Origin of the sequence: Agromyces protaetiae (assembly GCF_030866785.1) — a bacterium.
Taxonomy (GTDB): Bacteria; Actinomycetota; Actinomycetes; order Actinomycetales; family Microbacteriaceae; genus Agromyces; species Agromyces silvae.
Genome location: NZ_CP133018.1, coordinates 3,255,320 through 3,311,689 on the forward strand (window position 1 = coordinate 3,255,320; position 56,370 = coordinate 3,311,689).

The following is a 56,370-nucleotide window of genomic DNA, read 5'->3' on the forward strand; positions in this document are numbered from 1 at the left end:
ACGAGGTTGACGGTCTCGGGAGCGGCCTGGGCGGGCGCGCCGCCGAGCAGGCCGATGGCGAGTGCGCCGGCGGTGGCGGCCGCGATCCCCGCGGAGCGCCGTACGGTTCGACGATGCATGTCTCTCCTTGCAGCAGACGGCCGCGGCGCGACCGGATTGGATACTAGTCCACAGTAGCGGACGCCGCCGACACCGCTCGGCCGCGATGCCGTGACCCGCGAACGGGGGACATGCGCGAAAGCCTATGCAGACGCCCGCGCCAAGGGAAGACCCGATCGGGACGCGCCGTGAATTTCGCTCATGTGAGCAGCGCACGCCCCGGGGTCGCGAGACGCGTGCTCCTTCGTCGCTCGCTACTCGACCAGCGAGAGCTACAACCGCACCACCTCGGTCACCCGCACCACGGCCGCCCCGGTGTCCGCCGACGCCTCGAGGTCGACCTCGGCCCGGATGCGCCAATCGCGATCGCCCGCGGGGTCGTCGATCGTCTGCTCGACGCGCCACACCCCACCGGCGCCCCCTGCGCCGCCCGAGGCATCCGTCTCGTCGATCGCGACCAGCCTCGGCGAGCGCGCCGCCGCGTCCACGCCGATCGAGTCGTGCTCCGCGTAGTACCGGTCGAGCGCGCCTGGCCAGTCGACGTCGGGGTCGAGCTCGGCGAGCTCGTCGTCGCGCTCGAGCGCGGCGAGCTGCACCCGCCGGAACAGCTCGTTCCGCACGAGCACGGTGAATGCGCGACGGTTGGAGACCACCGACGGCGGCGCCGGCGGCACCACGGCCTGCTCGGCGTCGGCGTCGTGCAGCGTCGGGTCGATGAGCTCGGCCCACTCGTCGACGAGGCTCGAGTCGACCTGCCTGACCAGCTCGCCGAGCCACTCGATGAGGTCGTGCAGCTCCTCGTCTTTGGCCTCTTCGGGCACGGTCTGCCGAATCGCCCTGAACGCATCGGACAGGTACCGCAGCACGAGTCCCTCGCTGCGCGCGAGCTGGTAGAACGACACGACCTCGCCGAACGACATCGCACGCTCGAACATGTCACGGACCACCGACTTCGGCCGCAGCTCGAAGTCGCGCACCCAGGGCTGGCTCGACGCGAAGGTCTCGAACGCGTGGCTCAGCAGCTCGTCGAGCGGCTTCGGATACGTCACCTCTTCGACGCGGGCCATCCGTTCGTCGTACTCGACGCCGTCCTGCTTCATGGCGCCGATCGCCTCTCCGCGTGCGCGGAACTCCTGCTGCGACAGGATCGGCCGCGGGTCGTCGAGCGTCGCCTCGATGATCGACACGACGTCGAGCGCGTAGTGCCCGGTGCCCTGCTCGCTCGTCTCGGGATCGAGCAGCTCGATCGCGGCGAGCGCGAACGGCGACAGGGGCTGGTTGAGCGCGAAGTTCGGCTGCAGGTCGACCGTGAGCGCGAGCCGCACGCCGAGCGGCCCGGCTTCCGCATCGGCCGCCAGCTCGACGACGCCCGCGTCGCGCAGCGTGCGCAGGACGTCGAGGGCGCGGCGGGCCAGCTCATAGCGCCGCGCTCGGCTCTGGTGATTGTCGAACACGAGTGAACGGATGCCTCCGGCGGCATCGCCGCCACGGCCGATCACATTGATGAGCATCGCGGCCGTGAGCTGAAGCTGGGGCACGAGCGGCTCGGGCTCGGCGGCGACGAGTCGGTCGAACGCGGCCTCGCCCCACGACACGAACCCCGCGGGGGCCTTCTTGCGGACGATCTTCTTGAGCTTCTTCGGGTCGTCGCCGGCCTTCTTGACCGCCTGCTCGTTCTCGATCTCGTGTTCGGGCGCGAGCACCACGACCGTGCCGGCGGTGTCGTATCCCGCGCGGCCGGCGCGGCCCGCGATCTGATGGAACTCGCGCGCGCTCAGGTGTCGCATGCGCTGGCCGTCGAACTTGGCGAGTGCGGTGATGAGCACGGTGCGGATCGGCACGTTGATGCCGACGCCGAGCGTGTCGGTGCCGCAGATGACCCGCAGAAGCCCGCGCTGCGCGAGGGTCTCGACGAGCCGGCGGTAGCGAGGGAGCATCCCGGCGTGGTGCACCCCGATGCCCGCGCGCACGAGTCGGGACAGGGTCTTGCCGAACGCGGTGTTGAAGCGGAACCCGCCGATCGCCTCCGCGATCTCGTCGCGCTGTTCGCGCGTCACGACCCGGATCGACGAGAGCGCCTGCGCGCGTTCCATGGCCGCGGCCTGGGAGAAGTGCACGATGTACACCGGCGCCTGCCGGGTCTCGAGGAGCTCCTCGACGGTCTCCTGCACGGGCGTCTTCGCGTACGAGAAGCTGAGCGGCACCGGCCGTTCGACCCCCGTGACCTGCGCCGTCTCGCGACCGGTGCGCCGGGTGAGGTCGGCGGCCAGGTCGGTGACGTCGCCGAGCGTCGCAGACATGAGCACGAACTGCGCGCGGTTGAGGATCAGCAGCGGCACCTGCCAGGCCCAGCCGCGGTCGGGGTCGCCGTAGTAGTGGAACTCGTCCATGACGACCTGGTCCACCGGCGCGTCGGGCCCCTGCCGGAGCGCGAGGTTCGCGAGGATCTCGGCGGTGCAGCAGATGATCGGGGCGTCGGCGTTCACCGAGCTGTCGCCGGTCACCATGCCGACGTTCGCGGCGCCGAAGATCTCGACGAGCTGGAAGAACTTCTCGGAGACCAGCGCCTTGATCGGGGCCGTGTAGTACGTGCGGCCGCCGCGCGCGACGGCCGCGGCGTGCGCCGCGACCGCGACGAGCGACTTGCCTGTGCCGGTCGGCGTCGAGAGGATCACGTTCGCGCCCGATACGAGCTCGATGATGGCCTCGTCCTGTGCGGGGTAGAGCGTGAGCCCGCGCTCCTCGGCCCAGCCGACGAACCCCTCGTACAGCGCGTCGGCATCGGCATCGGCGCCGTGCGGCAGTCGAGAGAGCAGCGGGTCGGCCATCAGTCGAGTCTGCCGCATCCAGCCGACATGGCCGGATGCCTCGGCGCGATCACGAGCGGGTCGGCCATCAGTCGAGTCTGCCGCATCCAGCCGACATGGCCGGATGCCTCGGCGCGATCACGAGCAGGTCGGCCATCAGTCGAGTCTGCCGCATCCAGCTGACATGGCCGGATGCCTCGGCGCGATCACGAGCAGGTCGGCCATCAGTCGAGTCTGCCGCATCCAGCTGACATGGCCGGATGCCTGGTCGCGATCACGCGGCATCCGCTCCGTGACCACGGCGAGACGTCGCAGATGACGGGTGCGCGCCGCGAACACCCGCCATGAGCGACCGCTCGATGAGGGCTTCGGATGCTCCGCGCTCAGGCGTAGCTGACGAGCGGACCGCCGGCCGCGGACCAGGCGACGCGGCCGCCCTCGAAGTCGGCGCCCGCGACGTCGGAGCCCTTCGGCGTCTCGACGTCGGCGATCGGCAGGCCGAGCCGGCCGCCCCAACCGCCGAGCAGCACCCAGATGTCGCGCACCATGCCGTGCAGGCAGGTGGCGCCGTGGCGCGCGGTCCAGACGATGGTGCCGCGCTCGTACTCGCGGAAGTAGCCGGTGCCGCGCGGGAGCTCCGCGTGCGGGCCGACCGGCGCTCCCAGGCGCGGGTGCTCCGCGTGCTTCGCGGCGATCGCGGGGACGGCGGCGATCAGGTCGCCGCCTCCGCCGTATCGGAGCGCCGCTTGGAAGTCGTCCCAGCTGACCACGCGCGGGGCGCGACGGGCCGGGTGCGGGGTGCAAGCGGTGGGGCGTGACATCTGAAACTCCGGAGTGTGGGGTACGGACAGGTGTGCAGATTCGGCTAGGGAGGCAGGGGCAGCCCAGGGGAGCCGACCGCCGTCGCGATGTCGGGTAAGCGACGGGGCCGGCTCGCAGATCTCGGCACCGGCGACAGTTCCCCCTGCAGGTCGGCGACCGTGATCGTCTTCGACTCTAAGGATCGGGGATGGGTCTCCGAATCAGGGATAGCCCTGATCGCCCCCGGCTTTGCCGAGTCGGGGTCAGTCGACCCGGTTCACCCGCCGAGCAGCAGCGCCACGATGAAGAGCACCGGCAGGGAACCCGCGGTCGTGAGGAAGACCGTGTCGCGCGCGAGGGTCTCCGCCGTGGAATACCGCTGCGCGAACACGAAGATGTTCTGGGCCGTGGGAAGCGCGGCGAGCACCGTGACCGCGTACAGCTGATGCCCCTCGAGCCCGAACACGAACGCGCCGAGCGCCCACGCGGCGACCGGCATCACCGCGAGCTGCAGCGTGGACGCGAGCAGCACGTCGCGTCGGTCGGTGCCGGGCGCGAGCAGCCGCTTGCCGTGCAGCGACATCCCGAAGGCGATGAGCATGAGCGGGATGGCCGCGTGCCCGATGGTCGCGACGGGTTCGGACACGATCGGGGGCAGCTCGAATCCGCTCACCGCGACGAGCACGCCGAGCGCGGAGGCCACGATGATCGGATTCAGCAGTGTGCCGCGCACGATGGCGGCGAACGATGTGCGGCCCTCGACCGTGATGCCGAGGATCGTGAGGCCGAGCGGATTGAACAGCACGAGCTGCAGCAGCACCACCGGGCCGGCGAGCGCTGCGTCGCCCAGCATGTACGCGGCGATCGGGATGCCGAAGTTGTTCCCGTTCACGTACGACGAGGCCAGCGACCCGATCACGGTGTGTGCGACGCCACGCCGCCAGACGAACAGCGAGACGGCCGCGAAGATCAGCGCCACCCCGGCCCCCACGATCGCGGAGACGGGAAGCAGCGCCGAGAATAGGGTCGCGACGTCGGCCGTCGACAGCACCGAGAACAACAGGAACGGCGTGAGCACGGCGAAGTTCAGCTTGGCGAGCACGGGTCTCGCCTCGGCCGGAAGCACGCCGGTGCGGGCCGCGACCCAGCCGACGAGCACGGCCAGGACGATGACGGAGAACCCCGTGAGGATGTCGATCACGCGACGGCCGGCAGGAGGGCTCGGCGGCGCGTGCGGATCATCGCCGCCAGCTTACCGTCGCGCGTCACGCCGAGCCGCGTCGGGCCGAGCCGCGTGGGGCCGAGCCGCGTGGCGGCACCTCGGATCAGCCGTCGCAGCCCCAGAACCAGGAGCCGTTGTACTCGATCGGGTACATCGGCTTGCCGAGGCACGGTCCGCACTCCTCGGGGCTCGGTGCAGCCGAGAGACCTGGATAGCTCGGTACGGCGGGTTCCGGCGCGGACGGCGCGGAAGGTGCGGCGGCGGATGCCCCGCTCGACCCACCCGACCGGCTCGCCACTCCTGAGCCCGCGGTCGACGCACGCTCGTCGGCCGCACGCGCCGCGTCCGCAGCCGCCTGGGCCGCAGCAGCGGCAGCAGCCTCAGCCGCGATCCGTGCGGCTTCGGCCTCGCGGTGCGCGGTGAGGGTCGCCGAGACCTGGTCGCGCGCCGCGTAGAGCTCGGCCCGCGCGGCGAACACGGCGGCAGGTGAACCGGCCGCCTCGCGCACGCGCTGCTGCGAGTCGATGAGCGCGGCCACCTGGTCGGCTCCGAGCGCCGCGGATGCCTCGTCGGCCAGCACTTGCACACTCGCCGCCGCCGTCTCGGCGACCCGGGCCGCTGCCGCGGCCTGGAGTTCGGCCACCTCGACCCCGGCGGCGCCGATGCCCACACGGTGGCCGACGGCGGCCACTGCGGCCTGCTTCGCGCGCACGAGGTCGGCGGCCGCCGCGGCGGCCTGCGCCTGATTCACGACGACCACGCTGCCGACGAGCAGGCCGGCCGCGGCGATGGCGACGAGTCGCCGACGTGCGTTCGACGCCGTGCTGGCGCGTGCGAATGCGGTCCCGAAAGGCATTGCATCTCCCCCGTATTCAACTCTCACGCGGGACCCCCCGGTTCCGCGAGGTGCGCGTTCGCCCCCCGGCGGCACGCTCACGGCCTCAATCTAGCGACGAAACGGAGAGTTGGGAACGGGAAACCGTGCCGGACGAACCCCGCTTTCGGGGGTCGCCGGAGCCGCTTCAGAGACGCGGTGGCACGGCGCGGAGCGCGCGCCATCCGCTCGCGATGTCGCACGAACCCAGCGTCGTGAAGCCCGCGTCGCGCAGGATGTCGCGCACCATCGCAGCACCCGTGGCACCGACCAGCGTGCCGCCGTGCACGACCCAGGTCGGGACCACGACGCCGCATTCGAGGAGCCAGGCGGGCAGGCCGAGCAGCTGGTCGCGGGAGCGCACGACGGTGAGCACGAGCTGCGCGTCCCAGGGGAACGCGCGCGGCACGTCTTCGAGCACCGAGACCAGCTCGGGAACGGGTAACTCGCCGCGAACGGCGACGGGGAGCCCGCGCGTGATGCCGAGCCGCTCGGCCAGTCTCGACTCGAGCGAGGCAAGCGCGCGGTAGACGCCACCCGCCGCCTCGGATTCCCCCATCATTTCCCCCCGGGTCATCTTCGCCTGAGATCCCCTGACTCGCAATGGCTCGGCCGGGAAACGCAGGAACGTTGCATGAGCTCGGCTCAGGCGGCGTCGATCGCCACCGCGGTGCCGCTCACGCGGATGCCGCCGCGCGCCGGGATCGCGACCGCGAGCACGCTCGGCCGGCCGATGTGCCGTCCCTGGTGGATGACGACCTCGGCGGGCGGATCCACGAGCCCGAGCTCCCGGAGGTAGCCGCCGAGGGCGGCCGCGGCCGAACCGGTCGCGGGGTCCTCGGTGATGCGGCCGACCGGGAAGAGGTTGCGCGCCTCCCACGTCGTCTCACCGACCAGGTGCAGCACGCTGATCGTGCCCGCCCAGCCCTGCGAGTCCATGATCGAGCGAACGGCGACCGGCGAGAACGTGAACGCGTCGAACACCGTCGCGTCGGCGAGCACGAGCACCGGGTGCCGGTTCCCGGCGAACGCGATCCGCGGCGGGTAGCGGTCGTCGAGGTCACCGCGCGTGAGGTGCAGCAGGTTCAGCACCTCGTCGAGGATCACGTCGTCGAACGCCTCGACGGCCGGGTCGACGCTCGTGAAGGTCGCGTGCACGCGCTCGTCCGAGGCATCCGTCTCGATGACGACCTCACCGACCGGGGTCGCGAACCGGAAGGTGCCGGCGCCCTCGCGCTCGGCGAGCGCGACCGCGGTCGCGATGGTCGCGTGGCCGCAGAACGGCACCTCGGCGATGGGCGAGAAGTACCGGATGCGGCGGGCTGCACCCTCGACGCCGAGCACGAAGGCCGTCTCGGCGTAGTCGACCTCGGCGGCGATGCGCTGCATCGCCTCGTCGTCGAGGCCGGAGGCGTCGAGCACGACGCCGGCCGGATTGCCACCCGCGGGGTCCTCCGTGAACGCGGCGTACCGGAGGATCTCGGGCTCACTCATCCCCCGATCCTGCCAGCTGGGACGCCCCTCGTCACGCCGCCCCGAGCGCGGCCGGATGGCTCACGCGCGGGGCGGGCGGGAGGATGCGTCAGGCGTCGGCGGTCACGCCGAGCAGTTCGTCGAGCCGCTCGTATCCCTCGGAGACGCCGGTCTCCATGTCCGACGCCGCCATGCCGTCGCGGGCCTCGAGGCTCGGGTACGTCGAGTGAATCGTGAGCCGCGTACGGCCCCCGCCGAGGTCTTCGAACGTCATGGCCTCGACGGCCACGACGTCGGGGACGCCCTCGAACTCGAAGGTCTGCACGGCGAACTCGTTGTCGCGCACGGTGTGGAACGTGCCGTTGAAGCCCCACTCGCCGCCGTCGGGGTCGCGGTGCACGTAGCGGTAGCCGCCCTGGGTGGTGAAGTCCCACCGCTCGATGGTCATCTCGTAGCCGCGCGGCCCGAGCCACTGCTTGACGAGCTCGGGTTCACGGTGCGCGCGGAAGACGGCCTCGACGGGCGCGTCGAACTCGCGCACGATCTCGATGAACGGCAGCCCTTCGGGCACGGTGATGGTGACGGGGTTGCTCATGATTCCTGCTCCTTCTCGTTCGCGTCGACGTCGCCGTCGGCACGGGTCTCGGTGGCGAGCAGCGCATCCAGCGAACGGAATCGCTGCTCATGGATCAGCCGGTATCGGTCGATCCAGGCGGTGAGCGCCTCGAGCGCTTCGGCACGCAGGTGCACGGGCCGCCGCTGCGCGTCGCGCGTGCGCGTGACGAGCCCGGCCTGCTCGAGCACCTGGATGTGCTTGGACACCGCCTGTTTGCTGATGGTGAACGGTTCGGCGAGGTCGTTGACGGTCGCGGGCCCCCGGCTCAGCCGGGCCACGATGCGCCGGCGAACGGGATCGGCCAGGGCCATGAAGGCACGGTCGAGCCGGTCGTCTGCGCCCGGGTCCCCGATCATCGCCACCCTCCTGTAATCAATGAACTTCTTGATCAACCATCTGGTTGACTACAAGATTACGACGAAGGTCTGGGCTCGTCAAGCACGAATCCGTTCACCGCACGGGTGCTACCGCTCGTCGCGCTGACCCCCGTTCGAGGGGAATCGCTTGCTTAGGATCGACGCGCGCAACGACGCACATCAAGAGGAGCACCCATGCCATCGACCCCCTCGGGAGCCGCGGCCGCGTCCACCGACGCACTCGCCCAGGATCCGAATCTGCCGCCCGTCGCCGTCCCTCCGGAGGACCTGAAGCGCGAGTCCAGATGGACCCCAGCCAAGATCGCGCTCTGGGCCGGGATCGCCCTCCTCGGCGGCGTCGCCTGGACGATGCTCGCCATCGTCCGCGGCGAGACCGTGAACGCGATGTGGTTCGTCTTCGCCGCGGTGTGCACGTATCTCATCGGGTACCGCTTCTACTCGAAGGTCATCGAGCGGCACCTCACCAAGCCCGACGATCGGCGGGCGACGCCCGCCGAGGTCAAGGCCGACGGCAAGGACTACGTCCCGACCGACCGCCGCGTGCTCTACGGCCACCACTTCGCGGCCATCGCCGGTGCCGGACCGCTCGTCGGGCCCGTGCTCGCGGCGCAGATGGGCTACCTGCCCGGCACGATCTGGATCATCGTGGGCGTGGTGCTCGCGGGTGCCGTGCAGGACTATCTCGTGCTGTTCTTCTCCATGCGCCGTGGCGGCCGCACCATCGGGCAGATGGCGCGCGACGAACTCGGGCGCGTGGGCGGCACCGCGGCGATGATCGCGGCGCTGCTCATCATGATCATCATCGTCGCGATCCTCGCGCTCGTCGTGGTGAACGCCCTCGGTGAGAGCCCATGGGGCGTGTTCAGCGTCTCCATGACCATCCCGATCGCGCTGTTCATGGGCGTCTACCTGCGGTTCATCCGCCCGGGGCGGATCACCGAGGTGTCCATCATCGGGTTCGTGCTGCTCATGCTCGCGATCATCGGCGGCGGATGGGTGGCGAGCACCGAGTGGGGCTACGCGATGTTCCACCTCGACCGCACGACGATCGCATGGGGCATCATCATCTACGGCTTCGTGGCGGCGGTCCTGCCGGTGTGGCTGCTGCTCGCCCCGCGCGACTACCTCTCGACGTTCATGAAGATCGGCGTCATCGTGATGCTCGCGGGCGCGGTCGTGCTCGTGCGCCCGGAGATCAGCGTCCCGGCGATCAGCGAGTTCGCGAACAGCGAGCTGGGGCCGGTGGTCAGCGGGTCGTTGTTCCCCTTCCTCTTCGTCACGATCGCCTGCGGCGCGTTGTCGGGCTTCCATGCCCTGATCGCATCCGGCACGACCCCGAAGCTCGTGGAGAAGGAGCGGCAGACCCGGGTCATCGGCTACGGCGGCATGCTCATGGAGTCGTTCGTCGCGATCATGGCGCTCGTGGCCGCGATCTCGCTCGATCGCGGCATCTACTTCGCGATGAACTCCTCGGCGGCGATGACGGGCGGCACCGTGGAGGGCGCGGTCGCGTTCGTGAACTCGCTCGGCCTCACAGGCGTCAACCTCACCCCGGAGATGCTGACCTCGACCGCAGCGGCCGTCGGTGAGGAGAGCATCGTCTCGCGCACGGGCGGGGCGCCGACCCTCGCACTCGGTCTCGCGAACATCATGCAACAGCTGTTCGGCGGTGCCGCACTCGCGGGCTTCTGGTACCACTTCGCGATCATGTTCGAAGCGCTCTTCATCCTCACCGCCGTCGACGCGGGCACGCGCGTCGCCCGGTTCATGCTGCAGGACTCGATCGGCAATGTGCTGCCGAAGTTCAAGGACGTGAGCTGGCGACCCGGGGTCTGGATCTGCACGGCGATCATGGTCGCCGGCTGGGGTGCGATCCTGATCATGGGCGTGACCGACCCGCTCGGCGGCATCAACACGCTGTTCCCGCTGTTCGGCATCGCGAACCAGTTGCTCGCGGCCATCGCGCTCGCGGTCGTGCTCGCGATCGTCGCGAAACGCGGCGCGTTCCGCTGGCTGTGGATCGTGGCGCTGCCACTCGCGTTCGCGGCGGTGGTGACGATCACCGCCTCCATGTACAAGATCTTCTCGCCGGTTCCGCAGGTCGGGTACTGGGCGAACCATTTCGCGTTCAAGGACGCCCTCGCGGCGGGCGAGACGAGCTTCGGCACGGCGACCAGCGTCGAGGCCATGGAGGCGGTCGTGCGCAACACCTTCGTCCAGGGCATGCTGTCGATCATCTTCGTGAGCCTCGCGATCGTGGTCATCGCGATATCGGTCGGCGTGACGATCCGGGCCATCCGGAGGGGCGGCGGCACAGACGCCGAGGACCCGGCCGTGCCGAGCCGGCGCTTCGCGCCCGCGGGCTTCGTCGCGACGCGTGCCGAGCGCGCGATCGAGGCGGAATGGAGCGAGCACGATGCCGAGCGCGACGTCGCGTCGCCCGCAGGCCGGGCCGGTCACTGATGGCGGCGCACCGAGCGCGATGAGCGACGACGCGAGCGCGACGTCACGTCGCCGGCAGGCCGGGCCGGTCACTGATGGCGGCCCACAGAGCGCGATGAGCGACGACTCGAGCGCGGGAGGCATCCGGTCGACGAGCCGGATGTCTCCCGCGCGCGCCGCGCGAGGCATCCGCTGGTGGCTGACGAATCTCATGGGCGACCGCGCCTACGAGACGTATCTCGAACATCACCGGCGCCATCACCCCGATGTCGCGCCGCTCACCGAGCGCGCCTTCTGGCGCGCGCGCGACGACGATCGCGACGCGAACCCCGGCGCGCGCTGCTGCTGACGGGCGGGGCGACTCGGTATTCCGGCATTGCGGGGCTACCGGTGCGCCCGCAATGCGAGCAGAATCGGCGCGGACGCTTCGAACGAGAGGAATGCTCATGGCCGTGCTGCTCAACCCCTACCTCAACTTCAAGGACAACGCGCGCGAGGCGCTCGAGTTCTACCAGTCGGTGTTCGGCGGCGAGCTGAACACCAGCACCTTCAGCGAGTACGGGCAGAACGACAGCCCGGCCGATGCCGACAAGCTCATGCACGGGCAGCTCACGACCGAGGCCGGGCAGACGATCATGGCCGCGGATACGCCGTCGACGATGACCTATACGCCGGCTGCGGGCATCTCGTTGTCACTCTCGGGAGACGACGATGCGACGCTGCGCCGCTATTGGGATGGGCTCATCGCGGGCGGAACCGTCGTGCAGCCGCTCGAGGTCGCGCCGTGGGGGGACGCGTTCGGCATGCTCGTCGACCGATTCGGCATCAGCTGGCTCGTGAACATCGCCGGCCCCGACAACCAGTAGCCGCCGCGACGCGCACCCAGGCGACTCGCCGCGTGCCCACGGCGGCTTCATAGGATCCCGCGCAACGCTTGCGGCATGTCCCGACGTGTCGCGCTTCCGGTGGTGACCGCGGCGTATCTCGCGATCGTCGCGTGGGCGACGCTCGGCCCGGTGCCGTGGGACGCCGTCGGATACGAGGCGCCGTTCGGTGTGCTCACGCCCTCGATCTGGTTCGAGCGCTCGACCTGGGCCATCGGGTCGCCCTTCGAGTTCACGGCGAACATCGTCATGTTCGTGCCGATCGGGGTGTTGTTCGCCCTCATCGCGGGTCCGCGGAAGTGGCTCGGTGCGCTGGCCGCCGCGGGCACCGCGAGCCTCGCGATCGAACTCGTGCAGATCCCCCTCGCCGACCGCATCTCCGACCCGCGCGATCTGCTCGCGAACACCGGCGGCGCCGTGATCGGGATCGCCCTGGTGGGTCTGGGTCGGCTCGTCCGCCTCGCCTGGCACGCGATGAACCGATCGGCTGATCGGGCGCGCGTCGCGCGCTGACCGACCGCGCGGGCTGAACTCTGGGTGAACTCTCGCCGGGTGCCCCTCGGCAGGCTTGTCGCGTGACGGCGGCGTGCTCAGACTGACGCCATGCACACCGACGAAGAAGACCGCGCAGTCGACCAGGTCATCGACCGTCTCGCCGAACGGTTCCCGACGGCCGACCGGGAGCACATCGCCGAGGTCGTCGACGAAGAGCACCACGAGCTCGACGGCAACCCCATCCGCGAGTACGTGCCGGTACTCGTCGAACACGATGCGCGCGACCGGCTCCGCACGGAGGGCGCCGAGGCGACGCCGCTCGCCACGGAGTCGGATGACCCAGCGGCCGGTCCGGTCAGCTGATCACCGCCGCTCGTGACGAAGGCGCGCGGAGCGCTCAGTCGAACAGGTCGCTGAGCCAGTTGTCCTTCTTCTTCTTCCGGGGGTAGCCCTGGTCGTAGCCTCGGTCGTCGTGGCGGCGGTCGTCGTAGCGACGGTCGTCGCGGCGCTGCTCGGGGTAGTCGCGGTCGCGGCCGCCCATCTGGCGAAGCAGGTCGAGCGGGTTCTGCGAGGTCTGCTGCGGGTACCCCTGCGGCGGATACGGCGGCTGCGGTGCGGCCTGCTGCGGTGCGGCCTGCTGCGGTGCGGCCGGCGCCTGGAACTCCTGGCCGGCGCGCTCGATGATCTTGTCGAGCTCACCGCGATCGAGCCACACGCCGCGGCACGTCGGGCAGTAGTCGATCTCGATGCCGCTGCGCTCGCTCATCACGAGCACCGCGCCGTCGTTGGGGCACTGCATGGGGGCTCCTTCGTCCGTCAAGGGTCTCCGGACGAGCATAGGCAGCCGAGCTGTGGGAATGCTTCCGAGTCCCCCTCGGTGTCAGACTTGCCCCATGCGCATCATCGTCACCGGCGGCTCGGGCAAGCTCGGCCGTACCGTCGTCCGCACGCTCCACGACGAGGGTCACGAGGTGGTGAACCTCGATCGGGCCGGCGAGCGCGGTCGTGTCGTCATCGTCGACCTCTCGGATGCCGGTCAGGTGCTCGACGCGATCTCGGGCATCGACGAGCAGCACGCGGGCGTGGACGCGATCGTGCACCTCGCTGCGGTGCCGGCGCCGGGGCTGATGAGCGACGTGGCGACGTTCCACAACAACATGCTGTCGACCTTCAACGTGCTGCAGGGGGCGCGGCGTGCCGGGGTGCGGCGCGTCGTGACGGCATCGAGCGAGACCGTGCTCGGACTGCCGTTCGACGTGCCGCCGCCGTACATCCCGGTCGACGAGGACGTGACGCGCCCCGAGTCGACCTACTCGCTCGTGAAACACCTCGAGGAGCAGCTCGCGGAGCACCTGGTGCGCTGGGACCCCGAGCTGTCGATCACGGCGCTCCGATTCTCGAATGTGATGGATCCCGAGGACTATGCGGCGTTCCCCGCGTTCGACGCCGATGCCCGGGCGCGCAAGTGGAACCTGTGGGGCTACGTCGACGCCCGCGATGGCGCGCAGGCGGTGAGCCGGGCGCTCGCGACGGCGAAGCCGGGCTTCGAACGCTATGTGATCGCCGCGGCGGACACCGTCATGTCGAGGCCGAATGCGGAGCTCGTGGCCGAGGTCTTCCCCGGCGTCGAGGTGCGGGGCGAGCTGGGCGTGCACGACACGATGCTGTCGATCGACAAGGCGCGGCGCGAGCTCGGCTACGAGCCGGCGTTCTCGTGGCGCGATCACGTCAGCGACTGAGCGAGTGCGTCAGCGACTGAGCGAGTACGCTCGGCGCATGCGCTTCCGGTTCACCGCACCGCTCTGGGAATGGCGATCGCGTGCCGAGTGGTACTTCGTGACGCTGCCGGCCGAGGCATCCGCCGACATCGGTGAGGTTCCGCGGCCGCCGCGCGGGTTCGGCGCGGTGAAGGTCCGGGTGCGGGTCGGCGGGTCACGCTGGTCGACGTCGATCTTTCCCGACTCGACGCAGGGCGCGTACGTGCTGCCCGTGAAGAAGGCCGTGCGCGAGGCCGAGGCGCTCGAAGAAGGCGCGCCGGTCACGGTCGAGCTCGAGCTCGTCGACATCTGATCCGCCCCATTGCGGAGGTCAGCCTGCGTCCCTAGAGTACTGATATGCAATCTACACGTGGTGTCGCCTCGGCATTCGTCCTCGTCGTCTCCGGATGTCTCGGGCTGCTCGCGCCCGCGGCGGCCCACGCCGCTCATGCAGCGTCCGACTGGGGCCCCGACACCGAGCCGGTGGTCGCGTGGCGCGCGACCTCGCTGCCGCCGTTGCAGGATCACCAGGCGGTCTGGCTACCCATTGATTCGTTCACCTGCCCCGGGGAGCATCCCTGGCTCCTCGATCGCCGCCTCTCCCAGCGCGAGGACCTGCCGCGCGGGGTCGACGTCGACCGGGGAAGGTCCGTGATCGTGGCGATCGGCGGCGAGCCGACGATCGACGAGGCGACCGGCTACGTGACCGGCTGGGGCGAGGGTGTGAGCCGTGCGGCGAACTTCCATCCGACCGACCCGTCATACGCGACGGTCCGGGCCGTGTGTACGAGCGATCCCGACCTCGCGTACACCGGCACACCCTAGGTTGTGTCTCCCACCTGCTCGCGACGGCGACCAGGTGGGAGACACGCCCTAGGAGCGAGGCTCGCGCGGGGACAGGTCCGGCCGGATCCGGGTACCGAACTCGTGCTTGAGGGCGCTGAGCGCCGCGTACCAGCCACCGAGCCCGTGCACGCCGGGCCCCGGCGCGGCCGAGGCGCCGCACAGGTACACCCCGCGTGCGGGCGTGCGCCAGGGGTCGCGCGAGATCACCGGGCGCTTGAGCAGCTGCCACACGTCGGGCTCGCCCGACGAGATGTCGCCGAGCACGTAATTGGGGTTGTGCGCTTCCACCTCGACGGCGGTGCTCGACGCCGTCGCGAGGATGGTGTCCCGGAATCCGGGCGCGAAACGCTCGATCTGCGCAGTCACGGCTTCGGCACGGTCGATGTTGGAACCGCGCGGCACGTGCGTGTAGGTCCAGAGCGACTGCTGGCCGGCGGGCGCGCGGCCGGGGTCGAACACCGACGGCTGCGACACCAGCACATACGGAGCCTCCGGGTGCATGCCGCGCGTCACCGCGTTCTCGGCGGCCGCGATCTCGGCGCGGGTGCCGCCGACGTGGACGGTGCCCGCGGTGGCGAGCTCGCGATCGCGCCACGGAACCGGGCCCGACAGGGCGAAGTCGACCTTCGCGACCCCGTTGCCGTAGCGGAACCGGTCGAGCGCGGCGACGTACCGGCCGGGCAAGCGTGAGCCCGCGAGCTCGGCGAGTGCGCGCGGCGTGACGTCGAGCAGCACGGCCCGCGCGGGCGGCAGCTCGTCGATCGAGGTCACCTCATGCCCGGTGATGAGCTCGCCTCCGTGCGCGACGAGGTCGTCGACGAGCGCCGTGATGATCGCTTGGCTGCCGCCTCTGGGGATCGGCCAGCCTACGGTGTGCGCGTAGGTCGCGAGCGAGAGCCCGGCACCGGCAGCCGCAAGGCTCGGGAGCGGGAGGATGGTGTGCGCGGCGACGCCCGTGAGCAACGCGGGCGCGAGATCCTCCTCGAACCGGGCGTCCCAGGCCGGGCTGCCCTGCTCGAGCGCCCGGAGACCGAATCGCAACGCGGTGATGGGGTCGGCCGGGACACGGAGCAACGCCGAACCGGTGAAGTCGGCGACCCCACGCAGGTGCGTGACCAGCGGCTGCATGAGCGAGCGGTAGGCGGCACCGTCGCGGCCGAGCCCTTCGGCCGTCCGCTCGAGGTCGCGCCACGCGAGCGCGGCGCGACCACCGTCCAGCGGATGCGCGAAGGACAGCTCGGGCACGACGAACTCGACTCGCCTGGTGAGGCCGAACTCCCGGAAGAAGTGTGACGCGAACGCGAGCGGATGCACCGCGGAGCACACGTCGTGTGTGAATCCGGGCAGGGTCAGTTCGGACGTGCGGGCACCACCGCCCGGCGTCTCATTGCGCTCGTACACGCGCACCGCGAGCCCCGCCCGCGCGAGCGTCACCGCGGCGGCGAGCCCGTTCGGCCCGGCCCCGACGACGATCGCGTCATACGCTTCCCGAGACATCCGCTGACTCATCCGTTCTCCGACGTCACCCGCCTCATTCCGCGTCCGGCACCGGCTCGGCCTCGGCCTGCCCGGTGCGGTGCCGGCCCTCGGCGAGATAGGCGAGCCGCTGCAGCGTCTCGGCGTTCCGGACCCGCAAGGCGGGCTCGGTGAGGAATCTCGGCACCCACGACCCGGGACCTTCGACGGCCTCTTCCTGGATCCGCACGACGCAGCCGTCGCCCCGTGGCTTGACGTCGATGACGACGTGGGCCTCGCCGAGCGGCCAGCCCTTGGCACGTAGCCGCATGCGGTGCGGCGGCTCCCACTCGAGGGAGCGCGTCTCATCGTCGATCACGAGCGGCCAGGTACCCACCGAGTGGTGCAGCCTCGCGCCCTCGGCGGGCCATGCCTCGTCGACATCGCGCATGCGCGAGGCGCCGACCACCCACGACGGGTAGAGCCACGCGTCGGCGAGGACCTCGAAGACCGCCTCGGGTGGGCAGTTCATGACTCGGACGTTACGTGCCACGGATGTCTCCTCCAGGTCGCCTGCTCACGACCCTAGGCGGAGGCGCCCGTCGGCCGCACGGGCTTGACGAGTCAAGCGGTGCCGGGCAATGCCCGCGCGGCCATACAATCAGACTCCCAGGACCAGAAGTCCAGCCCCAGCACGACCACCGTGAGGAGACCCCCGAGACGTGACCGACCGCGATCCCGCCGCCCGGCCCACCGCTTTCACGCATGCCGAACCCGCACCGCCGCCGAGCTTCGCGATCGCCGACGAGCCCGAGCTGGTGCTCGTCCGCGGCACCCGGCGGTTCGATCGCGACGACATCGTCGTGCGCAAGGGCGAGTACGCCCTGCGCAACGGGCACCAGACGCCCCACGCGTCGATGGTGGAGGATCTCCTGGCGATCCGTCGGGTCCTCGACGATGCGGGCATCCCGCACCTCCTGGTGCGCGCGGACGGCATGCGGCCGGTCATCGCGGTGGACCGCGCGCAGCGCAAGGCGCTCGCGCGTGCCTTCGCCCGGGCATTCGCGGACGAGCCGTTCTATTCGGCACCGATCGCGCCGGGAAAGGCCAGGGAGACCGCGCCCGTGCTGCTCGCCGACGGGCAGCTGGCGGCGCATCGCAAGGCCAACGCGTTCCGCCTCTACCGGCCGAGGATCGAACCGCTCGGGCGGCTGCGGTACGGCAAGCAGACCGCGGTGCAGCTCGAGCTGTGGCGGTTCGGCGAGGAGACGATCGAGGCGCCGCTGCCGAACGCCCTCATGCGCACGACGCTGCCGCGCGGTGAGGCCGTCGAAGAGTCCGTCGAGCGCTACGGCACGACCTGGCGGACGCTCGAGCACATGTGGCAGCCGCTCGCGAGCGACGTCGACTTCGACATCGACCTGGTGTTCTCGTGGGTCGACGGGTCGAGCGACGAGTTCCTGCGCGAGCGGGCGAAGCGCATGCAGAGTTACGTCGTCGGCGAGGGCGACGACTCGGAGGCGCGCTATCGCCAGATCGACGAACTGAAGTACGCGTTACGCAGCGTCTACCTCTTCGCGCCGTGGGTGCGGCGGATCTTCATCGCCACCGACTCCCCCGCCCCCGCATGGCTCGCGGAGCACCCGCGCGTGCGCATCGTGCGCAGCGAGGAGTTCTTCAGCGACCCCGAGTCGTTGCCGACGCACAACTCGCACGCCGTCGAGAGCCGGCTGCACCACATCGACGGGCTCGCCGAGCACTTCCTGTACTCCAACGACGACATGTTCTTCGGCAGGCCGGTGTCGCCCGATCTGTTCTTCTCACCGGGTGGCATCACGAAGTTCGTCGAGGCGGGCACTCGGATCGGTCTCGGCGAGTCGGCACCCGAGCGCAGCGGGTTCGAGAACGCGGCGCGCGTGAACCGCGCCCTGCTCGCCGGCCGGTTCGGCAAGGTGACGACGAGGCACCTCGAGCACTGCGCGGCGCCGCTCCGACGCAGTGTGATGGCCGAGCTCGAGGGAACCTTCCCGGAGGAGTTCAGGCGGACGGCGCGCGCGCAGTTCCGGTCGGCGACGGACATCTCGGTGACCAACTCGCTCTACCACTACTACGCGCTCATGACCGGCAAGGCAGTTGTGCAGCAGAACGCGCGCGTGCAGTACATCGAGACGACCCTGCAGCGGGCGCTGCCCGCGATGGACCGGCTGCTGAAGCGACGCGACCAGGACATGTTCTGCCTGAACGACGGCTCGCGTCCCGAGATCCCGGTCGAGGTGCGCACGGCTGCGGTCACCGCCTTCCTCGAACGCTACTTCCCGTTCCCCGCCCCGTGGGAGAAGGACGCGGGGCCCGACGCGGGGACGACCTCGCCCGTCGCGATCACGCCGCCTACGGCAGCAGAATCGGCTCGGTGAACGGCCCCTGCGCGAAGCGCCGTTCGAGGCCGTCGGCCGCGCCGGTCAGCTCGGGCAGCGCATCGCCTCCGGCCGGCAGGAAGCTCACGCCGGCGACGCCGAGACGACGTGCGCTCTCCTCGGCGTCGATGTAGTCGAGCGCGGGGAAGGCACCGAGCGGGACGACCGAGTGCAGCACGGTCGACGGGTAGACGTGCACGAGATTGAAGGCGCGCGCGCCGTCGCGCCCGCGCGTGCCGCCGACCGGCACGTTCAGGTCCTGCGTGTAGCAGGTGGCGGATGCCACGGACACGGGGATGTCCGCGAACGTGGCCGACGACGAGTAGTGCAGGTGGCCGGCGAGGATGGAGCGGATGTCGCTGCCCGCGATGACCTCGGCGAGCGCGTACTGGTCGCGGAGCTCGACGGAGGCGGCCAGGTCGAGCACGCTCGGCACGGGCGGGTGATGCATGGCGAGGATCGTGCCGTACGGAGCATCCGTCGCGAGCTCCTCGGCCAGCCAGTCGAGCTGGTCGCCCGTGACCTCGCCGTGGTGGTGGCCGGGGACGGTCGTGTCGAGGGTGATGACGCGGAGACCGTGCACGTCGTCGACGCGGTCGACCGGGCGGGTGCCGCCGGCGGGCTGACCGAGCAGTCCGCGCCGGAACTCGGACCGGTCGTCGTGGTTTCCCATGACCCAGATGACGTCGGCGCCGAGCCGCTCGGCGGCCGGGTCGACGATGCGGCGGAGCCGCGCGTAGGCGTCGGCCTCGCCTTTGTCGGCGAGGTCGCCCGTGAAGACGATCGCGTCGGGACGGCCGCCGGATGCCTCGAACTCGTCGAAGAGCTGCCGGAGGTGCCGCTCGCTCGCGACGCGATCGTAGAGGGTACGACCGCCGCCGAGCAGGTGGGTGTCGCTGATGTGCAGAAGGAAATGACTCGGCCGCGGGTGTTCGGCCGTTCGGCTCGTCACGAGGATTCCCATCGTCTCGGATGTTGCGCAGCATCGGGCTTCTTGCGCGCGACACTAGCCGATCACCCGCGTCTGAACGGCCGGTGAATACGGCGTGTGCGGGTTCTGCGCGGGAGGACACGGGGGACAAATCATCAAAACGCATGAATTCAGCCCACGGTGAACGTCCGTGTCAGAGGGTCGGTTTAGCTTGATTCCAGACCCTCGAAAGTGAGAAGTTGTAACGCTGTGCGGGCGCATTGGGGGTGCGATTCCGCACACCGAGGGCTGCCTGCGCGCGAACGAACTCGCCGTGGCGGTCGTCGTCCTCCCCGTTCCCCGCTCCCGGAGATCTCATGCTCGGAAAGCTCCTCGTCCGTTATTTGAAACCGTACTGGCTGTTGCTGATCGGCGTCCTGGTCTTCCAGACCGCCGCCGCCTTCGGCAACCTGGCCTTGCCTGATCTCACCGCCGACATCATCAACAACGGCGTCGCCCAGGCCGACACGGCCTACATCTGGTCGAGCGGCCTCACCATGCTGACCATCTCGCTCGGCCAGATCACCGCCTCGATCATCGCGACCTACTTCGCCGCCAAGGCGGCCATGCGTCTCGGCCGAGACATCCGCAACGATGTCTACGAGCGGGTGAGCGGCTTCTCGGAGCGCGAGGTCTCCCAGTTCGGGCCCGGCTCGCTGATCACCCGCAACACCAATGACGTGCAGCAGGTGCAGATGCTGACGATGATGAGCGCGACGTTCCTCATCACGGCACCGCTGCTCGCCATCGGCGGCATCGTCATGGCGCTGCGGCAAGACCTCGGCCTGAGCTGGCTGATCGCGGTCGCCGTGCCGGCGCTGCTCATCATGGCCGTCCTGATCATCAGCCGCATGGTGCCGCTGTTCCGCCAGTTCCAGAAGAAGCTCGACAACGTGAACCGCATCATGCGCGAGCAGCTCACGGGCATCCGGGTGGTGCGCGCGTTCGTGCGCGAACCCATCGAGGCTGACCGCTTCCGGGTCGCGAACACCGACATCATGGTCGTCGGCCGCAAGGTGGGCTCGCTCTTCGTGCTGCTGTTCCCGCTCGCGATGCTCATCCTCAACGTGACCATCGTCGGCGTGATCTGGTTCGGCGCGATCGAGGTCGACGCCGGCACCGTCGAGATCGGCACGCTCTTCGCGTTCATGCAGTACGTCGGGCTCATCCTCATGGGCGTGCTCATGGCGAGCTTCATGACGATGATGATCCCGCGCGCCGCGGTCTCGGCCGAGCGCATCGGCGAGGTCCTCAGCAGCCGCTCGACGCTGGAGCGTCCCGCGAACCCGATCACCGAGTTCCCGACGCCGGGCACGGTCGAGTTCCGGGACACCGAGTTCGCGTATCCGGGTGCAGAGCAGCCCGTGATCTCGGGGATCTCGTTCGAGGCCCGGCGCGGCGAGACCGTCGCGATCGTCGGCTCGACCGGTGCGGGCAAGACCACGCTCGTCTCGCTCATCCCTCGGCTGTTCGACGCGACAGGCGGCTCTGTGCTCGTGAACGGCGTCGACGTGCGCGAGGCCGACCTCGACCGGCTCTGGTCGACGATCGGGCTCGTGCCGCAGCGCCCGTTCCTCTTCAATGGCACCGTCGCGTCGAACCTTCGGTTCGGTCGCGAGGACGCGACCGATGAGGAGCTGTGGCACGCGCTTGAGATCGCGCAGGGTCGCGACTTCGTCGCCGAGATGGAGGGCGGCCTGAACGCACGCATCTCCCAGGGCGGCACGAACGTCTCGGGCGGTCAGCGTCAGCGGATCTCGATCGCCCGCGCGATCGTGCACCGGCCCGACGTGCTCGTGTTCGACGACTCGTTCTCGGCGCTCGACCTCACGACCGACATGCTGCTCAGGAAGGCGCTCTGGCGCGAGCTGCCCGACGTGACGAAGATCGTCGTCGCGCAGCGCGTGTCGACCATCACCGAGGCCGATCGCATCGTCGTCCTCGAAGACGGCGGCATGGTCGGCGTGGGTACGCACGAGGAGCTCCTCGAGACGTGCCGCACCTACCGCGAGATCGTCGAATCCCAGCTCGGAGCGGAGGCGGCGCGATGACCGGCCACGCCGTCCCCACCTCCATCCCCACCCCCCGTCACACCGTCGCGGAGGCCGCACGATGAGCACCCCAACTCCCCTCAGCGAAGAAGAACGGCTCGAACTCGAGCTCGGCGAGCAGGCGCGCATCGCGTCCGACTCGTGGGACAGCGTCGCGCCCGGCAAGGCCGACAACTTCGGCAAGAGCTTCGGGCGGCTCATCGGCCTGCTGAAACCGCACGCCGTCGGCTTCATCTTCGTCTCCATCCTCGGCGCACTGGGCGTCCTGCTCACCGTGATCGCCCCGAAGGTGCTCGGCGAGGCCACGAACATCGTGTTCGAGGGCGTCGTCACCGCGAGCCTGCCGGTCGGCATCACGCAAGACCAGGCGGTCGAAGGGCTCCGCGCGGCGGGGCAGAACGACTTCGCCAACATGGTCGCGGCGATGGACCACTTCCGGCCGGGTGAGGGTGTCGATTTCGTCGCGCTCAGCCAGGTGATCATGCTCGTGCTGATGCTCTACATCGCGGCGTCGATCCTGACGTGGCTCCAGGGCTTCGTGATCAACATCATCATGGTGCGCACCATGTGGCAGCTCCGTGAAGACGTCGAGGCGAAGATCAACCGCCTGCCGCTCCGGTACTTCGACCGGGTCCAGCGCGGTGAGCTGATCTCTCGCGTGACGAACGACATCGACAACATCACGCAGACGATGCAGCAGTCGCTGTCGACCGTGGTGACCTCGGTGCTCACCGTCGTCGGCGTGCTGATCGCCATGTTCTCGATCTCGTGGCAGCTCGCGCTGGTCGCGCTCGTGGCGCTCCCGCTCATGGGCGTGATCTTCGGCATCATCGGCCCGAAGTCGCAGAAGGCGTTCGGCATCCAGTGGCGCAAGGTCGGGCGGTTGAACGCCCGCGTCGAGGAGTCCTTCTCGGGTCACGCGCTCGTCAAGGTCTTCGGCCGCGAGCGCGATTCCCTCGACAAGTTCCGCGAGGACAACGAGGAGCTGTACCAGGCCGCGTTCAAGGCGCAGTTCCTGTCGGGCATGATCATGCCGGGCATGACCTTCATCGGGAACCTCACGTACGTGGGCATCGCGGTGCTCGGCGGGCTCATGGTCGCGAGCGGCCAGTTGCGTCTCGGCGATGTGCAGGCGTTCATGCAGTACTCGCAGCAGTTCACGCAGCCGCTGTCGGAACTCGGCGGCATGGCGGCGGTCGTGCAGTCGGGCACCGCCTCGGCGGAGCGCGTGTTCCTGCTGCTCGACGAAGACGAGCAGGAGCCCGACGCCGCCGACGCCCCGGCGCCGGTCGACGGCGACGGCACGATCCAGTTCGAGAACGTCTCGTTCTCGTACCACCCGGATCGTCCGCTCATCCGTGACCTGTCGTTCCGCGTCGAGCCCGGTCAGACGGTCGCGATCGTCGGGCCGACGGGTGCCGGCAAGACCACGCTCGTGAACCTGATCATGCGGTTCTACGAGCTCGACGGCGGCCGCATCCTGCTGAACGGGCAAGACATCGCCGCGCTCACGCGGCACGATGTGCGCGCCCGCACCGGCATGGTGCTGCAGGACCCGTGGCTGTTCGCCGGCACGATCCGCGAGAACATCCGGTACGGTCGCCAGTCGGCGACCGACGACGAGATCGTGGCCGCGGCGAAGGCGACGTATGTCGACCGGTTCGTGCACTCGCTCCCCGAGGGCTACGACACGGAGCTCGACGAGGACGCCGCCAACGTCTCGGCGGGTGAGAAGCAGCTCATCACGATCGCACGCGCGTTCGTGTCGCAGCCGTCGGTGCTCATCCTCGACGAGGCCACCTCGTCGGTCGACACCCGCACCGAGCTGTTGCTGCAGAACGCCATGGCCGCGCTGCGCGAGGGGCGTACGTCGTTCGTGATCGCGCACCGGCTGTCGACGATCCGCGACGCGGACCTCATCCTCGTGATGGAGCACGGCGACATCGTCGAGCAGGGCAGCCACGACGAGCTGATCAGAGCGAAGGGCGCCTACTACCGTCTCTACAACTCGCAGTTCGAGCAGGCCGCGACCGATCTCGACGCGCAGCTCGCGGCCGAGCAGGGCACGGTCATCGAGGGCGATCCTGAGTCGACCGGCGCGAGCGCCGCCGACGAGTCGGAGAGCGACGCGGCGAAGGTGTAGCGCGAGCTCAGCACCAGGCGACGGGCGGATGTCTCACTGAGACATCCGCCCGTCGTGTTCACACGTCGTCGCGGCCCTCGATCTCGAGCGCATTGTCGCGGTCGCCGCCGATGGCGCCCGGGTCCTCGCCGCGCGCAGCGCGCTCGTCGGCTTCCGGGGAGTCCTCCTGGACCTCGTACATCTCGTCCCGGAACTCGTCCGGCAGACCGCCTCGGGCATCGAGGCCGAGCGGCTCTTCCAGCGGATCGACGAAATCGGTCATGTCGTCCTCCTCTCATGTGCTTGCCACGACGCTATGCCGAACTCACCCACGACACCAGCAGCGTGAGGACGCCTTTCGGCCTTGGAAGGCGCATACCAGGCCCCATTGCCGTCCTCACAATGTGTCTGCGCCGGGCGTAGGCTGGGAATCTCGTGACGACGTCTCCCTTTGCCCCCGCGCGCCCGTGGCGCATGTGGCTGGTGTGGTCGGTCGGCATCGCCGGGTACGTGCTCTCGGTGACGAACCGTACGTCGCTTTCGGCGGTCGGCACCGATGCGGCGGTGCGGTTCGACGCGGATGCCTCGACGCTGTCGATGTTCGCGGTGATCCAGCTGTTCGTGTACGGCGCGATGCAGATCCCGGTCGGGCTGCTCCTCGATCGGTTCGGGGCGCGTCCGATCATCGCGGCGGGCATGGTGCTGATGGCGTTGGGGCAGCTCGTGATGGCGTTCGCCTCCGACGTCGGCATCGGGATCGTCGCGCGCGTGCTCATCGGCGCAGGCGATGCCGCGGTCTTCCCGAGCGTGGTGCGGCTCATCGCGACCTGGTTCCCGTCGCAGCGGAATCCGATCATGGTGCAGCTGACCGGCATCATCGGCCAGACGGGGCAGATCGTGTCGATCCTGCCGCTGGCGGCGCTGCTCCATGCCACGACGTGGAGCATCGCCTTCGGCAGTCTCGCCGGTCTCGGCATGATCTTCGCGGTGCTCATCTTCCTGATCGTGCGCAACCGGCCGCCCGGGCGGGTCGCAGACATCGCGGTCGACACGCAGACCGGCGCGATCCAGGTGGTCACGAGCGCCGCCGACCTCCGGCAAGGGTTCCGTCAGTCCTGGGCGCATCCGGCGACGCGGCTGGCGTTCTGGTCGCACTTCGCGACGCCCTTCGCGGGCACCGCGTTCGTCATGCTGTGGGGCTTCCCGTTCCTGACCGCCGGCGAGGGGCTGGCACCGGCGACCGCGTCGCTGGTCATCACGTCGTTCGTGGTGTTCGGCATCATCGCCGGGCCGGTGATCGGTGCGCTCTCGAGCCGGCACCCGATGCGCCGGTCGACCATGCTCGTGCTGCCGACGGTCGCGTTCCAGGCGGTCGTCTGGCTCGTCGTGATCCTCTGGCCGGGTGAGGCGCCGCTCTGGCTGCTCTTCGTACTCGCGTTCGCCCTCGGCACCGGCGGCCCGGCGTCGATGATCGCGTTCGACCACGCGCGTACGTACAACCCGAGCCATCGCCTCAGCACCGCGACGGGCATCGTCAACGGCGGCGGCTTCTTCGCCGGCCTGCTCGCGATCCTGTTCATCGGCATCGCGATGGACCTGCAGGGGGCGGGCACGCCGTCGACGTACACGCTCGAGGCGTTCCGCTTCGCCTTCCTCACCCAGTTCCCGCTGTGGGCGCTCGGCATCACGTTCATCGTCATCGAGCGCCGCAAGACCCACATCCACATCGGCCTCCGTGAGCCCCGCGCGCCTCGCCGCGCCCGTCGCACGCGCCGTGGTCCGCGCCGTCGCGGCGGTTCCGAAGAGGCCTGACTCAGGCTCCGGGAACACCGACGCGACTCCGCGGCGGCGCGCCAGGTCGTGCGCCGGGAACTCGCGGCGGGCGCCGACTCGCGCCGGGCGCCGGCTCGTGCGCCGCGCTACTGCCCCGCGAGCAGGTCGCGGAGGTCGTCGGCGGTGAGCGCGGGATCCCGACGACCGGTCGATTCGCCGCCCGCGCCGTCGTCGGCACCGGCCTCGAGCACCGCCGCGACGAGCTCGCCCTTGCGGCGCTTGAGCGCCATGACCTTCTCTTCGATGGTGTTCGCGGCGACGAGCCGGTAGACCATGACCTGCTTGTCCTGCCCGATGCGGTGCGCCCGGTCGACGGCCTGGTCTTCGCTGGCGGGGTTCCACCACGGGTCGAGCAGGAAGACGTAGTCGGCTTCGGTCAGGTTCAGCCCGAAGCCGCCGGCTTTGAGGCTGATGCAGAAGACGGATGCCTCTCCAGAACGGAACCGCGCGATCTCGGCATCGCGGCGCTTCACGGGGGTCGAGCCGTCGAGCCAGGCGAACGGCACACCCGCCTCACCGAGCCGCTCAGCAGCCTTGCCGAGGAACGAGGTGAACTGGCTGAACACGAGCGCGCGGTGTCCTTCGGCGAGGACGTCCTCGAGCTGTTCGAAGAGCGCGTCGAGCTTGGCTGATGCCACGCCGGCGTGCTCGTCGTCGATGAGGCTCGCGTCGAGCGCAAGCATCCGCAGCAGGGTGAGCGACCGGTACACGATGTGGCGTTGCCGGTCGAGGTCGTCGACGAGGCCGAGCAGTTTGGTGCGTTCGCGTTGCAGGGTCGCGTCGTAGAGGCGGCGATGCCGCGGGGTGAGCTCGACGGTGAGCACCTGCTCCTGCTTCGGCGGCAGCTCGGGCGCGACCGCCTCTTTGGTGCGCCGCAGCATGAGCGGGCGGATGCGGCGCCGCAGGCGCTCGAGCCGTTCGCGATGACCGGCTTCGATCGGGCGCCGGTACTGTTCGTCGAAGGCCCGGCGCGACGGGAAGAGGCCGGGCGCGACGATCCGCAGGATCGCCCAGAGCTCGCCGGTGTGGTTCTCGATCGGCGTGCCGGTGAGCGCGATCCGGAACGGCGCGCGGATCGCGCGGGCCGCCTCGTGCACCTTCGTCGCGGGGTTCTTCACGAACTGGGCTTCGTCGAGCACGAGGCCCGCCCAGTCACGCGCGGCGAACCGGTCGGCGTCGAGCCGCAGCACCGCATACGTGGTGACGATGACGTCGGCGTCCGCGGCGGCAGCCGCGAGCCGGCGACCGTCGGCGGTGTCGGTCGCGAGGACGGCGGCGACCCGCAGCCCCGGCGTGAATCGTGTGGCTTCGGCGACCCAGTTCGAGGCGACGGAGGTCGGCGCGACGACGAGGAACGGAGCGCGCGGCTCGACGCTCGCCTGGCGCGCGTGTGCGATCAGCGCGAGGGTCTGCACCGTCTTGCCGAGTCCCATGTCGTCGGCGAGGATGCCGCCGAGGCGGCTTCGCCAGAGCAGCGCGAGCCAGCGGAAGCCCTCGACCTGATAGGGCCGCAGTTCGACCGCGAGCTCGGTGGGCAGCGGCGTCTCAGTGGTGTCGTCGCCGGTGAGCCCCGCGACGGTCGCTCGCCAGGACACCGCCGGTTCGGTCTCGTGGGCGAGGTCCTCGAACTCCGCCCACAACCCGACCTGGCTGCGGTGAATGCGCACGCCGGTCTCCCACTCGCGGAGCGTGCCCGCTTCCTCGATGAGGTCGCGCAGTGGCTCGAAGAGCGGCTGCTTCAGGTCGAGGTAGGTCTTGTCGACGAGCAGCAGCCGGCGCTGCCCCTTCGCGAGCGCCCGGAAGAGCGGCATGAACGGCACCTTGCGGCCGTTCACGGTGACCACGACACCGAGGTCGAACCAGTCGGTCTTGGGCGATTCGACGGTCGTCACGGTGAGCTGCGGCACACCGGCGTCGCGATAGTCGGGCGGGTCGCCGGTCACGTCGACGCGCACGCGATCGAGGCGGCGCAGGCGACGGATGACCCGGTCGGCGAACCAGGCCACGTCGGCGCCGCGCAGGGTGATCGGCGACATCGGCAGACCGCCGAGCTCGTCGCGCGCGAGCTCGACGACGTCGAGATCGGGGTCGGAGTCGGATTCGGAATCAAAGCCGGTCACGCGACCGTCGCCGTGCTCCCAGCGCCACGCGAGATGCAGTACCTCGTCGGGTTCGAATCGGGCGTCGAGGACGAGCACCGCGGGCACCGGGGGCGGGGGCGTGAAGCTGCCGTCGCGGCTCGTGACCGGGAGGGCCGCCGCGAGCCTCGCGTACGAGCTCCGGAAGAATTCGGCGGCTTCGCCCGGCGCGACCCGGATGTCTCGGGGCCGATCGAGCACCGCCCGCTGCACCGGGGCCAGGCCGCCGGGTACGGGCGCGAGCGCGATCTCGCCGGACGCGAAGTCGAAGGTGTAGAGCCCGTGGTCGCCGACGGCGCGGGCGGCCATGGCGGTGACGACCTGCTCGCCGATCTCGACGGTCGGCGTGAGCACGAGGGGTGGCTCACCCGTGCCTGCACCCGAGCCCGGGGCATCCGTTCGCGACGCGTCCAGGGCGACCGTCGCACTCGACTCGAGCCGCACGGTGTGCATCCCGCCGCTGCCGACGAGCGCGATGCCGAGTCGTGCGGCATCGGCGAGCTGGGCCCAGAGCAGCGGGCTCTCGTACTCGTCGAGGGTGATCCATTCCGAGCCGTAGGTCGTGTACACGCTGGGGCTGCGCCCTTTGAGCAGCGCGAGGTGCGCGAACCAGCGTGCCTGGTCGGGGTCGTACCCCTGGGACGCTCCCTGGAATGCGATGTTCTGCCAGGTGAGGCCGGCGTTCGCCCACCCGTTCCTCGCGCCGGCGGCCACCGGGCGAACCGCCAGCCGGTCGACGCCCTCGGCCCGCTTCGCGGGTTCGTCGCGCGGCCCCCGCCAGTCGCCGTCGCGGCGTTCGCGGCGCCGGCGCAGCTCGAACTGGAGCGCGAGCCGGCGAAAGCCGCCGGTCGGTCGCGCGGCGACCGCCTCGACGTCGCGACGTGCCGCGGTCGGGCCGCCCGCCGCGACGCCCAGCGCCTCGAGCTGCGCCCGCCAGTCGGCGTTCGGAGGATCGAGGTGCATGCGTTCATGCTCGCACGCCCCACCGACCCGCACCCCTCGCGTTCGCTTCCCTCGACCGTCAGCGTGCTGCACTGTCAAGCCCGCGACATCGACCGCGACGCGATGCGAGAGTGGCGGTATGAGCGACAACGGCAGCAGCGACCACGACCGCGCCCAGACCGAGCCCCGCGATCACCACGACGGCGGACTGGGCAGCGAGGGCACGATCCCCGATGAGCCGGGCAGCGTCGGTGTCGGCGCGGGCGAGCCGACGACGTTCGAGCCCGAGGAAGATCCCGAGGCAGCGGCCAACCGCGACGACGACGCCCCAGACGCCGAATAGTCGCGCGCCCTCCGCAGAGCGCCTCCCCCACCAACCCACAAGACCGGCGCGCGACCTACGCGAGCACTGCCCCCGTCGTCCCCGAGACCACGAGATCCGCGTGCGACCGGGTCGGCTCGATGATGCGCGCGTTCGCGCCGTCGACCTCGCGCGCCCACGCCTCGGCCGCCTCGGGCGTGCGACCGTGTGCGATGTGCCGGGCGGTGAGCCGGGACATCCGCTCGTTCTCCGATGCGGCGCAGAACCAGGCCTCGTCGAGGTGTTCGCGCACGAGACCCCATGGTTCGCCCTCGCAGAGCAGATAGTTGCCTTCGACGATCACGATCCGTGCCGCCGGTTCGACGGCGATCGCGCCGGCGACCGGCTCGTCGACCGCGCGGTCGAAGCCCGGCGCGTAGACGGTGTGGGCGGTCTCGCGGCGGAGCCGCGTGAGCAGCGCGAGGAACCCCCAGCCGTCGAACGTCTCCAACGCGCCTTTGCGGTCGCGCAGTCCGAGCCGGTCGAGCGTCGCGTTCGCAAGATGAAATCCATCCATCGGCACGGCCACCGCCACGCGCGCACCGCCATCCGTGGGCACCGCCCCATCCATCGACACAGCCACCGGCACGGCCACCGCGCCTGGCGGCCCTCCGTTGAGCACATCGACCAGGTTCGCCGCGAGCGTCGACTTGCCCGCGCCGGGGCTTCCCGCGATGCCGATGACCACTCTGCCGCTCGCAACTGAGGCCAGGCCCCGGACGCGCAGCGCGAGCGCGTCGAGGGGGTCGGTCGAGTCCACGTCGCGATGATACGGGACGCGGCGGCCCGACCCGCGGCGCTGAGCGTGCCCATCGTGATGTCGTCGCTACCGGCGCTGCCGACCCAGGTCCCTTCCGACCCACGGACGCGGCACGTACGCTGAACGCCATGCCACGCCTCCGCACCCCGCTCCTCGTCGCCGCTGCCACCCTGACCGTGTTCCTCACCGGTTGTTCGGGCGGCGCACCTGCGCCGACCGCCTCACCGTCGCCGACCGCATCGCCGAGCCCCACCGCGTCCCCGACGCCGACCGCGTCGGTCGACCCGAACGCCCCGGCGGGACAGTGCGCTGACGACGCGCTCAGCGTCTCGATCTCCGGCGGCGACGGCGGTGCGGGTTCCATCGGCTACGACCTCGTGTTCACGAACGAGGGCTCCGCCTCGTGCGAGCTTCGCGGCGCTCCGGGGGTCTCGGTCATCGACGGGTCGGGCGCCCAGCTCGGCGAGCCGGCCGAGCAGGTCGACGACGATGCCCCCGAGACGCTCACGCTGCAGTCCGGCGCCTCGGTAGTCGCACCGCTCACGGCCGTGAACATCGACCCCGACGGCGGCCCGCTCGACGACTGCCCGGTCGTGCACGGCACCGGCTACCGGGTCTTCCCGCCGCACAGCTTCACCGGCTTCGTGGTGGAGGCGAGCAACGTGCCCGCATGCGACAGCAGCACGGTGTTCCTGAAGGTGGGGCCGGTCCAGGCGAGCTGAGCGCCCGCTCCACCCGCCTTCCGCGTACTGCGCTGAGCCCCCGGTCAGTGCAGCTGGAGTCAGTGCAGCCGGGGTCAGTGCAGCCGGGGTCAGTGCAGCTGAGGTCAGTGCAGCCGGGGTCAGTGCAGCTGGGGTCAGTGCAGCCGGCCCCCGGGCTCGCCGTCGCGTGCCACGATCCCGTCCGCGTTCCGCGCGACCCATTCGACGAGCGGCAGCATCTGCTGCATGAGCTCGTCGCCGAGCGGGGTCAGCGAGTACTCGACCCGGGGTGGCACCTCAGGGTAGGACTCACGTCGGACGAGCCCGTCGCCCTCGAGCGTGCGGAGCGTCGAGGCGAGCATCTTCTCGCTGATGCCCTGCACCTCGCGGCGCAGCTCGCCCCACCGCTGCGTTCCGTCGGTCAGCGCGAGCAGCACGAGGACGCCCCACTTGCTCATGATGTGGTCGAGGACGACGCGCGTGGGGCATCCTTCGGTGAAGACCTCGCCGCTGCCGCGGCGGATTTCCGCAAGACTTACCGCCACGTGGGTACCTTACCTTGAAGTGGGTACCGGCTTCCAGGAATGCGGATGCCTCGTGCCGCCGTTGACCGAGGATGACGCACGCCGCATCCCGCGGGAGCGCGAGAAGGGATCCCACCATGACCATCCTCGTCACTGCCGCAAGCGGGCAGCTCGGCCGACTCGTCGTCGACGCGCTGCTCGAGCGCGGCGCCCAGCCCGCCGAGATCGTCGCGACCGCACGAGACACCGACACGATCGCGGAGCTCTCCGCCCGAGGCATCCGGACCGCGGAGCTCGACTACGACCGCCCGGAGACGATCGCGGCAGCGCTCGACGGAGTCGACCGGGTGCTGCTCATCTCGGGGTCCGCGCCGGGGGCGCGGCTGCAGGGGCACCGGAATGTGATCGAGGCGGCGAAGGCTGCCGGCGTCGCGCGGCTCGTCTACACGAGTGCGCCGAAGGCGACGACGGCCGAGGGCTTCCCGCTGGCAGCCGACCACAAGGCCACCGAGGAGGCCATCGCCGCTGCCGGCGTGCCCGCGGTCATCCTGCGCAACAACTGGTACACCGAGAACTACGTTCCGGATGTCACGCGCGCAGCCGAGACCGGCGTGATCGCGTCGTCCGCGGGCGATGGACGGGTCGCGAGTGCAACGCGCGCCGACTTCGCCGAAGGAGCCGCGGCGGTGCTGCTCAGGGACGACCTGGTGGGCGAGACCATCGAGCTGTCGGGCGACACCGCGTGGGGCTACGACGAACTCGCCGCGGCGGCGGCCGAGGTCATCGGGCGGCCGGTGACCTATCGGCGCCTCAGCACCGAGGAGCACGTCGCCGCGCTCGAGGCCGTCGGCGTCGACGCGGGAACCGCGGCATTCGTGGCCGGCCTCGACGATGCGATCCGGCGCGGTGTGCTGGGCGACGCGAGCCCGACGCTCGCCGAACTCATCGGGCGTCCGACGACACCGCTCGTCGACGGCCTGCGCGCAGCGCTCGCCCGAGCCGAGACCGCAGCCTGACGCCCGCTGACGCCTCGTACCGGTCGCACCGGCCGACGACACCGCTCGTCGACGGCCTACGCGCGGCGCTCACCCGGACCGAGACCGCAGCCTGACGCCCGCTGACGCCTTCGTGCCTGTGCCGGCCGCGCTGCGTGTTCACGCCGTGGGGAGCCCTCCCCATCACGCCGTCCTCCGTTTCCTGACAGGGTAGAAGTATGACTGACCCGAATCTTCCCCCTGCCGGCTGGTACGACGACGCCACCGGCACCGGGACGCTGCGCTATTGGGACGGCGCACAGTGGACCGAGCACACCGCGCCGGCGGCGCCGACCGACACTGCTGCGGCCGAGGCATCCGCCGCGGAGGCATCCGCCGCCGATGCATCCGCCGCAGATGCAGCGACGGCTGACGCAGCGCCGACCGAGGCAGCACCGACCGACGCAGCGCCGACCGACGCAGCGCCGACCGAGGCGGCGGCGACCGACTCGGCGGCGACCGAGGTGCGGAGCGCCGGAGCGGCCCAGCCCACCACTGCCGACTGGACCTCGCCCGGCGACGGCGCGGCCGGCCAGCCCGCGTACGCGACCGTCGGCGCGGCGCAGGAGGCGCAGGCCGGTTACGCCCAGGGGCACTACGGCCAGCCCGGCTATGCGCAGGCCTACGGCGCACAGCCCGGCTCGCCACAGCCTGGAGCCCCCGACCCCGCGGGCAAGAAGTCGGTGCACGTGCTCGGCATCATCGCGCTCGCGGTCGCAGGCCTCGGGTTCGTGCTCGCGTGCATCCCGGTGACCGTGCTGTTCGGGTGGATCCTGCTGCCGATCGGCCTCGTGCTGTCGATCGTCGCGCTCTTCATGAAGGGCGCGAAGTGGCCCGGCATCGTCGGAATCTCGGTGTCGGTCGTGGGCATGATCGTGGCCGCGATCGTGAGCATCGTCGCGTTCGTGTTCGCGGTCGGCGAGATCGAGCGCACGATCGAGCAGTACGACGAGAGCTCGTCGGCGCTCGAAGAGGAGCTCGACAGCGCGTTCGCTCCTGAGGTGTTCGGCTCGCGCGAGGACCCGCTCGCGATCGGCGAGACGATCAGCACCGACGACTTCGACGTCGTCATCAACAGCATCGACCTGAACGCGACGGAGCAGGTGCTCGCCGCCGACGAGTACAACGAGCCGCCCGCCGAAGGAGAGACGTACGCGATCGTGAACCTCACGGTCACGTTCAAGGGCGAGGGCTCGTCGACCGACGGCATGGTCGGGGTCGACTACGTGAGCGCGGACGGCGTCGTGAAGGACGACGCGTACGCGTACGCGTGGGGCGTCGAGCCCGAGTTCGGTCTGACCGAGCTGTTCACCGGCGGGAGCACGACGGGCAACCTGGTGCTCATGCTGCCCGCTGACCCCGACGGCGTGCTGCTGGTCTCGCCCGGGTTCTACGACGAGGCCTGGGTGTCGCTGCGCTGAGCGGACAGCACTCCGCTCACACCGCGACCGTGCGGGCGTGCCCTCGATCTCACAGATCGCGGGGACGGAGCACGGTCTGCGTGACGCCGGTCACGCCGTCGCCGCGGAGCGCCTCGACGGCTGCGCGGAGGGAGGCGAACGTGCCCTCGACGATGGTCCCTCCCGCACCCGACGGCGCGACGGTGTCGACGTCGTGGTCCGCGAGCGCTCGGGTAACCGCGTCGGCTTCGAGCGGCACGTGCGCGAGTGCCCGGACCTCGGGGTCGTCGGCTCGCTCGAGGCGGACCTCGTGGACGGCGGTGAGGCGTCCGAGGGTCCGGGCGAGGGACAGCGCGATCCGCGCGCTTCCCTCGAAGACGAAGGCGAGTACGCCGAGGCCCTGATCCACGTCGAGCGTGTTCACGGCTTCGAAGCCGAGGCCGCGGGTCGAGAAGCACTCCGTGGTGGCGGTGAGCGATCCGTTCCGATCGGCCACGACGACGAACACCACCCAGGTCGTCTCCATCCCGCTCATGCGCGGACTCCCGAGAGCCATCCGTCGACCGAGCTGCGGATCTGCCGGCTGATCGCGAGCAGTCGTCTTGCCTCATCGGGTGCGAGGTCGTCGAGGAGCACCCTCGACCACCCGTCGGGCCCGACGACAAGTGGGACACCGAGGACACCCTGCACGCTGGTGCCGTCGAGCTCGAGCTCGCCGTCCAGCGCGACCTGCCCGGCGACCACGATCTCTCGTCCGTCGAGCACCGTGTCGACGAGGTCGACCGTGGCGGCGGCCGTCGCGTGCGAGGTCTTCGCCCCGCTGGTGTGCGTGAGATAGGGGCGCACCACGCCGCGGACGCCCGGGCGGAGTGTGTCGACCATGGCGAACGCGGATCCGGGGTCGGTGCGGCCGGCTGCGGCGAGCTCGGATTTCGCGGCGGCGACCTCGGCTGCGAACGTGTCGAGCGTGCGCTCGCCGCGCAACGTCCGGACGACGGCTGCGCGCTCGCCGCCGTCGAAGCCGCGGATGCGGACCGTCGACCAGAGCGGGACGGCGCCGTCACCGTGCTGACCGGCCACGAACCCGCTCACGCGCTGCCGGTGGATGCCGAGGTCCGCGGCGATCTCGCGCCGGAATCGCAGGGTGTCCAACCAGGACCCCATGCCGATGACCCGGTGCCGGCCGAGGCGCTCGGCGAGCACCGCGACGCCGAGTTCGACGGGGTTTGACACGACGATGACGACCTCTTGACCGGTGCCGCCGGCGGCCAGCGCCTCGGCGTACTCGCGGAACGTCGCGAGGTTCCGCTGGGCGAGCAGGTCACGGTCGATGACCTGGCTCGGGTCGACGGGAACCGTGGCGCCCGCGGCGAGCACGATGACGTCGGCGACGACGTCGTCGGGTGTCGTGGCGACGTCGATGAACGGCGCGTGCTCGTCGTACGCGTCGATGAGGTCGGCGCGGAGCCCGTGCGTCGCCAGTTCTGACGGGCCGCCTACGCGCCCGACCAGCTGCAGCCGAGATGTGGAGCGTACGACGCGCTTCTCGATGAGGTTGGCGCAGACCGCGCGGCCGACATCTCCCGTGGCTCCGAGAACTGCAACATCCATGTCCGGATGCTAGCGGGTGCCCGCGCCTCCTACCGCTGCGTGCCGCGTCGCGGCCACCAGGCTGGCATGAGGGTCGCGATGCGGGCGGCCTCGGCCGAGGCATCCGTCTCGTCACTGAGCGCCCAGGTCTCGATCGCACCGACCAGACCGCCGGCGACGTACGCGGCGGCCTGCTCGATCGCCTCCTCGGTGCGCGGCGCGCCGGGCACACGCTGCTCGCGCCAGACCTCGAGCGCGAGCCGGGCACGGTGCCGCAGCCGGTCGTCGACTGCGGTGCGGAAGATGCCGCGTGTGACCGGACCGAACAGCGTGCGGTACCCGGCTCGCTCCTCGGCGATGTGGTCGAGGATTCGTCGCATCGAGCTCAGGTACCGGTCGGCGACCTCCTCGGGCGCCTCGGCTGTGGGCTCGACGTCGACCTCGGCGATGCGGTCGATGTCACGGCTGAACTCGGCGAGCGCGAACTCGGGCACCCCGTCGGCGTGCCCGTAGAACGTCGTGCGGTGCACGCCGGCCTCGCGGCAGAGCTCGGCGACCGTGATCTCGTCGAGCGGCCGACGCTCGAGCAGCCGCGTGAGCGCCGCGACGAGGGCCTGGCGCGTGCGGATCTGTCTCGGGTCGGGTCGCATCTGATCAGGGTAGTCAGGCTCGCGAGGCATGGGCATCGAACGGGTGGATGCCTCGGGCGAGGCATCCACTCGCCCGAGGCGTGCGCGTCTCGGGCCGCGCTCAGCTCTCGTAGTGGGCGAGGCCCGCGGTCTCGCCGCCGTCGGCGACGAACTCGGCGCCGGTGGAGAAGCTGGACTCGTCGCTCGCGAGGAACAGGACGAGGTTCGACAGCTCGATCGGCTCGCCGACTCGGTGAAGCGCGACGTGGTTCTGCGGCGTGTCGAGCTCGTCGGTCATCGGCGTGCGGATCACACCGGGGTGCACCGAGTTCACGCGGATGTTGTACTGGCCCAGGTCGAGCGCGGCGTTCTTCGTGAGCCCGCGCACGCCGTACTTCGCGGCGTTGTAGCCGGGCAGCGCCTCGTAGCCCTGTAGGCCGGCGGTCGACGAGATGTTGATGATGGACCCCTTGCCGCTCTGCTTGAGCGCAGGTGCAGCGGCTCGGATGCCGTAGAAGACACCGGTGAGGTTGATGGCGATCATCTTGTCCCAGGCCTCGAGCGAGTACTCGTCGACCGGGCCGAAGTTCGCGATGCCGGCGTTGTTCACCACGACATCGAGTCCGCCGAACTCATCGACGGCGAGCTTGACGGCCTGCTCCCATTGCGCATAGTCGGTGACGTCGAGGTGGACGTAGCGGACGTTCTCGCCGAGCTCGGCCGCGAGCACCTCGCCCTCGGCGTCGAGCAAGTCGCCGATGACGACCTTCGCACCCTCCTCGACCAGAAGCCGGGCGTGCGAGGCGCCCATGCCGCGGGCACCTCCGCTGATGAGAACCACTTTGTTACTGACGCGTGCCATGTGTGACCTTCCTCTCGATTCCGGGAACGGGTGCCCCGGGCGGGTCGGCATCGTCGCGGGCTCGTGGCGTCGTGGCTGGTGCCGACCACTTCGTCGGTGTACGTGTCTATTCTACACATGTCGAATAGAAGGCTTATTAGAAGCCCACCGTTTCCTCGTACACCGCCGGTGGACGGCGGCGACGGCGGTGCGCCGAGTTCAAGCCCGGGCGCCGGCCTGAGTCCGGGTCCGGGTCCGGGTCTAAGTCGAGGGTTGAATCGGAGTCCGAGTCCGGGTCCAGCTCGGAATCCGAGTCCGGGGCCGGGGCTAGCTCTGAATCGGAGTCCGAGTCGTCAAGGTCGCCGCATTCGTCGCCGGGATCTGCCGCGTCGGCGAGGACTTCGTTCTGCCCGAAGGCTCGGCGAGCTGCCTCGATGGCCTGCTGGAGGCTGCCGGCACGCAGATCACCTTCCGGCGTGGTGCGGTACACCGCGCCGGTCAAGGAGGTCCACTCGAGCACTCCCCCGTCGAGGTGCCTGAGCGACCACGCGGTCTCGTGTTTCAGATGATGGTGGAACGCGCACAAGTGAGCCAGATTGTCGTGAGCGGTCGCGCCGTGGTCGGCCGCCCAAGCCGCGCTGTGGTCGACCTCGCACCGAACCGCACGCCGTGTGCACCCCGGAAAGCGGCACGTACGGTCGCGCACCTGAAGCCACGTTCGAAGGTCAGCCGGTACCCGATATGAGCCACGGTCGACGTCGAGCACCGCACCGCTGATCGGGTGGGTCAGCAGCCTCGTGAACGACGGTGCGTTCGCGGCCAGACGCCGAGCCGTCTCCGCATCGATCGGACCATAGCCGTCGAGGTCGGCCGGCGACTCGTCGAGACCGAGCAGGCTGAGCACGGGCACCGTCACGTGCACCGTAGGACGAATCGAGGCGAGTCCCGTGCCGGCCGCCGCGTCGCCGACCGGCGCCCCGTACAGCAAGAGGTCACGCGCGAGGTCCGCCTCGAGCTGCGCACAGGTGCGCGACTCGGACGCGTCGGCCTTCGCCACGGTCACCGCTTGCTTCAGCCGGTCGCGTACCAGCAGCGCGTCCGTCGCGCGCATCTGCACGGCGAGCCACGCCATGCCATCCGGTGCGGGCTCGAGCTGCACGGCGCGGTCAGCGAACGCACGCTCATGACGTTGCACGACCGTCTCGATCTGCACCTGCTCGAGCAGCCGCTTCGCATCATGCCGCAGCTTCGCAGGAGTCACGCCCCGCGCCAGCGAGGCAAGCTCGGCATCCGCCCTCGCGAGCGCATCGGATGACCCTTCGACGGCACTCACAGCCTCGACGATGACGCGCACGTGCGCCGCGTCGATCTCCCCCTCGCTCATCGCCGCCAGCGTCGATGGAAGCGCCGTGCAGAGCATGTACGACTCCGACGCGAGGCGCTGCATCGTCCGCTCGGAGACCCGCCACGCGACAGCGAGTTCCGCGATGACCGCACGGCGCGCGAGCTCGTACTGGCCGGTACGCCCGAGATGAGACGAGACGAATGAACGTGCGCGGCTCACCGCGAACTGGATCGCCTCGTGGATCGAGACAAGGCGTTGGGCATCGAGTCGAGCAAGCGCCTGTCTGAGCTCGACGGATGCATCGATCAATGCCGCGAGTTCGGCCTGCGCCTCCACGTGCGACCCGATGTCAGCGGGTGGTGGAATCATGTCTTGCATGAGCAGCAAGATATCACTATCCTCGAATGCGTGTTCGAATCTTTCCACACCCGGCGAGCACCGCAGCGGAGCAGATCAATGAGCGGCGGCGGGTGGCGGATTGCAGGGAGAGAGGTGATGGATTGGAGGAAGAGAGGCAGTGGATTGGAGGGAGAAGTGAGGGGCTGGGCACGGTGGAGTTAATGAGGCTGGGCACGGTGGAGATGAGGAGGCCTGGCACAGGCGAGGCCGAGGAAACCTGGTGAAGGCGACCGAGGTGCAGGCGACCGAGGTGCAGGCGACCGAGGTGCAGGCGACCGAGGTGCAAATGCCAGAGAAGCGAAGCGAGAGGTACTGATGAAGCGAGCGGCCTGACGGCTGTGGCGGTCGTGGTGAAGCCCTCGAAGGCCGCGATCCAGCTCCCTCGACAGAGCGCAGGAGACCGGAGAGCCAGGAGGTTAGAAGAGACGGCGCTGCGCGACGACTGGGGCACCCTCGAGCTCGAGCAGCTGCAGTTTGCGTTCGAGGCCACCCGCATAGCCCGTGAGCGCGCCGTTCGCTCCGACGACGCGGTGGCACGGCACGACGATACTGATCGGATTCCTCCCGACCGCACCCCCCACCCGGCGAGCGAGGTTGCGATCGCCGAGCTCGACCGCCAACGCACCGTACGTCGTGGTCTCTCCGTACGGGATCTCGCGCAACAGGTCCCAGACGGCATGCTGGAACGGGTCGCCGACCGGCGCAATGGGCAGGTCGAACTCCCGTCGCCGGCCTTCGAGGAACTCTGCGAGCTGTGCCGCAAACGTCACGAAGAGGGAGTCGACAGAGGCATCCACGCCCGCACCGATCGAGCCCTCCACTGGGGGGTGCCAGTGCCCCGGAAAATACACGCCCGCCATCGCGTCACCGTCGCCCACGACGAGCAATTCGCCGAGCGCGGTCGGTAGCGTGGCGTGGCGACGGCTCATGCCTCAATCTTTGCGCCTGCAGGTCGCGGCTGCGCCCACCTTTCCAGCGGAAATCAGACAGGTACGCGGACTCGGCTGGGTCTGATTGGAGGGATCCGCCTGAGGGCCCAGCCAAAGGTCGAGGCATCGCGCAGACGCAACAGGCACAGGCCCAAGCTACGCCTGACGGCACCAGCCAGAGGTCGAGGCGTCGCGCAGACGCAACAGGCAAACGCCCAAGCTGTGCCTGACGGCGTCGGGCAGAGGCCCCCGCCGCCGCGGGGTGTGCGGCGGCGGGGATCTGACCCGACGGTTCGGAGGGAGTCCGCCAGCTTGAGGGGCCGCCGCCGGCGTGCGGCCAACGCCAGGTTAACGGAGAGCGTCGTCCGATTTCTTTCATCGTGTGCCCCCAGTTCGGGTGGCGCGCCGCCCCGCTGGGCCGGTCGGGCAACCGAGGCGACGATCGCCACAGCGTCGGCCACCAGGAGCACGGCACCGATCCCGAGCCAGGCCGGCGGCTCGACGCCGGTCGACGCGATCAGCCTGGCGTCGCTTCGGCTCGACTTCGCCGGCCCGGAGGGCTCCGCCGGCGGCATGCGCATCGGCTCGACTTCGCCCGCCCGGAGGGCTCCGCCGGCGGCGTGCGCGTCGGCTCGCCCACGGGACCAACCTTGGAAATCTCGTTGATCGCGCCTGTCTCGGCCACCGGGAACCGGACCGAGGTCTGTACCGCGACCCCGATCATTCCCCTTATAGGGAGTCAAGTCCCCACTTCTCGTGGCCCGCGCTGATCAGATCCAGCCCTGCTGCCAGGCGATCTCGGCGGCCTCGTGCCGCGAAGCGGCGTCGAGCTTCGTCATCGCGGACGACAGATAGTTGCGCACGGTTCCGGGTGCGAGGTGCATGCGTTCGGCGATCTGCTGCACGCTCATCGTCGAGCGGCTGTGCCGAAGCGCGTCCAGCTCACGGTCGGTCAGCGGGCAGCGCTCGGCGGTGAGCGCGGTCGCGGCGATCTCGGGGTCGATGTACCGGCGGCCGGCCGCGACATCGCGGATCACGTTCGCGAGGTCCTCAGCCGGGGTCGACTTCGGGACGAAACCCGACACCTTCGACGCGAGCGCGCGGCGCAGTACACCAGGGCGGGCATGACGGGTGACGATGACCACGCGGGTCGGCACCTCGGCCAAGATGCGGGACGCCGCCTCGAGGCCGTCGGCCTCCGGCATCTCCAGGTCGAGCAGACAGACGTCGGGGCTTGTCTCGAGCGCGAGCGATACCGCCTCCTCGCCGTTCGCGGCGCTCGCGACCACCTCGATGTCGGGCTCGAGGTTCAGCAGTGCGATCAGCGCACCGCGGATCAGATGCTCGTCGTCGGCGACGAGCAGGCGGATCGTGCTCATGCGTTCACCTGCCCTGCGCTCACTCGCTCTTCAACGACCACCGTCGCCGTGAGCTCGAATGTGCCGGCCGAGGCATCCGCAGATGTCCAGCTCATGCGTTCACCTGCCCTGCGCTCACTCTCACGCTCTCCTCGACCGGCACCGTCGCCGTGAGCTCGAAGATGCCGGCCGAGGCATCCGTCGAGGTCTCGAGCCGCCCTCCCACGTCCGCGAGCCGCTCGCGAAGGCCCGCGAGGCCGCTGCCCGCCGCACGCGCGGCCGGGGCGACCGTCGACGCAGCGACACCGTCGTTCTCGATCGACAACACGCTGGCATCGTCGACCACGCGCAGCGTGATCGTCACGCGCGTGGCCTCGCTGTGCCGCAGGATGTTCGTCGTCGCCTCGCGCACCACCGACGCGAGCGCCGCGCGCACCGCGGCGTCCGCCGGCACCACGCCCACGCGCAACGCGCACGACGCCCCCGCAGCGGTGAGCACCTCGCGCGCGTTCTCGAGCTCGTCGTCGAGCGCAACCTGGCGGTAGCCGGCGACCAGCGAACGCGTCTCCTCGAGCGCCTGCTTCGCAATGAGCCGCGTCTCGTGGATGTGCTCGCGAGCCGCCGCCGGATCGACCTCGAGCAGGCGCTCCGCGAGCTCCGACTTCAGCGAGATCACCTGCAGATGATGCCCCTGGATGTCGTGCAGGTCCGACGCGAAGCGCAACCGCTCCTGCGTGACCGCGAGCTCGCCGGCCGTACGGCGGTGGCGTTCGAGGCGCACGACGATCTCCCACCACCACAGGCTCGAGATGAGCATGAACGGCAGCAACGTGGAGTAGATCAGAAACATGATCGCGCCGCCGCGCGGCATCTCGTCGAGCGACCGGTCGAGCACGACCATCGGGAGCACGACGTGCGCGGCGAAGAGCGCCGCCCCCACGCCGAGCACGACCCAGCGCCACATCCGCGGCACGAGGCACGCGATGAGCGACGCAGCCGCCCAGAGCGGCACCGCCGTCGCGAACTCGACACCGGGCACGAACAGGCCAAGCACCCATACGACGCCGGCCGACCCGACGAGCGCCGCCGTCCAGCCCGCGGCGGGCAGCCCACCCGCACGCCCCGCCCGCAGGAACCAGCAGTACCGGATCTGCACCGCCGCCGAGACCACCACCGCGACGATCAGCACCATCGTGAACGGGTCGCGCGTCGCGAGGACGTCCTCGAGCAAGGTCAACGCGACGACCGCCTCGAAGAAGCCCACGAAGAACACGATCGAGGTGAGCGTGTAGTACCAGGTGGTCTGCACACTGCGGGCGTGCTCGGCAGGCATGCTTCCGAGCGTAGGGCAGTGACAAATGTCACGGCGCGAGATGCGATTCACGTCACAAAGAGGTGACGCCGCGACACTGCCGCGGCGGCCGCGGATCCGGTGGACTCGACACATCACCGAGGACGACCCACCGGCGGACTCGGCACCTCACCGATTGCGACCCACCGGTCGCCGATCGGACCCGCACCACAACGTCAGGAGCACACCATGAGCCTCATCGAAACCTTCCAGGACCTCGTCGCGCAGGTGCCCGAACTCGTGCAGCCCCTCATCGTCGCCGGTGCCGGCGCCATCCCCTTCATCGAGGGCGAAGGGGCCGTCTCGATCGGCATCCTCGGCGGGATCCACCCCGTGGTCGCCGCGATCGCGGCCATGATCGGTAACTTCGCGTGCGTCGCCGTGCTGGTGCTGATCAGCGCGGGCGCACGCCAGGCCGTCGTCACGCGACACCACGAGCGCGTGCAGGCGCGCGTGTCTGCGGCCGCCGCCGGACAGAGCCCGACCTCGGACGCCGGCGACATGGACCTCACCGACATCCCCGAGTCGCCCAGGAAGCAGAAGTTCCAGAAGGCACTCGTGAAGTACGGCGTGCCCGGCGTGAGCCTGCTCGGACCGCTGCTGCTGCCCACGCAGTTCACCGCGACCATGCTCGCCGCGGCCGGGGTCGGCAAGGCCCGCATCCTGATCTGGCAGGGCGTCGCGATCTTCCTCTGGACGACCGCGTTCGCGATCCTCATCAGCGGCGTGCTCTACGCGGTGCGCTGAGCGACGCTGTAGGACCAAACACTGTAGGACCAAACACTGTACGACCAGACACTGCACGACCAGACACTGCACGACCAGACACGACGACGCCCGGCCGGGATCGGCCGGGCGTTGTCGCGTCTGCTGACGTCAGCGGGCGGTGCGGCGGCGGACGGCGAGCGCGAGGCCGGCGAGACCGGCCAGCACGAGCGCGAGGGCTGCCACGAGCCAGACGGATGCCTCGACGCCGGTGTGTGCGATCGTGCCGCCGTCCTGCGCCGCGGGCGCCGCGGGTGCCGCGGGTGCGGGCGACGGTGTGGGCGTGCGCGGCGGATCGGCCACCGGGCCGGTCGTGGAGACCTCGACGATGCGGCCGTCTTCGCCCACCGAGAACCAGACCGACGTCGACACGTCGACGCCGTCGGCACCGGTCGCGGAGAAGCGCAGCTCGTGCGCGCCGAACGGCACGGTCGCGAGTGTCGCCGAAGCGGCGACGGCTCCCTCGGCGGATGCCTCGCCCGCCGCGATCTCGGTCGGCTCCGAGTACAGCACGACCGACCAGCCTGAGGACGGCGCGAGGCCCGAGGCATCCGCCCCGATCTCGATGCCGGATGCCTCGTCACCGGGCTCGCCCGGGAAGGTGAGCGTCAGCTCGGGCTGCGCGACGACCAAGTCGAACGCGCGCGGTGCGACGTCACCCGTCGCGTTACGCGCGGTGAGCTCGAACGCGAACTCGCCGGCCTCGGTCGGGGTGCCGGCCAGCGCCCAGCCGGTGTCGGTCTGTGCCAGGTCGATGCCGGCGGGCAGGGCGCCGCCCGTGAGCTCGAAGCTCACCGCGTTCGCCGCCTCGAGCGGCAGCTCGGCGGCGACGTTGCGGTTCACCGTCGGGAAGGACTCGGTGACCCACGCCACGAACGCGGCCGAGACCTCGCCCGTGAACCGCTGCTCGACCTGCACGTCGCCGTTCGTCGCCGAGATCGTCACGTCGTACGCACCGAACGCCGAAGGCGTGCCGACGACGACCCCGTCGTCGAGGATGAGCCCGGCCGGCAGCTCGCCGTCGGTCACCGTGAAGCCCGTGGCATCCGTCGCGTCCAGCCGGATCGAGAACGGCAGGCCCTCGCGGAGCCCGCCGAACTCGGTGGTCTGCCACTCCGGCTCGTCGCGCACCTCGACCGTGAGCTCCTGCGTGTGCTCGGCGACGCCGTTCCACATGGTCACGGTGACCGTGGTCGTGCCCGCGTCGAGGGCGACGAACTCGATGCCCCCGCCCGCCGCGAGGTTCGCCTCGAGGATGTCGTCGTCCGCGGCCGCCACGCCGCGGACCTCGCCGTGCTCGACCGTCTCCGGGATCAGCAGTCCATTGCCCGCGGTCATGAGGAAGGAGCTCTCGCCCGTCCAGACCGGCACGTCGCGCACGTCGATCGTGAACGTGCGGGTGCTGCCCTCGCCGTCGGCGTTCGCCGCGCGGATGCTCGACTCGAAGCGACCGGCCTCGGTCACCGTGCCGTGCACGCGGCCGTCCTCGTCGAGGGTGAGCCCAGTCGGCAGCGCGCCCGACTCCAGCGTGAAGCGTACCGCGTAGTCCGCGTCGAACGCGTCGTCGATGACCAGGCCGACCTCGAGCAGACCGAAGAACTCGGTGACCCACTCGACCGAACCGTCGGCGACCGTGCCCGTGAAGCGCTGCTCGACCCAGATGAGGCCGTTCGTCGCGCCGATCGTGACGTCATAGGGACCGTGCGCGGTCGGGGTGCCGGCGATGACGCGGTCGTCGAAGGTGAGGCCGGCCGGCAGCTCGCCCTCGGTGATCCTGAAGCCCGTCGTGGCTGACGCGCTGAGCTCGAGCTCGTAGGCCTCGCCGACGCGTGGCTCGCCGAGCGAAGTGGTGCGCCAGGCGGGCTCAAAACGCGCGTCGAACGAGAAGGTCCGATACGGCCCGAAGCCATCGGCGTTCTGCGCCTGCACCATGATGGAACCCGATGCGCCGATGAGCGTGCCGTGGAGACGACCGTCCGGATCGAGCGTGAGGCCGAACGGGAGCACCCCTGCCGCGATGAATCGCTCAGCGTTGGTGGCCTCGAATTGCAGATCCACCGGATGACCGACGGTGAACGGGCCGATCTGCCGCGTGACCCACTCCACCGCACCCGCAGCGACCCGGCCCGTGAACCGCTGGGCCGTCTCGGCGCCGGCGTGGCTCGCCGTGATCTCGACGTCGTAGGGGCCGTACTCGGTCGGCGTGCCGGTGACGGTGTCGCCCTCGAGGGTGACGCCGGCCGGCAGCGCGCCCGCGGTCACGCGGTAGCCCGTGGCATCCGATGCCTGCAGGGTCGTGCTGGACGCCGTGCCGACCTGTAGCGCCTCGAGCGAGGTGGTCTGCCAGACCGGCGCGGCCGGGTGCACGACGAAGTTGAAGTCGCGGTAGGTGCCGGCGCCGCCGTTGGCGACAATGATCCGCGTCAGGAACGTGCCGGTCTCGGTCGGTGTACCAGCGATCCGGCCGTCGCGATGGAGTGCCAGGCCGGTCGGCAGCGAGGCCTGGGCGATGAATCCGTTCTGGTAACGCGCCTCGAGCTGGAACTCGTACGGCACGCCGATCGTCGCCGCGGGCACCCGTTCGGTGATCCACCGCGGGATGGGCGGAAAGACCGTGCCGCTGAACGTGTGGTTGGTGGCGCCGCCGTCGCCGTTCGCGCCCATCGTGAACTCGTACCGGTACGAGCCGTTGTCACTCCGGATCTCAGGCGTGCCCGAAATCACGTTGCCGCTCAGCGTCAATCCCGGTGGCAGCTCGCCCCCCGCCACGTAATAGGCCATGGCGTCAGAGGCACGCAGGCCGAGGCTGAACGGCTGACCCGACCGCACCTCGCCGAGGCTCGTGGTCTGCCACACGGGCGCCGGGGTCGGCGGGGCGATGTGGAGCGTGAACACGCGGTCGGCGCTGCCGGCCAGGTTGGTGGCGCGCACCGTGAACGTGAACGAGCCGCTGACCGACAGCGTTCCACTGAGCTTGCCTGCTGAGGACAGCGAGATTCCTGCCGGGGTCGCGCCCGCGACGACTGAGAACGTGTCGGCGAACGGGGAGACCCCGAGGTCCACGTCGTACGAAAGCCCGGAGGTGGCAGCCGGCACGGACGCGGTCTGCCAGACCGGCGTGTCGTGCACGCGCACGTCGACGGTGTACGTGCGCCAAACGGGCATCGGGGGGCTCGACTCGGCGAGGAACACGAGCGTGAACAGGCCCGCCTCGGTCGGCGTGCCGACGAGCGCGAAATCCGGAGATGGGCTCTCGACCTGGAGGCCCGCCGGGAGCCGAGTGGAGGGGTCGATGCCGTATGCCCGCACGTCGGCGCGATCGACGACGACGACGCGGCCCCCATCCTGACCGATCACGTAGTCGATCGAGCTGAGCGCCTCAGGCTCGGCGTGCGCCGGTGCGATCGGGGTGAGCACGAGAGCGGTCACCGCGAGCAGCAGCGCGACGAGCGCGGCGATCGGGCGGTTCAGACGGCGGAGGGGTGCGGGCGCGGAGGGGTGCATGCGGGCAGGGCGTCCTTGCGTCGGGGCCGCGTGTAGGGGGTGCGGCTCAGGGTAAGGATATGGGAGAAATGCGTCCGGTTGGTAAGGGTGGGGTGGTGGCAGCCCGGGCGGATGTCTCGGGCGGAAGTGCGCGATCGATCACCTGGTCCGCGAGGGCGATCAGAGGTTTGCACGTTTCCAAGAAGCGCCCGGCCCCGTCCGGGCGACGAATCGAGCCCGAATTCGCGTGAGACCTCCACATACGGTGTCCACATCGCGCGGCGTACGTTCTCCCGTACTTCGGCAGGAGTACGTTCGAACGTACAGCCCGACCCTGGCTCGACCGAGAACCGTATGCCCCCAAGGAGCCCCATGCCCCACCCGCTGCACGTCGTCGCTGCGGTGATCGAGCATGAGGGTCGCATCCTCGCGTGCCGGCGGCGAGCCGGCAAGGCGGACGCCGGCAAGTGGGAGTTCCCCGGCGGCAAAGTCGAGGAGGGCGAGACGGCGGCGGACGCGCTGGTCCGTGAGATCGCCGAGGAGCTCAGCGTCGGCATCGAGGTCCACGACGAGCTCAGCACCGACGACACGGACGTCGGCGGCCGAGTCATCCGTCTCACCTGCCTCCGCGCCACCCTCACGACGAACCGCCCCACCGCCAGCACCGACCACGACGCCATGCGGTGGGCGACACCGCCGGAACTGCTGACGCTCGACTGGGCCGCACCAGACCTCCCGGCCGTGCGCCTCCTCGCCGGCACGCCGGCGACGAACACCCCCGAGCCATCCCGCGGCTCCTGACCCGCGACGTCCAGAACACCTAGACTGCCCCCATGCCGGTCGACATGACGCATCCCGTCCTGACCACGCTCGAATCCGTGCTCGACACGGCCCGCCCGCTGACCTCGGGCGCGGTCGCCGACTACATCCCCGAGCTCGCGAAGGTCGACGCCGAGTCCCTCGGCATCTCGCTCGTCTCCAGTCGCGGCGATGTGCACGACGCGGGCGACAGCGACATCGCGTTCACGATCCAGTCGGTGTCGAAACCGTTCGTGCTCGCGCTCGCGCTCGACGAGCACGGCCTCGACGAGGTCACGAAGCACGTCGGCCTCGAACCGAGCGGCGAGCCGTTCAACGCGATCAGTCTCGACGCCGAGACAGGTCGACCGCTGAACCCGATGATCAACGCGGGTGCGATGGTCACGTCGTCGCTGATCGCCGGTGCGACCGCCGACGAGAAGTTCGCCGTCATCAAAGACGGGCTCGAACGCTTCGCCGGGCGCGACCTCATCGTCGACGAGGACGTGTTCGACTCCGAGACATCCACCGGCGATCGCAACCGCGCACTCGCCTACCTCGCGCTCTCGACCGGGTCGCTCGCGGCATCCGTCGACGTGGCGACGGCCGCGTACTTCCGGCAGTGCTCGGTCGCGGTCACCGCACGCGATCTCGCGATCATGGCCGCGACGCTCGCGACCGGAGGCGTGAACCCGACCACCCGCGAACGCGTGATCAGCGAAGACGCCGCCCGCTGGACCACCGCGGTGATGACCAGCTGCGGCATGTACGACGACTCGGGCACCTGGATGGTGAACGTCGGCCTGCCCGCGAAATCGGGCGTCGGCGGCGGCATCGTCGCGGTGCAACCCGGGCAGTTCGGCATCGGCACGTTCAGCCCCCGCCTCGACGAACGCGGCAACAGCGTGCGCGGCGTCGCCATGCTCGAAGCACTCTCGAAGCGGTACGGGCTGCACATGCTCTCGCATCGCGGCGAACCGCACTCACCCGTCGGCTCCCTCAGGAGCGAGGAGGGGCGCACGGTCGCCGAACTCCGCGGCGAGATCTACTTCGCCGCCGCGGAAGAGATCTTCACGCGCCTCACCCCGCTGATGAACGACGACGGATGCCTCGTGCTCGACTTCTCCAACGTGACACGCGTCGGGCTGGCCGTGAAAGAGCTGTTCCGCGCGGTGCCGCAGCTCGTCGGCGAGACGAGCTCGGGGCAGCCACGCGCCATCGTCGTCGACCCCGACGGAGTGCTCGACGAGGCGTAGTGCGCGCATTCGCCCGGCCCCATGTATTAGTGTGGCCAAAATGACGGCGGATGGTTCGCTGCGATCGAATTGTGATGCGGGTGGCTGGGGACCGCCGACTGACGGCAGGTTCGCGAAGCGACCCGCCCAGGGCATACACTCGGCGGCAGTGACACGGGGTGCTGCGCACGCGCGCGGCTGAGATCACACCCGTCGAACCTGATCTAGTTCGTACTAGCGAAGGGATGTCGCCCATGCGCGATCGTCTGTCCGTCAACCATGCCCAGCAGCAGCTCGAGCGGCTCAGAGAGACGTCACCGCTCACGCACTGCATCACCAACAGCGTCGTCACGAACTTCACCGCGAATGCGCTGCTCGCGATCGGCGCCGCACCCGCGATGGTCGACATCGTCGGCGAAGCCGGCCCGTTCGCCCGCGTCGCGGGCGGCCTGTTGGTGAACCTCGGCACGCCCACGCCCGAACAACGCGACGCCGCGCGCGAAGCGGTCGCCGGGGCATCCGAAGCGGGCACGCCCTGGGTGCTCGACCCGGTCGCGATCGGCGCACTGCCGATCCGCACCGCGCTCGCGCGCGAACTCGTCGCACACCGCCCCACCGTCGTGCGCGGCAACGCCTCCGAGATCCTCGCGCTCGCGGGCGAGGGAGCCGGCGGCCGCGGCGTCGACGCGGCGGACAGCACGGATGCCGCGACCGACGCCGCCGAACACCTCGCGCGCACCTACGGCTCGGTCGTCGCCGTCTCAGGGCCTGTCGACCTCATCACCGACGGCACCCGCACCGCCCGGATCTCGAACGGCGACGCCCTGCTCACCCGCATCACCGGCGGCGGCTGCGCGCTCGGCGCGATCATGGCGGCCTTCCTCGCGACCGCGCCCGCGCACGACACCCGCGCCGCCGGCACCGGCCACCCCGACGACGTCACCCCCGACGACACCGCGTTCGACGCGACCGTCGCCGCCACACTCGTGTACACCATCGCCGCGGAGCTCGCGGCCGCGCGCTCCAACGGACCCGGCACGTTCGCCACGCAGTTCCTCGACGCCCTCGCCGCCATGACCCCCGCCCGGCTCGGAGAACGCGCCCGCCTCACCGTCACGAGCCTCGCCACCGTCTGAGACGTTCCGCCTACGCAAGCACCCCCGGTCAATTCGCCGACGACCCCGCCTTCGGGGCCGACCGTGCACGGAACTCGAAGAAGCTCCGCTCGAGCACCGTGCCGGTCGGCCACCGCCCGGCGACCGCCAGCATCTCTTCGGCCAGATGCGCCGCGCAGGTCGGCGGCCAGCCGTTCACCGCCGCCCCCGCACGCATCGCCTCCACGATCTCGCGGCGCGACAGATCGGATTCGGTCACCAAGGCCGTCGACGACGGCGCCCCTGAAGTCACCCCGGCGAAGGCCCGGTAACACTCGCACGCCGTCGCGCCTGGTCGCAGCATCGACTCGGCGCACGGGCTCGGGATCCAGGCCAGCTCGCCGTTCACCCCGAAGCAGAAATCGTCGGCGCGCTCGCCCTGCGTGCGTGCCGTCACGGTCAGTAGTCGCATGTTCCATCTCCGTACTCGGCACGAGCAGGAGCAGGATAGGCAGCACCGCCGACATCCCGCGGCTCGCGGCCGCGGCCGCGGCGGAGCGTTTACGCAGGCGTTTCGACTCGTAACATCCCCGTGACATAGCTTTGTCGTACACTGGGCCAAATGCCCTGGCCGTGGCCCTGATGCCACGCAGCGAAACGAAGTGTTATTTCTGGTCTCACCACGCACCCCTTCCGGACGGCCCTCGCCCGTCCGCAACATCGTGCGCTGCGGCGCTGCCGCCTCCTCCTCCCCCTTCCCCCCTCGAAGCTCCACGCCGACGCCGTCGGCGTGGTACCCCCGGGCCACGGCCGTGGTCCTCAACGAAAAGGAAAATGACGACATGGCCACTGGCACCGTCAAATGGTTCAACTCTGAAAAGGGCTTCGGCTTCATTGCTCCCGACGACGGCTCCGCCGACGTCTTCGCGCACTTCAGCGCGATCTCCGGTGCGGGCTACCGCAACCTCGAAGAGGGCCAGAAGGTTGAGTTCGACACCGAGCAGGGCCAGAAGGGCCCGCAGGCTGCGAACATCCGCGCCCTCTAAAGAGCAGCACGAACAGCGGGCCCGCCACGATTCGTCGTGGCGGGCCCGCTCTCGTCTTTGCGGTCACCCGATCGACGCCGCGCGTTGCGCGAGGTACGCACGCACCTCCGGGACATCCGTCATCGCCGCCGCCCGCGCGTACGCATCCCGCGCCTCCGCGTCGCGACCCGCGCGCGACAGCAGGTCGGCGCGGGTCGCCCACCACGGCTGGAACGTCTCCCCCACGGATGCCTCGGGCAGTGCCGCGAGCCCGGCATCCGCGCCGTCCGTGCGCCCGACGACCGCGGCGAGCGCGACGCGCGCCCCCAGGCTCGGCGCCACCGCCACGAGCGCGGTCGAGAGGGCGCGGAGCGCAACCCAATCGGTCCGGCCGGTGCGCCTCCGGTCGATGTGCACCGCCTGGATCGCCGCCTCGAGCTGAAACCGACCGGGCGCGCCGCCGCCAGCCGAGGCCCGACGCAGGTACGCCTCGCCCTCGTCGATCAACGCCGCATCCCAGTCGGCCGGGTCCTGTTCGTCGAGCGGCACGAACTCGCCGCGCCGCGCACCCTGACGCCGCGCGAGCGAGAGCGTGACCAGCGCAGCCAGGCCCCACGCCTCGCGTTCGTCGCCGAGCAGGGTCGCGAGCACGACCGCGAGGTACTGCGCCTCGCCCGCCAGCGAGCCCGCGTCACCGCGCCAGGCGATCGCGGCGCACCCGTAGACCGCCTCGAGCAGCGCCGACGTTCGCTCGGCGAGCGCGGCACGATCGGGAAGCTCGAACGGGATGCGCGCGAGCTTGATCCTCCGCTTCGCGCGCACGAGCCGCTGCGCCATGGCCGCCTGCGGCACCGCGAACGCGGTCGCGATCTGCGCCGCCTCGAACCCGAGCACGGTCTGCAGCATGAGCGGCGCACGAGCGGCCGGGTCGATGGCCGGGTGCGCGCAGACGGCGAGCAGCTCGAACCGGCGGTCGGGGATGCGATCCGGGTCCAGCTCGGCGAACGGGTCGACGGCGAGCGGATGCCCCGGGCCGGCGCCGGTTCGGAACACACCGCCGCCCGAGACATCCGGAGCGTCGTGCCCGTCGTCGACCGGCACCGTCGCGCGGTGCGCGGCCGACTTCCACACGTCGCGCTGCCGGTTGCGGGCCACGGTCACCAACCACCCTTCGGGGTTCTGCGGCACGCCCTGGGCCGGCCAGGTCGTGAGGGCCGCCTCGAACGCGCCCGCGAGTGCGTCCTCGGCGAGCGCGAGGTCGCCCGTGGGCGCGGCGAGCACCGCGACGAGCCGGCCGTACGCCTCGCGCGCGACCCGCTCGACGGCGACTCGCGTGGCGTGCGCACTCGCGTCGTCAGCGCGAGCTGCGTCGGCTGGACGCGCCGGTTCGCCGTCGCGGACCGCGTCGCCGGAATGCGCGTCGCTCGCGCAGTGCTCGTCGCTCGCCCGGTGCGCGTCGCTCGCGCGGTGCTCGTCGCTCGCCCGGTGCTCGTCGCTCGCGCGGTGCTCGTCGCGCGCCCGGTGCTCGTCCCTGGCCCGGCGCTCGTCGCTCGCCCGGTGCGCGTCCCTCGCCCGGTGCTCGTCCCTGGACCGGTGCTCGTCGCTCGCGCAGTGTTCGTCGCTCGCGCGGGCGGCGTCGCCCACGCGCTTGTCGCGTGTCACCCGGCGTGCGGTGCGGGCGTCTCGAACGTGGTCCACACGCCGTCGACGGTATGCGTCGCGCTCGGCCGCACCTCGACCGCGCCCCACGACACCGACGGCGCCTGGCGCGCGTACTCGATCGCCGTGTCGAGGTCAGGTACGTCGATGACGAACATCCCGCCGAGTTGTTCCTTGGTGTCGGCGAACGGCCCGTCCTGCACCTGCAGGTCGCCGTCGGCGACGCGGACGGTGGTCGTGACGTCGGAGGGTTGCAGCACCTCGGCCGAGATCAGCACCCCCGCGGCGTGCAGCGTTGCGGCGTAACTGGCGAACTCGCGCTGCCCCTCGGCCATGCCCGCCTCGCCGAGCTCGTCGGGCGACATCTCCGGGTAGTGCAGCAACAGGGTGTATCGCATGATCGTTCCTCCCGTTCAGCGCCCAGCGTAGTGAGCGCCCGGGCCGGCCGTTCCGGCCCTTCACGGTGATGACGATCGAGACGGCCGCCGATCGACACCCTGCGCCGAATGTTCCGGGAGAGGACGGCATTCGTCGGTCCTGCGGCCCCGGAACCCACGAATAGCGTCCTCAACCGACTCGCGCCCCGCGCTACACTCGGCGGCAGTGACACGGGGTGCCGCGCGTCGCGCGCGGCTGAGATCACACCCGTCGAACCTGATCTAGTTCGTACTAGCGAAGGGATGTCGCCCATGCGCGATCGTCTGTCCACCGACCCCGTCCGCCGGCGAGCTGACCTCTCGCTCTACCTCGTCACCGATGCCGCGTTGTGCGGGCCGCGTGGCGTCGTCGCCGTGGTCGCCGAGGCCGTCGCCGGCGGCGTGACCGCCGTGCAGCTCCGCGACAAGACCGCGAGCGACGCCGAGCTGCTGCGGCAGCTCGAGGCGCTCGCCGACGTGATCGACGGCCGGGCGATGCTCGTCGTCAACGACCGGCTCGACGTCGCGGTCGCGGCGCGAGCGCGGGGCATCCGCGTTGACGGCGTGCACCTCGGGCAGGGCGACGCCGCGGTGGCGGCCGCGCGCGAGGCGCTCGGACCGAGCGCAGTCGTGGGCCTCACCGCGAACACGGTCGCGCATCTCGAGGCGGTCGAGCGGATGCCCCGGAGCACGGTCGATTATGTCGGCGTGGGCGTGATCCGGCCGACGGCCACGAAGGCCGACCACCCGCCGGCGCTCGGCATCGACGGGTTCGCCGCGCTGGCCGCGGTGAGCCCCGTGCCGTGCGTCGCGATCGGCGGGGTGCAGGTGCCGGATGTGCCGGCGCTACGCGCGGCCGGTGCGGCAGGCATCGCCGTGGTGTCGGCGATCTGCGCGGCGGCCGAGCCGCGGGAGGCGGCGGCTGAGTTCGTGCGGGCGGCGGGCGGCACAGGACTCGATGCGAGTGCTCCTTCGGCGCGCGCTGCGCGACCGGCGGAGGCGTCGTCGCGCCCCGCGCTACTCGGGGAGCCCGCGGAGCGCCCTGCGCTACTCGCGGAGCCCGCGGCGCGCCACGCGCGACCAGTGGCGTCCGGTGTCCCGCGGGTGCTGAGCATCGCGGGCAGCGACCCATCGGGCGGCGCGGGCATCCAGGCCGACCTGAAGTCGATCGCCGCGGTCGGCGGCTACGGCATGGCCGCGATCACCGCGCTCACCGCGCAGAACACACGCGGGGTGCGCGGCGTGCACGTGCCGCCGACCGCGTTCCTGCGCGACCAGCTCGATGCGCTCTCCGACGACGTCGACATCGATGCGGTGAAGGTCGGCATGCTCGCGAACGCCGAGGTCATCGACACGGCCGCCGCCTGGGTCGAGGCCACCCGGCCGCCCGTCGTCGTGCTCGACCCCGTCATGGTCGCCACGAGCGGCGACCGGCTCCTCGACGCCGAGGCCGAAGCGGCGATGGGCCGGCTGCTGCCGCTCGCCCACCTCGTCACACCCAACCTCGACGAGCTCGCGGTCCTCGCGAACACCTCGCGCGCGAACACCTGGGATGACGCGATCGCGCAGGCCGAGTCGGTGTCGGCGCTGTTCGGGCTGCGCGTGCTCGTCAAGGGCGGACACCTCGGCGGCTCGCGCGCCCCCGACGCACTGGTCGACGCGTCCACGGCGACGATCGTCGAGTTCGACGGCGAGCGCATCGCGACCACGGCGACGCACGGCACCGGATGCTCCCTCTCCTCCGCCGTCGCCACGCTCCGCGTCTCGCGCGGCGGTTGGGAGCCCGCGATCGAGGAGGCGCGGCGCTGGCTCCGCGAGTCGATCCGGCACGGCGAGGGGCTCGAAGTCGGGTCGGGACACGGCCCGGTCAGCCATTTCGCGGGTCTCTGGTCGCGCGGCGGCACGACGACGGCGCCGACGCCCGCCGAGCTCGAGGCCGAGTGGTGGTCCTCGATCGACGACGTGCGCGCGGGCATCGATCAGCTGCCGTTCATCCGCGGGCTCGCCGACGGCACGCTCCGGACCGCGCCGTTCCTCGACTATCTGGCGCAGGACGCGCTCTACCTCGGGGACTACGCGCGCGTACTCGCCGAGGCCTCCCGTCTCGCGCCGGACGCCGCGGCCCAGGCGTTCTGGGCGAACTCGGCGCACGGCGCCCTCGTCGGCGAACTCGAGCTGCACGCGAGCTGGCTCGGCGGCGAAGCATCCGTCTCGGGTCCGGCCGAACCGGATGCCACGACGACCGCGTACCTCGACCATCTGCTCGCGACCGCCGCACGCGGCGACTACCCGGTGCTCGTGGCCGCCCTGCTGCCGTGCTTCTGGCTGTACACCGATCTCGGCGAGCGTCTCGCGGCGGGCGAGTTCGGCGCCGCGGCGCTCGCGCCGGAGCATCCGTACGCCTCGTGGCTCGCGACCTACGCGGATCCCGCGTTCGCGGCGGCGACGCGCCAGGCGGTCGCGATCGTCACGGATGCCGCGTCGCGTGCGAGGCCCGAGGTGCGTGCACGGATGCATCGGGCGTTCCGCGTCTCTTCGGCGCACGAACTCGCATTCTTCGACCGCGCGTGACCCGCACGTGACCCGCACGTGACCCGCGACTGATCTGCCCCGGCGCGCGCAGCTTGAGCGCAACTTGAGCGCCGTTCGAGCACGGAACGGTCTCGCATGGCGGGTGTCCTCAAGCAACACCCACCATGTGCGACCGCTCGTGCGGCTGTGCGGTCGTGCGCTCGTGCGCGTTCTGCGCCGTGACAGCGATGCGGATGTTTCGCTACGTTTGGCGGGAACGAGCCCCAGCCGAGCCGGAGGAGTCCGCGATGCATGCCGAATCCCAGCCCGCCCACGCGTTCGCCGGCGCGTTCGCCGCGAACCCGGACTTCGACTACGAGGTGCGGGGCGCCATCGGTGCGACCGTGGGCGGGGGCGGCGACATCGGCGAGATCCTCGCCGCGGTGCGCGACGTGAAGCCGAAGGATCACGAAGGGTGGTTCGCGGCCTGGCGCGGGCTCGGCGAGCGGGTGCTGGCGCAGGCGGATGCCTCGGCGGCACGCGGGCACAACGTCTCCGCCGCCGCGGCGTACCTCCGCGCCGCGTGCTATCTGGGCCGCGCCGTGAACGCGGTCGCCTCGCTGCCGAGTGACGACGCCCTGCTGCCGACGTTCCGGGCGCACCTCGGCGCGTGGGAACGATACGTCGACACCGTCGCGACCACGGTCGAGCGCCTCGCCATCCCGTACGAGGGCGGCTCGCTGCCCGGGTATCTCTTCAGCCCGGCCGCCGACGGCGCCGCCCGGCCGACCCTCGTGCTGAACCTCGGCAGCGACGAGTCGATCGCCGACGCCTGGGTCGGGGCCGGGCCGGCCGCGCTTGCGCGCGGCTACCGAGTGCTGGTCTTCGTAGGACCCGGTCAGCAGGAGCTGCTCTTCGAACGCGACGTGCCGTTCCGGCACGACTGGGAGGCGGTGCTCACGCCCGTGGTCGACGCACTCGTCGCGCGGCCAGACGTCGATGCGAAGCGACTGGCGGTGTGGGGTGTCAGCCAGGCCGGCTACTGGGTGCCGCGGGCGCTGGCGTACGAGCACCGGTTCGCGGCGGCCATCGTCGACCCCGGCGTGGTCGACGTCTCCACGTCATGGCTCGGACACATGCCGAAGGGCATGGTCAAGCTCGCCGAAGACGGCGAGCACGAGAAGTTCGACCACGAGATGGCGATCGGCATGCGGTTCTCGGCCGAGACCGCCCGCACCTGGCGCTTCCGCGCTCGGCCGTACGGGGCCGACGGATACGCCGCCACCGTCTCGAAGGTCCTGACGTATCGGCTGACCGAGACCGAGGGCGCCGCGATCTCGACCCCGATGCTCATCACCGCGCCCGAGCACGAGCAGTTCTGGCCCGGGCAGTCCGCACAGCTCGCGGCCCTCGCACCGACGGTGTCGACGCTGGTCGAGTTCACCGCGGCAGAGGGCGGAGACCTGCACTGCGAGCCGCTCGCGCACAGCCTGCTCGCGGCGCGCGCGTTCGACTGGCTGGACGAGCGACTCGCGGGCTGACGC

General features: G+C 70.6%; 52 protein-coding genes and 2 riboswitches (1 of these 54 running past the window's edge). Of the genes, 23 read left to right on the top strand and 29 right to left on the bottom strand.

Annotated features, from left to right (window positions below):
• From QU602_RS14950 to QU602_RS14990, 9 genes are all read right to left on the bottom strand, one after another.
• Nucleotides 1-119: the 5' end (the start) of a bifunctional metallophosphatase/5'-nucleotidase gene (locus QU602_RS14950; RefSeq protein WP_308797248.1), read on the bottom strand. 2,170 nt of this gene lie to the left of the window's left edge; only the first 119 of its 2,289 coding nucleotides appear in the window; the start codon lies at nt 117-119; the stop codon falls past the left edge of the window.
• Between the two features lie 252 nt (nt 120-371).
• The gene (locus QU602_RS14955) at nt 372-2,927 is read right to left on the bottom strand and encodes a DEAD/DEAH box helicase (RefSeq protein ID WP_308797249.1); all 2,556 of its coding nucleotides are present in this window, start codon (nt 2,925-2,927) and stop codon (nt 372-374) included.
• Between the two features lie 362 nt (nt 2,928-3,289).
• Nucleotides 3,290-3,727: an LGFP repeat-containing protein gene (locus QU602_RS14960; RefSeq protein ID WP_308797250.1), complete on the bottom strand. Its 438-nt coding sequence runs from the start codon at nt 3,725-3,727 to the stop codon at nt 3,290-3,292.
• 257 nt (nt 3,728-3,984) lie between these two features.
• On the bottom strand, nt 3,985-4,908 hold the full coding sequence (locus QU602_RS14965) for an AEC family transporter (protein WP_308797251.1): 924 nt from the start codon (nt 4,906-4,908) through the stop codon (nt 3,985-3,987).
• Between the two features lie 124 nt (nt 4,909-5,032).
• Nucleotides 5,033-5,785 carry a hypothetical protein gene (locus QU602_RS14970; RefSeq protein ID WP_308797252.1) on the bottom strand — a complete coding sequence of 251 codons (753 nt, stop codon included), beginning with the start codon at nt 5,783-5,785 and terminating at the stop codon, nt 5,033-5,035.
• Nucleotides 5,786-5,951: 166 nt separating this feature from the next.
• A complete protein-coding gene (locus QU602_RS14975; protein ID WP_308797253.1) occupies nt 5,952-6,380 on the bottom strand; it encodes a hypothetical protein in 429 nt (142 codons plus the stop codon).
• Between the two features lie 68 nt (nt 6,381-6,448).
• Complete coding sequence (locus tag QU602_RS14980; protein ID WP_308797254.1) at nt 6,449-7,297, bottom strand: PhzF family phenazine biosynthesis protein; 849 nt, start codon at nt 7,295-7,297, stop codon at nt 6,449-6,451.
• 88 nt (nt 7,298-7,385) lie between these two features.
• On the bottom strand, nt 7,386-7,871 hold the full coding sequence (locus tag QU602_RS14985) for an SRPBCC family protein (protein ID WP_308797255.1): 486 nt from the start codon (nt 7,869-7,871) through the stop codon (nt 7,386-7,388).
• Complete coding sequence (locus QU602_RS14990; protein WP_308797256.1) at nt 7,868-8,248, bottom strand: ArsR/SmtB family transcription factor; 381 nt, start codon at nt 8,246-8,248, stop codon at nt 7,868-7,870. The genes QU602_RS14985 and QU602_RS14990 overlap by 4 nt, the downstream gene beginning before the upstream one ends.
• A gap of 195 nt (nt 8,249-8,443) precedes the next feature.
• On the opposite strand from QU602_RS14990, the gene QU602_RS14995 reads away from it, so the two are divergent.
• The 5 genes from QU602_RS14995 (at nt 8,444) to QU602_RS15015 (ending at nt 12,453) form a co-directional block, all read left to right on the top strand.
• The gene (locus tag QU602_RS14995) at nt 8,444-10,732 is read left to right on the top strand and encodes a carbon starvation CstA family protein (RefSeq protein WP_308797257.1); all 2,289 of its coding nucleotides are present in this window, start codon (nt 8,444-8,446) and stop codon (nt 10,730-10,732) included.
• 94 nt (nt 10,733-10,826) lie between these two features.
• The gene (locus QU602_RS15000; RefSeq protein ID WP_308797258.1) at nt 10,827-11,060 is read left to right on the top strand and encodes a YbdD/YjiX family protein; all 234 of its coding nucleotides are present in this window, start codon (nt 10,827-10,829) and stop codon (nt 11,058-11,060) included.
• Nucleotides 11,061-11,157: 97 nt separating this feature from the next.
• Nucleotides 11,158-11,577 carry a VOC family protein gene (locus tag QU602_RS15005; protein ID WP_308797259.1) on the top strand — a complete coding sequence of 140 codons (420 nt, stop codon included), beginning with the start codon at nt 11,158-11,160 and terminating at the stop codon, nt 11,575-11,577.
• A 75-nt stretch (nt 11,578-11,652) separates the two neighbouring features.
• Nucleotides 11,653-12,108 carry a VanZ family protein gene (locus QU602_RS15010; RefSeq protein WP_308797260.1) on the top strand — a complete coding sequence of 152 codons (456 nt, stop codon included), beginning with the start codon at nt 11,653-11,655 and terminating at the stop codon, nt 12,106-12,108.
• Between the two features lie 90 nt (nt 12,109-12,198).
• Nucleotides 12,199-12,453: a three-helix bundle dimerization domain-containing protein gene (locus QU602_RS15015; protein WP_308797261.1), complete on the top strand. Its 255-nt coding sequence runs from the start codon at nt 12,199-12,201 to the stop codon at nt 12,451-12,453.
• 34 nt (nt 12,454-12,487) lie between these two features.
• On the opposite strand, the gene QU602_RS15020 is transcribed toward QU602_RS15015, so the two are convergent.
• Nucleotides 12,488-12,889: a TFIIB-type zinc ribbon-containing protein gene (locus QU602_RS15020; protein ID WP_308797262.1), complete on the bottom strand. Its 402-nt coding sequence runs from the start codon at nt 12,887-12,889 to the stop codon at nt 12,488-12,490.
• A gap of 94 nt (nt 12,890-12,983) precedes the next feature.
• Here QU602_RS15020 and QU602_RS15025 point away from each other — a divergent pair, with 94 nt between their 5' ends.
• The 3 genes from QU602_RS15025 to QU602_RS15035 are packed head-to-tail and all read left to right on the top strand — an operon-like array spanning nt 12,984 to nt 14,672.
• Nucleotides 12,984-13,829: an NAD-dependent epimerase/dehydratase family protein gene (locus QU602_RS15025; protein WP_308797263.1), complete on the top strand. Its 846-nt coding sequence runs from the start codon at nt 12,984-12,986 to the stop codon at nt 13,827-13,829.
• A 37-nt stretch (nt 13,830-13,866) separates the two neighbouring features.
• Complete coding sequence (locus tag QU602_RS15030; protein ID WP_308797264.1) at nt 13,867-14,160, top strand: DUF1905 domain-containing protein; 294 nt, start codon at nt 13,867-13,869, stop codon at nt 14,158-14,160.
• A 44-nt stretch (nt 14,161-14,204) separates the two neighbouring features.
• Nucleotides 14,205-14,672, top strand: coding sequence for a hypothetical protein (locus QU602_RS15035; RefSeq protein ID WP_308797265.1), 468 nt, complete (start codon nt 14,205-14,207; stop codon nt 14,670-14,672).
• Between the two features lie 48 nt (nt 14,673-14,720).
• On the opposite strand, the gene QU602_RS15040 is transcribed toward QU602_RS15035, so the two are convergent.
• Together QU602_RS15040 and QU602_RS15045 are read right to left on the bottom strand one after the other, a co-directional pair.
• Nucleotides 14,721-16,190: a phytoene desaturase family protein gene (locus QU602_RS15040; RefSeq protein WP_308797266.1), complete on the bottom strand. Its 1,470-nt coding sequence runs from the start codon at nt 16,188-16,190 to the stop codon at nt 14,721-14,723.
• Nucleotides 16,191-16,224: 34 nt separating this feature from the next.
• Nucleotides 16,225-16,701: an SRPBCC family protein gene (locus tag QU602_RS15045; RefSeq protein WP_308797267.1), complete on the bottom strand. Its 477-nt coding sequence runs from the start codon at nt 16,699-16,701 to the stop codon at nt 16,225-16,227.
• 244 nt (nt 16,702-16,945) lie between these two features.
• On the opposite strand from QU602_RS15045, the gene QU602_RS15050 reads away from it, so the two are divergent.
• Nucleotides 16,946-18,562 (top strand): stealth family protein, encoded by a 1,617-nt coding sequence (locus QU602_RS15050; RefSeq protein ID WP_373692944.1) that lies wholly within the window; start codon nt 16,946-16,948, stop codon nt 18,560-18,562.
• Here QU602_RS15050 and QU602_RS15055 read toward each other — a convergent pair.
• Nucleotides 18,537-19,514, bottom strand: coding sequence for a phosphodiesterase (locus QU602_RS15055; protein ID WP_308797268.1), 978 nt, complete (start codon nt 19,512-19,514; stop codon nt 18,537-18,539). The genes QU602_RS15050 and QU602_RS15055 overlap by 26 nt on opposite strands.
• Nucleotides 19,515-19,849: 335 nt before the next feature.
• Between QU602_RS15055 and QU602_RS15060 the strand changes: the two genes are divergently transcribed.
• Together QU602_RS15060 and QU602_RS15065 are read left to right on the top strand one after the other, a co-directional pair.
• Nucleotides 19,850-21,583: an ABC transporter ATP-binding protein gene (locus QU602_RS15060; RefSeq protein WP_308797269.1), complete on the top strand. Its 1,734-nt coding sequence runs from the start codon at nt 19,850-19,852 to the stop codon at nt 21,581-21,583.
• Nucleotides 21,584-21,644: 61 nt separating this feature from the next.
• Complete coding sequence (locus QU602_RS15065; protein ID WP_308797270.1) at nt 21,645-23,726, top strand: ABC transporter ATP-binding protein; 2,082 nt, start codon at nt 21,645-21,647, stop codon at nt 23,724-23,726.
• 58 nt (nt 23,727-23,784) lie between these two features.
• On the opposite strand, the gene QU602_RS15070 is transcribed toward QU602_RS15065, so the two are convergent.
• Nucleotides 23,785-23,988 (bottom strand): hypothetical protein, encoded by a 204-nt coding sequence (locus QU602_RS15070; protein ID WP_308797271.1) that lies wholly within the window; start codon nt 23,986-23,988, stop codon nt 23,785-23,787.
• Between the two features lie 191 nt (nt 23,989-24,179).
• Here QU602_RS15070 and QU602_RS15075 point away from each other — a divergent pair, with 191 nt between their 5' ends.
• Nucleotides 24,180-25,517 carry an MFS transporter gene (locus tag QU602_RS15075; RefSeq protein ID WP_308800195.1) on the top strand — a complete coding sequence of 446 codons (1,338 nt, stop codon included), beginning with the start codon at nt 24,180-24,182 and terminating at the stop codon, nt 25,515-25,517.
• Nucleotides 25,518-25,624: 107 nt separating this feature from the next.
• Here QU602_RS15075 and QU602_RS15080 read toward each other — a convergent pair whose 3' ends face one another.
• Nucleotides 25,625-28,639, bottom strand: a complete 3,015-nt coding sequence (locus QU602_RS15080) for a DEAD/DEAH box helicase (RefSeq protein WP_308797272.1) — start codon at nt 28,637-28,639, stop codon at nt 25,625-25,627.
• A 118-nt stretch (nt 28,640-28,757) separates the two neighbouring features.
• Here QU602_RS15080 and QU602_RS15085 point away from each other — a divergent pair, with 118 nt between their 5' ends.
• The gene (locus QU602_RS15085; RefSeq protein WP_308797273.1) at nt 28,758-28,961 is read left to right on the top strand and encodes a hypothetical protein; all 204 of its coding nucleotides are present in this window, start codon (nt 28,758-28,760) and stop codon (nt 28,959-28,961) included.
• Between the two features lie 55 nt (nt 28,962-29,016).
• Here QU602_RS15085 and QU602_RS15090 read toward each other — a convergent pair whose 3' ends face one another.
• Nucleotides 29,017-29,739, bottom strand: coding sequence for a nucleoside/nucleotide kinase family protein (locus QU602_RS15090; RefSeq protein ID WP_308797274.1), 723 nt, complete (start codon nt 29,737-29,739; stop codon nt 29,017-29,019).
• Between the two features lie 128 nt (nt 29,740-29,867).
• Here QU602_RS15090 and QU602_RS15095 point away from each other — a divergent pair, with 128 nt between their 5' ends.
• On the top strand, nt 29,868-30,461 hold the full coding sequence (locus QU602_RS15095) for a DUF4232 domain-containing protein (RefSeq protein WP_308797275.1): 594 nt from the start codon (nt 29,868-29,870) through the stop codon (nt 30,459-30,461).
• A gap of 134 nt (nt 30,462-30,595) precedes the next feature.
• Here QU602_RS15095 and QU602_RS15100 read toward each other — a convergent pair whose 3' ends face one another.
• On the bottom strand, nt 30,596-30,985 hold the full coding sequence (locus tag QU602_RS15100; RefSeq protein ID WP_308797276.1) for a winged helix-turn-helix transcriptional regulator: 390 nt from the start codon (nt 30,983-30,985) through the stop codon (nt 30,596-30,598).
• A gap of 116 nt (nt 30,986-31,101) precedes the next feature.
• Here QU602_RS15100 and QU602_RS15105 point away from each other — a divergent pair, with 116 nt between their 5' ends.
• Nucleotides 31,102-31,980 carry an SDR family oxidoreductase gene (locus QU602_RS15105; protein WP_308797277.1) on the top strand — a complete coding sequence of 293 codons (879 nt, stop codon included), beginning with the start codon at nt 31,102-31,104 and terminating at the stop codon, nt 31,978-31,980.
• A gap of 197 nt (nt 31,981-32,177) precedes the next feature.
• Nucleotides 32,178-33,419 carry a DUF2510 domain-containing protein gene (locus QU602_RS15110; protein WP_308797278.1) on the top strand — a complete coding sequence of 414 codons (1,242 nt, stop codon included), beginning with the start codon at nt 32,178-32,180 and terminating at the stop codon, nt 33,417-33,419.
• Nucleotides 33,420-33,468: 49 nt separating this feature from the next.
• On the opposite strand, the gene QU602_RS15115 is transcribed toward QU602_RS15110, so the two are convergent.
• The 8 genes from QU602_RS15115 to QU602_RS15150 all read right to left on the bottom strand — a co-directional run bounded on the left by QU602_RS15115 (nt 33,469) and on the right by QU602_RS15150 (nt 41,822).
• On the bottom strand, nt 33,469-33,933 hold the full coding sequence (locus tag QU602_RS15115; RefSeq protein WP_308797279.1) for a hypothetical protein: 465 nt from the start codon (nt 33,931-33,933) through the stop codon (nt 33,469-33,471).
• A complete protein-coding gene (locus tag QU602_RS15120; RefSeq protein ID WP_308797280.1) occupies nt 33,930-35,009 on the bottom strand; it encodes a lactate/malate family dehydrogenase in 1,080 nt (359 codons plus the stop codon). The genes QU602_RS15115 and QU602_RS15120 overlap by 4 nt, the downstream gene beginning before the upstream one ends.
• A 29-nt stretch (nt 35,010-35,038) precedes the next feature.
• Complete coding sequence (locus QU602_RS15125) at nt 35,039-35,638, bottom strand: TetR/AcrR family transcriptional regulator (RefSeq protein ID WP_308797281.1); 600 nt, start codon at nt 35,636-35,638, stop codon at nt 35,039-35,041.
• 100 nt (nt 35,639-35,738) lie between these two features.
• Nucleotides 35,739-36,428: an SDR family oxidoreductase gene (locus QU602_RS15130; RefSeq protein ID WP_373692834.1), complete on the bottom strand. Its 690-nt coding sequence runs from the start codon at nt 36,426-36,428 to the stop codon at nt 35,739-35,741.
• Between the two features lie 187 nt (nt 36,429-36,615).
• Entirely contained in the window at nt 36,616-38,181 is a 1,566-nt protein-coding gene (locus tag QU602_RS15135; protein ID WP_308797283.1) for an HNH endonuclease signature motif containing protein, read from the bottom strand.
• Between the two features lie 437 nt (nt 38,182-38,618).
• Nucleotides 38,619-39,131, bottom strand: coding sequence for a methylated-DNA--[protein]-cysteine S-methyltransferase (locus QU602_RS15140; protein WP_308797284.1), 513 nt, complete (start codon nt 39,129-39,131; stop codon nt 38,619-38,621).
• Nucleotides 39,132-39,901: 770 nt separating this feature from the next.
• Nucleotides 39,902-40,510 (bottom strand): response regulator transcription factor, encoded by a 609-nt coding sequence (locus QU602_RS15145; RefSeq protein WP_308797285.1) that lies wholly within the window; start codon nt 40,508-40,510, stop codon nt 39,902-39,904.
• 91 nt (nt 40,511-40,601) lie between these two features.
• Nucleotides 40,602-41,822 (bottom strand): sensor histidine kinase, encoded by a 1,221-nt coding sequence (locus tag QU602_RS15150; RefSeq protein ID WP_308797286.1) that lies wholly within the window; start codon nt 41,820-41,822, stop codon nt 40,602-40,604.
• A 207-nt stretch (nt 41,823-42,029) separates the two neighbouring features.
• On the opposite strand from QU602_RS15150, the gene QU602_RS15155 reads away from it, so the two are divergent.
• Nucleotides 42,030-42,587, top strand: coding sequence for a small multidrug efflux protein (locus QU602_RS15155; protein WP_308797287.1), 558 nt, complete (start codon nt 42,030-42,032; stop codon nt 42,585-42,587).
• Between the two features lie 129 nt (nt 42,588-42,716).
• Here QU602_RS15155 and QU602_RS15160 read toward each other — a convergent pair whose 3' ends face one another.
• Nucleotides 42,717-46,109: a putative Ig domain-containing protein gene (locus QU602_RS15160; protein ID WP_308797288.1), complete on the bottom strand. Its 3,393-nt coding sequence runs from the start codon at nt 46,107-46,109 to the stop codon at nt 42,717-42,719.
• A gap of 351 nt (nt 46,110-46,460) precedes the next feature.
• Between QU602_RS15160 and QU602_RS15165 the strand changes: the two genes are divergently transcribed.
• The 3 genes from QU602_RS15165 to thiM all read left to right on the top strand — a co-directional run bounded on the left by QU602_RS15165 (nt 46,461) and on the right by thiM (nt 49,257).
• Nucleotides 46,461-46,889: a (deoxy)nucleoside triphosphate pyrophosphohydrolase gene (locus QU602_RS15165; RefSeq protein ID WP_308797289.1), complete on the top strand. Its 429-nt coding sequence runs from the start codon at nt 46,461-46,463 to the stop codon at nt 46,887-46,889.
• Nucleotides 46,890-46,921: 32 nt separating this feature from the next.
• Complete coding sequence (gene glsA / locus QU602_RS15170) at nt 46,922-48,142, top strand: glutaminase A (protein ID WP_308797290.1); 1,221 nt, start codon at nt 46,922-46,924, stop codon at nt 48,140-48,142.
• Between the two features lie 144 nt (nt 48,143-48,286).
• Nucleotides 48,287-48,384, top strand: a riboswitch (TPP riboswitch).
• Entirely contained in the window at nt 48,367-49,257 is an 891-nt protein-coding gene (thiM, locus tag QU602_RS15175) for a hydroxyethylthiazole kinase (RefSeq protein WP_373692835.1), read from the top strand. (Overlaps the previous riboswitch by 18 nt.)
• A gap of 28 nt (nt 49,258-49,285) precedes the next feature.
• On the opposite strand, the gene QU602_RS15180 is transcribed toward thiM, so the two are convergent.
• Nucleotides 49,286-49,687, bottom strand: coding sequence for a DUF7715 family protein (locus QU602_RS15180; RefSeq protein WP_308797292.1), 402 nt, complete (start codon nt 49,685-49,687; stop codon nt 49,286-49,288).
• Nucleotides 49,688-50,057: 370 nt separating this feature from the next.
• Between QU602_RS15180 and cspE the strand changes: the two genes are divergently transcribed.
• On the top strand, nt 50,058-50,261 hold the full coding sequence (cspE, locus tag QU602_RS15185; protein WP_308797293.1) for a transcription antiterminator/RNA stability regulator CspE: 204 nt from the start codon (nt 50,058-50,060) through the stop codon (nt 50,259-50,261).
• A gap of 63 nt (nt 50,262-50,324) precedes the next feature.
• Here cspE and QU602_RS15190 read toward each other — a convergent pair whose 3' ends face one another.
• Together QU602_RS15190 and QU602_RS15195 are read right to left on the bottom strand one after the other, a co-directional pair.
• A complete protein-coding gene (locus tag QU602_RS15190; RefSeq protein WP_308797294.1) occupies nt 50,325-51,938 on the bottom strand; it encodes an RNA polymerase sigma factor in 1,614 nt (537 codons plus the stop codon).
• A complete protein-coding gene (locus QU602_RS15195) occupies nt 51,899-52,297 on the bottom strand; it encodes a YciI family protein (RefSeq protein WP_308797295.1) in 399 nt (132 codons plus the stop codon). The genes QU602_RS15190 and QU602_RS15195 overlap by 40 nt, the downstream gene beginning before the upstream one ends.
• Nucleotides 52,298-52,498: 201 nt before the next feature.
• Nucleotides 52,499-52,597, top strand: a riboswitch (TPP riboswitch).
• On the opposite strand from QU602_RS15195, the gene QU602_RS15200 reads away from it, so the two are divergent.
• Both QU602_RS15200 and QU602_RS15205 read left to right on the top strand, forming a co-directional pair.
• Entirely contained in the window at nt 52,589-54,886 is a 2,298-nt protein-coding gene (locus QU602_RS15200; RefSeq protein ID WP_308797296.1) for a bifunctional hydroxymethylpyrimidine kinase/phosphomethylpyrimidine kinase, read from the top strand. (Overlaps the previous riboswitch by 9 nt.)
• Nucleotides 54,887-55,134: 248 nt before the next feature.
• Nucleotides 55,135-56,367, top strand: coding sequence for an alpha/beta hydrolase family protein (locus QU602_RS15205; protein ID WP_308797297.1), 1,233 nt, complete (start codon nt 55,135-55,137; stop codon nt 56,365-56,367).
• Nucleotides 56,368-56,370: the final 3 nt, after the last annotated feature.

Coding starts and splice junctions, on each gene's coding strand:
- QU602_RS14955 (WP_308797249.1), bottom strand. CDS start 2,927: ATGGCCGACCCGCTGCTCTCTCGACTGCCGCACGGCGCCGATGCCGAT.
- QU602_RS14960 (WP_308797250.1), bottom strand. CDS start 3,727: ATGTCACGCCCCACCGCTTGCACCCCGCACCCGGCCCGTCGCGCCCCG.
- QU602_RS14970 (WP_308797252.1), bottom strand. CDS start 5,785: ATGCCTTTCGGGACCGCATTCGCACGCGCCAGCACGGCGTCGAACGCA.
- QU602_RS14975 (WP_308797253.1), bottom strand. CDS start 6,380: ATGACCCGGGGGGAAATGATGGGGGAATCCGAGGCGGCGGGTGGCGTC.
- QU602_RS14980 (WP_308797254.1), bottom strand. CDS start 7,297: ATGAGTGAGCCCGAGATCCTCCGGTACGCCGCGTTCACGGAGGACCCC.
- QU602_RS14985 (WP_308797255.1), bottom strand. CDS start 7,871: ATGAGCAACCCCGTCACCATCACCGTGCCCGAAGGGCTGCCGTTCATC.
- QU602_RS14990 (WP_308797256.1), bottom strand. CDS start 8,248: ATGATCGGGGACCCGGGCGCAGACGACCGGCTCGACCGTGCCTTCATG.
- QU602_RS14995 (WP_308797257.1), top strand. CDS start 8,444: ATGCCATCGACCCCCTCGGGAGCCGCGGCCGCGTCCACCGACGCACTC.
- QU602_RS15000 (WP_308797258.1), top strand. CDS start 10,827: ATGAGCGACGACTCGAGCGCGGGAGGCATCCGGTCGACGAGCCGGATG.
- QU602_RS15005 (WP_308797259.1), top strand. CDS start 11,158: ATGGCCGTGCTGCTCAACCCCTACCTCAACTTCAAGGACAACGCGCGC.
- QU602_RS15010 (WP_308797260.1), top strand. CDS start 11,653: ATGTCCCGACGTGTCGCGCTTCCGGTGGTGACCGCGGCGTATCTCGCG.
- QU602_RS15015 (WP_308797261.1), top strand. CDS start 12,199: ATGCACACCGACGAAGAAGACCGCGCAGTCGACCAGGTCATCGACCGT.
- QU602_RS15020 (WP_308797262.1), bottom strand. CDS start 12,889: ATGCAGTGCCCCAACGACGGCGCGGTGCTCGTGATGAGCGAGCGCAGC.
- QU602_RS15025 (WP_308797263.1), top strand. CDS start 12,984: ATGCGCATCATCGTCACCGGCGGCTCGGGCAAGCTCGGCCGTACCGTC.
- QU602_RS15030 (WP_308797264.1), top strand. CDS start 13,867: ATGCGCTTCCGGTTCACCGCACCGCTCTGGGAATGGCGATCGCGTGCC.
- QU602_RS15035 (WP_308797265.1), top strand. CDS start 14,205: ATGCAATCTACACGTGGTGTCGCCTCGGCATTCGTCCTCGTCGTCTCC.
- QU602_RS15040 (WP_308797266.1), bottom strand. CDS start 16,190: ATGTCTCGGGAAGCGTATGACGCGATCGTCGTCGGGGCCGGGCCGAAC.
- QU602_RS15060 (WP_308797269.1), top strand. CDS start 19,850: ATGCTCGGAAAGCTCCTCGTCCGTTATTTGAAACCGTACTGGCTGTTG.
- QU602_RS15065 (WP_308797270.1), top strand. CDS start 21,645: ATGAGCACCCCAACTCCCCTCAGCGAAGAAGAACGGCTCGAACTCGAG.
- QU602_RS15070 (WP_308797271.1), bottom strand. CDS start 23,988: ATGACCGATTTCGTCGATCCGCTGGAAGAGCCGCTCGGCCTCGATGCC.
- QU602_RS15075 (WP_308800195.1), top strand. CDS start 24,180: ATGTGGCTGGTGTGGTCGGTCGGCATCGCCGGGTACGTGCTCTCGGTG.
- QU602_RS15080 (WP_308797272.1), bottom strand. CDS start 28,639: ATGCACCTCGATCCTCCGAACGCCGACTGGCGGGCGCAGCTCGAGGCG.
- QU602_RS15085 (WP_308797273.1), top strand. CDS start 28,758: ATGAGCGACAACGGCAGCAGCGACCACGACCGCGCCCAGACCGAGCCC.
- QU602_RS15095 (WP_308797275.1), top strand. CDS start 29,868: ATGCCACGCCTCCGCACCCCGCTCCTCGTCGCCGCTGCCACCCTGACC.
- QU602_RS15105 (WP_308797277.1), top strand. CDS start 31,102: ATGACCATCCTCGTCACTGCCGCAAGCGGGCAGCTCGGCCGACTCGTC.
- QU602_RS15110 (WP_308797278.1), top strand. CDS start 32,178: ATGACTGACCCGAATCTTCCCCCTGCCGGCTGGTACGACGACGCCACC.
- QU602_RS15115 (WP_308797279.1), bottom strand. CDS start 33,933: ATGAGCGGGATGGAGACGACCTGGGTGGTGTTCGTCGTCGTGGCCGAT.
- QU602_RS15120 (WP_308797280.1), bottom strand. CDS start 35,009: ATGGATGTTGCAGTTCTCGGAGCCACGGGAGATGTCGGCCGCGCGGTC.
- QU602_RS15125 (WP_308797281.1), bottom strand. CDS start 35,638: ATGCGACCCGACCCGAGACAGATCCGCACGCGCCAGGCCCTCGTCGCG.
- QU602_RS15130 (WP_373692834.1), bottom strand. CDS start 36,428: ATGGGCGCCTCGCACGCCCGGCTTCTGGTCGAGGAGGGTGCGAAGGTC.
- QU602_RS15135 (WP_308797283.1), bottom strand. CDS start 38,181: ATGCAAGACATGATTCCACCACCCGCTGACATCGGGTCGCACGTGGAG.
- QU602_RS15140 (WP_308797284.1), bottom strand. CDS start 39,131: ATGAGCCGTCGCCACGCCACGCTACCGACCGCGCTCGGCGAATTGCTC.
- QU602_RS15145 (WP_308797285.1), bottom strand. CDS start 40,510: ATGAGCACGATCCGCCTGCTCGTCGCCGACGACGAGCATCTGATCCGC.
- QU602_RS15150 (WP_308797286.1), bottom strand. CDS start 41,822: ATGCCTGCCGAGCACGCCCGCAGTGTGCAGACCACCTGGTACTACACG.
- QU602_RS15155 (WP_308797287.1), top strand. CDS start 42,030: ATGAGCCTCATCGAAACCTTCCAGGACCTCGTCGCGCAGGTGCCCGAA.
- QU602_RS15160 (WP_308797288.1), bottom strand. CDS start 46,109: ATGCACCCCTCCGCGCCCGCACCCCTCCGCCGTCTGAACCGCCCGATC.
- QU602_RS15165 (WP_308797289.1), top strand. CDS start 46,461: ATGCCCCACCCGCTGCACGTCGTCGCTGCGGTGATCGAGCATGAGGGT.
- glsA (WP_308797290.1), top strand. CDS start 46,922: ATGCCGGTCGACATGACGCATCCCGTCCTGACCACGCTCGAATCCGTG.
- thiM (WP_373692835.1), top strand. CDS start 48,367: ATGTCGCCCATGCGCGATCGTCTGTCCGTCAACCATGCCCAGCAGCAG.
- QU602_RS15180 (WP_308797292.1), bottom strand. CDS start 49,687: ATGCGACTACTGACCGTGACGGCACGCACGCAGGGCGAGCGCGCCGAC.
- cspE (WP_308797293.1), top strand. CDS start 50,058: ATGGCCACTGGCACCGTCAAATGGTTCAACTCTGAAAAGGGCTTCGGC.
- QU602_RS15195 (WP_308797295.1), bottom strand. CDS start 52,297: ATGCGATACACCCTGTTGCTGCACTACCCGGAGATGTCGCCCGACGAG.
- QU602_RS15200 (WP_308797296.1), top strand. CDS start 52,589: ATGCGCGATCGTCTGTCCACCGACCCCGTCCGCCGGCGAGCTGACCTC.
- QU602_RS15205 (WP_308797297.1), top strand. CDS start 55,135: ATGCATGCCGAATCCCAGCCCGCCCACGCGTTCGCCGGCGCGTTCGCC.